The organism is Streptomyces sp. NPDC005808, from assembly GCF_042871385.1.
GTDB lineage: Bacteria > Actinomycetota > Actinomycetes > Streptomycetales > Streptomycetaceae > Streptomyces.
Window position 1 is genome coordinate 21,580 of record NZ_JBIAIK010000022.1, and the last position, 55,421, is coordinate 77,000.

Sequence of the window (55,421 nt, forward strand, 5' to 3'; positions counted from 1 at the left end):
CACGAACCCGCCGGCCCGCGCAACCCCCCCAACCCCCCCGTTTTTGGGCTAACCCCCCCCCCCCCCCCCCGGGGGGGGGGCACTACCAGGCACCACCCCCCCCCACCGCGACCCATGCGCTCGCAATCGGTTTTCGATAGCTTCCCGCCATGTATGTGCAGATAGATCCCCTTGAAGCGTGGGAGAGACTGCGGGCCAGTCGCTCCGATCGGCCGGGTAGGGCGAGCAGCGGTGCGCGGGCAAAGACGTACTCCACAGCGCTGGAGCAGGCGCAGCAGATGTTCCGGGCGGCTGAGGTCGTGGGTCCGCAGACCCGGCCTCTGTTGGTGTTCTACGGCCTGAGTCAGGCCGGCCGCGCGATCGCGGCCGCGGCCGTCGATCTCAAGGGCGAGGACTGGAACCTGATCTCACACGGCATCCATGCCTCCGGCTACCACAGGGACTTCGCCGACATCGAGATCCGCACGGACCCTGCGGGCACTGCCGGCAGCTTCGTACGACTCAGCCAGCTACTCCAGTCGCCGCTCTGGGGCAACGACACGGTGGTGCGGCTGGAGGAAATCTGGGACACCCTCCCCGCCAACCTCCAATACCCGCTGAGCGGCCGGGCGCGGCTCACACCTCTGTACGCGGCCACGACCTCAATCGACGACACTGACTTCCACCCGCTGCTCACGGTTGACGTGGGCGATATCCCGGACCGTGTCGTGGACGACGGCGGCCGGGCAGCACTGGACGAATTCCTGAAGAGCTACCCCGGCACCACCGGGTACGAGGACTTCGCCCGCCGCCGAGTGGGAGCCGAAGAGGGCCCGAACTACCGCCGTCACAACCCGGACGCCGGCTGGCTGTCCATGCACTGGCAGATGCCCTCCGAGACCGGTACGGAAGAGCAGCGCCTGGAACGCCTGGACACGATGACCCGCAACTACGCCTCGCACTGCTACTTCTTCCCTGCTGTTGCCGACCTGCCGCGAGAACTCCACCCACTGATGGCGTGGTGGGCAGTGCTGTACGCGCTGTCGATGCTCGCCCGCTACCAGCCCGCCCAGTGGGCGAACCACATCAACGTGGACGGCAGTCGGCACGCAGTGCCGATCGAGAAGATCCTGGAGCGGGCCATGGAACACCTGCCCGTCCTGATCGCCGACACCATCAAGGAAGTCGCCACCTGGCCGTAGACACTGCCAGGACACCACGCGGCCCTGCCAGCGCCGCACTCTGCCGGACTCGACGACCGGTATTGGGAATTCATTTGAGGGCCCGGCGTCGAACGCGGATCTCACGAAGGGTCAGATCACGTCGCATGCCGTCTCTAAGCTGGCTGCTTGGGTGTCAATCGGGCGTGGAGGTGGGGGCGTGCAGGTGTTGCTTCGGGTCGCTGGGGGCTCGTCAGAGGATGAGGCCCGGTCCTTGCACGACTGGTTGCTTCTGGACCGCAGCGTTCGCCGTGCCGGGCGCATCGAGTTGGTCTCGTCGTCACCGCCCGCCCCTGGCCGGCAGGGAGTGGCGATCCTCGACCTGGTGTCGCTGGTCCTGGCCAACGGAATCAGCGCCGCCTCCCTGGGCGTCTCGATCGCTACCTGGCGGACCACCCGGCCACAACAGCCCACCGTCACCGTCGAACGGGCGGACGGCAGCAAGGTGACGATCGCCGGGGCATCGCCTCATGAAGCGCAGCGCCTGCTGGAACAGCTCCTCGGCGAACAGCAGTAGGGGCGGCTGTGAGCAGGCTTCCCACGCCCACAAGATCTCGCGCCCTGTTCATCGGCGTGGACAGCTTCGAGAGCCTGGAGGACCTGCCGGCGGTGGAGCGGAATCTGTCCACCCTCGTCGACCTCTTCGCCGACGACGTGTGGGAGCTCGGTGCCTCGCACTGCACCCAACTCCTCAATCCAGCCTCGGTACGCGAGATGGATGAGGCGATCTTCCGCACCGCGGAGGCGGCCTCGGACACACTGCTCCTGTACTACGCCGGACACGGACTGCTCGACCGCAAGGGCCGCCTGCACCTGGCGCTGCCCGACAGCAACGAGCGCTCCGTCCACTCGACGGCATTTCCCTACGACTGGGTGCGCATGGGACTAGCAGCCAGCAGCGCCCAGCGGTGCATCGTCATCCTGGACTGCTGCTTCAGCGCCCGCGCCATGGGACTGCAGGCGTCTCCTTCGAGCATGGTGGAGCTGGCCGAGGCCGAAGGGACATACGTCCTCGCGGCCGCCGCGGAGAACGCCTTCGCCCTGGCTCCGCCAGGCGAGGCATACACCGCATTCACCGGAGCCCTGGTGGGCGTGCTCAGCGACGGCATAGCCGACGCCCCACAACTCCTCGATCTGGACACCGTCTTCATGGGGGTGCAGTCCATCCTCAGGCGTCAGGGCCGCCCGGATCCGCAGTGTCTGGGCCGCAATCAGATCGGGCGCACGCCGTTCGCCAAGAACCCTGCCTACCTGCCGGATCAGGCCTACAACGTGGAAGGGTCGATTCACGGCCTGCACCTCGCGACCAGTCTGGCCGACACAATCCAGACCGTCGCCGAGGGTGCGGTGAGCGGTCTGGGCTACGAGCTGGCCAGCGTGCACCTCGTGCGCCCAGACGGTGATCTCGTGGCCGCCGCGCTGGCAGGCACCACTGCCGACGAGGACTGGGCCACGGGGCAGATCGACTCCCGCGCTTCCTGGGACCGCCTGCTGAACAGGAGCGAGGCCTGGGGCGACCTGCGCTTCCTGCCGCACTCCAGCAGGAGGGCGCGCCGCTTCGAGGACGAGTGGCACCCCGCCGACCGCCTCTTCGCCCCCATGTACACCCCCGGCGCCTCCGGCCACAGCAGCGAACTCATCGCCGTCCTCTCCGTGGACAGACCGCGCAACGGACGGCGGCCCAACCAGGAACAGCGCGAGGCCCTGCAGTCCTACGCATTCCACGCAGGCCTAGCCTTCAGCAACTCCCGGCTGCGCGCCAACATGCAGCGCGCACTTGTCCGCCTCGAGCGGGAGCAGCAGGCGCTGCGGGCCAGCGAGGAGAGTTTCCGGCAGGCCTTCGAGAACGCCCCCTCCGGCATGGCCATCGTCGAGATGGGCGGCGACCAGCACGGGCGGATCCTCCGCACCAACGACGCACTCTGCCGCCTGCTCGGCCGCCCCGCCTCCGCGATACGCCGCTACTCCTTCTCCGACCTCGTCCACCCCGAGGACATCAGCACCCTCCTGCGGACCTCGGCGGAGGGCGGCCGCGCCGAACTCAGACTGTGCCGCCGCGACAACACCTACGTCTGGGTGTCCCTGCGCAACTCCGTCGTCGCCGACGCCGCCGACGGCCCCCGGTTCCTCCTCACCCACGTCGAGGACATAGAGGAACGCAAGCGCCGCGAACTCCAGTTGCTGCATCAAGTCAGCCACGACGCACTCACCGGCCTGCCCAACGCCACCGAACTACGCCTCCGCCTCAGCTCCCGCCTGTGCGACGACCCGCACAGCCCCGCTGGTGCGGGCTGGGACACGGGCGGCACCACCTCCCACATGCACCTCACGTCACCCGAGAACACCGCAGATCACGGTGCCAAGGGCCTGGCTGTCCTCGTCTGCGACCTCGACGGCTTCAAGTCGATCAACGACCGCTTCGGGCACCACACCGGCGACATGACGCTCATCGAGGTCGCCCGCCGGCTCACCGGTGCGGTCCCGGACGGGGGCGCGGTCATCGCCCGGATCGGCGGCAACGAATTCGCCATCGTCACCGACGGACTCACCCGCGCCGAGGCGCAGGACCTCGCCCTACGGCTACGGAACGCGATCATCCCGCCCATCACGGTCGACGGCCAGGCCTTGCGGGTCGGCGCCAGCTTCGGCATCGGATGGGCACACTGCGGCCCGACCGCAGACGAAGTACTGAAGTCCGCCGACGAACAGATGTATGTCGAGAAACGGTCACGTCCCAGACAACATCGGCCCGCGGGATGACCTGCCGAGGCAACCCGGGACGTCCTGACTTAAGAGCTAGACGCGCCCGCTCCCGAACACCCCGGACAGGCACAGCCCTGGGCACCGGGACATCATCAAGGCCGTTCAGCGGTCAGCGCCGAGAGGATCGACCGACGCCGGGCGACGGGGCGATCGAGCAGGTCGACTCGCCCAAGTCCGCATACGGGACCAAGCGGGCCAAGCCCGCCCGGGAACATCGGGCCCAGCTCGCGGAGTTGAGCCTCGGATAGTCGGCGTAGGGGTGGACAGTTCGGCGGGACGTCACGGGCGGAATCGCTCGATAGCATGCAGCACCCGCCCGGCCGATGTGCGGGCTGATCACGCTCGAGGAGCCTTTGTGTCCAGTCGTATCCAGCCGGTCCGCCCTGGCGATCCTGATCACATAGGCCCATACCGCGTCGTCGGGCGGCTCGGGACGGGCGGCATGGGCACCGTGTATGCCGCGCTCGATGCCTCTGGGGTGCGGATGGCAGTCAAAGTCGTCCATCCCGCCCAGGCAGCCGACGACGAATTCCGGGCACGTTTCCGTCGGGAGGTGCGACTTTCCAGACAGGTGACGGGTCCCTGTCTGGTGCCGGTGCACGATGCCGACACCGACAGCCCGTCTCCGTGGCTGGCCACTCCTTTTGTGCCCGGACCCACGCTCGACCAGCACCTGGCCGCCAGCGGCGCCATGCACGGGGTGCAGCTGTACGCGTTGGCCGCCGGAACCGCGGCCGCGCTCGCCGCTGTACACCAGGCGGGCATCGTACACCGGGACGTGAAACCGCAGAACGTCGTTCTCGCCCCGGCCGGCCCCAGGGTGCTCGACTTCGGCATCGCCCATGCCCTGGATGGCACCTCGGTGACCCGCACGGGTGTGATGACCGGCACCCCCGGATGGATCAGTCCCGAGCATTACCGCACAGGTGAAGTGGGCCCCGCAGGCGACGTATTCGCCTGGGGCGCACTCATTGCCTACGCCGGAAGCGGGCGCCTCCCCTTCGGCACCGGCGCCCCCGATGCCGTCGCCTTCCGCATCATCTCCGCCGAACCAGACCTGCAGGGCGTGCCCGAGGACCTTCTATCCCTGGTCGAGCAGGCGCTGGCCAAAGAGCCCGGCGACCGGCCGACCGCCGCCGAACTCAACCGCACCTGCACCGCGCTGCTCGCCTCACAGGCCACAGCCGCTACCCCACGCGATCAGGAGCAGCCGACACTCAACTCCGATCTGGTGAGCGCCCACTGGGAACTCCCGTACGAGGACGACGCCCCCTGGCCCATCACCGCCCCACCGCGCCGCCGGAGCAAGCTGACACTCGCCGTTCTAGCGGCCGCTGTCGTCGCGGGCGTCGCCGGTGGAGCCATCGCCGCATCGGTCAACTCCGGGGCCCGGCCGGATCAGACCGCTTCGTCCGCGCCGAGCAGCCAGTCGAAGACCGTCGGCCTGCCGGCCACAGGGGAGCCGACCCCCAGCGGGGAGTCCAGCACCGCACCGTCCACGCCCTCCCCCACGGCCGCGACCATGTCCGCGAAAACCCGCACGCCATCGCCGCCAGCGGCCCCGCCGTTCACTTATCTGCCGGACCAGCTGGACTGCACCCCCCGAAAACAAGCAGAGGTCGACGGCGCTTGGCAGTACTTCTCCGCAGGTGACGTCCGGGCGGGAGACGCAGTGGAACTCAGTCTGCGCAACAAGTACGGCAACCTCGACCCTGTACAAGCCGAGATGGGCGTCCTGGCCCGCATCTACATGCCCGACGGCACCTCACGGCTGGCACGAACAACCGTGCGCTCCGACACTCCCGCCACCGTGGTCTGGCCCGGAGACTTCCCAGGAGCCACCGCTCATTACCCACCAGGCACCTATACGGTGCTCTGGTCGGCTGGCGACGGCTCACAGCGTTTCATCACCTGCACCGGATTCACCGCCCAATGACCGTCCGGTGCCGGTCTCTGGCACCGATCACGGATGCTGATCCCGGGCCACGTCTACCGGGAGTGCGCACCGAGCCGCGGATCCTGAGTGGACAGAAGGTCCACCTCGAGGAGCAGGGTCACGAGTATGCAGAAGCCCAGCTCATCGTGCTTGGAACGCCGATGCCACGGGCTGGCTGCAGCCCGACCAGCCTGCCTCCGCAGGGTAGGAGTCCGGGCCTCGAACGGCTGCGGGCCGGGCGATGTGACCTGGAAGGCGTAACTCGGCGGGATGGCAGCCGTGGAGCATGGGTATAGTGCAGGCAGTACCTCTTACTCAGGCACAGGGGCCCCGCCGATTCGTCGGCGGGGCCCCTGTATTTGTGCTGTCAGGCCACCTGCAGGTTGGGGCGTCCTTCCGCGGGGGGCACTGAGGCGTAGGAGGGCAGTTTGAGGTTGGGCAGCTCTCCGGCCTTGATGTTCACAATGGCCTGCCGGAACGCGGCCTCCATGGCCTCGGGGCTCTCGTACTTGGCCGCGAGGGGGTGCAGCCGGTAGGAGTTGCCCTTGCCGCCGTCCTCGTTCTTCGGGCGCAGCACGATGTTGAGGTCGCACAGCGGCGCGATGAGGTTGCTGACGGCCTGGGGGGTGACGCGGTACTCCTGGGCCATGTCCTTCTGCCTTATGGGCAGGTGGCCGCCGAAGTCGGATCGGTAGAGAAGGTAGTTGTAAAACTTCACCGAGGATCCGGAGATCGGGAGCGCCCAGATGCGCTCTGAGACGACCGGAGACAGCACTTCAGCCATCGGTATCCCTTCCTCGTGGTGTGCAGCGGGCTGGTCGGTGGACGGGTATCACCCGGTGCGTTTCCCTCTGTTGTAGTTGGGCTGCTGGGTGAAGCCGAGGTCCAACTCCTCTTGGTGCACGTCGGGTCCGATGGCGTTGGGGAAGGCCTCCGGATCGCTGTCGTGCTGGGAGGCGATCTGTTCGAGGACGGCGTGTTGGGCGGTGCTGTTCCCGTGGAACCAGAGTTTCACGTTCAGCTGGATCACGCCGTTGCCGGCCTGCTCGACCCACTTGTAGCCGACCAGGGCGCGGACTGCGCGGTTCACGGTGGAGCGGGTGATCCGCTTGCCGCCCTTTTTGTCGGCAAGCTTGTTGAGTCCGTCGGTGATCTCTTGCTGGGTGTACTGGGTGATTCCGGTGCCGCGTTCCTGTCCGCCGGCAACGTACAGGAACACGCACAGCTGGGACTTGGTGATGGAGTTGGCGACGGCGAGCTGGGCCAAAAGCTGCGTGAACCAGTTACTGGCCAGGCTGTAGCCGGCGTCGCCCGCCATGTCGTGCACGGCCCGGTGGTCGGGCTCGTACTCGAAGGTGACGTTCTTCAACTTGCGGCGGTCGCGTGGGTCAGCGCTCGGGCTGGTCTGGCCGAGCTGCTCGCCCAGGACCTGCAAGAGGTCGTCGAAGCCGAGGTCCTCAGATGCTCCGCTGGGGACAACTCGGGGTCGTGGGCTCCGGGGTGTTGGTGGATCAGATGTCACAGGACCTCCCTTGTTACTCAGGCGCTCCAGAGACTAGCCCAAAAATCAACCAGGGCTTGTCTTTTGATGCAGCGGCGCGCCGACGAGCCCACCAGGAGTGCTTCCTTCTGCGTGACACCTCAAGAAATCAACGAGGCGTAGAGATTCAGCGCCGCCCGGCCACACCAATCAAGCGGTACTTGATTTCCTGTGTCCCAATGACGGCACACTGCCCGCTCGACAGCCCGCCGAGGTGGCCCCTTTCCGCGTCTCGCTCCACCGCCCTGACCTGCGGTGTTCCCCGGCGCAACCTGGGCCACCATGAATCAACTGTTGCTTGAGTTTCCAGGCCAAACGTGCTCGCCACGTTGACATTTCAGGGCCGCAAACGTGCTCTACAGGACACCATGATCCATCTAAAGGCGCAGGTCAGAGGCATATCAGCGCGGCCGCTTCTTATTAAAGAACACCCACCGCGCAGTCCGTTTCTCTAGTCGGGGCCGTCGACACCGCAGTCGGCAAGGCACCCATAACTACCCGCAGCCTGCTCGAACAACCCATCGTGGACCTGTACCACCGAAAGCGAGCCCCGACGTCGGATCACACAGGCACTCAGGCACGGAGGCCACCTGCACCACTTACCCATCCCAGCCACGCCATCTGTTGTTCTAGGCCGTCTCCTGCACCTTGCCGGAGCAACGGCCTTGGCACCGCCTACGAGGACAAGAACGACGTTGATTGCAGACCCCGAGCCTCCGCAGCCGCCTATGCCTCACCTCACGCGCTTAGTCGACGTCGACAATCGCAGGCCCCGTGTCACCTGCCACCAAGCAAACCCTCGATGACGCCGTGCCCGTACGACACCCGCCCGGCGAGCGGGCGCACCAGGTGCCGCATCGACGGCCCCGCTGAGTAGCGGAGCCGGCCTAGGCGCAGGTGGAGCGGGGCGCCGGGAACAAGGACACGGAAGCCGTCGGCCGCTGCTCCGTCTCACTCTGCTTGACGTCCAGTCGTGGCACGGAAACTCGGCAGCATGGCTGCGTCTTCGCCATCTAGGCTGCCCGGATGGCACGTTCATGGACACGGCTGCACGAGTTCCTCGGCTCTTCTCCAGGACCGGTGACCTACGAGATGGTCGCCGACGCCGTGCGGCGCAAGCTCCGCGAGAGCGACGACCTGGACTGGAAGGAGACCCTCCCAGCCACCTCGCCGGTCAAGGGCGAGTGGAACGAGTTCGCCAAGGACGTCGCCGCGATGGCCAACACCCGTGGGGGACTGCTCGTCTACGGCATCAGCGACACCATCGATATGGTCGGAATCGACCTGTCTAGCGTCGATGACAAGCAACTCGGCCAGTGGCTGCGTGTCCACCTCCAGCCCGCCGTGAGCGGCGTCAGCTACCTCCAGCTGCCCGCGACCGACGGCAGCGGCAAGGACGTCCTGGTCGTCGACATTCCCGCCAGCGAGACCGCACCGCATTTCCTCTACGGATGGCAGCAGAAGGACAAGGACAAATCGACGTTCAACGCGCCCTTCCGGCACCGGGACGACACCGCCTACATGGCAGAGCACCAGGTCGCCGGCGCTTACAGGGAACGCTTCACCCGCCAGGACGCGGCGGAAGCGGCCCTGGAACGGCACGTCCGGTACGCGGCGGATCTCGTTCTCGGCGAATCGGAGCACCGCCCTACCGCCTGGCTGATCGTCGCCGCCCGCCCGGCCAGACCCATCCCGCGTATGGTGCCTGCGCTGACACGGGAGGAAGCACGATGGGTCATCGAACAGGGAGCAACGCGGGCCAGGAAACTGATCGATGGCGCTTTTCAGATGCCGCGGCTGCTGGGGCCGCAGCTTTTCCCCCATCTCCTCAGCAATGACCCCCGCAGGGGGCTGCGGCGCTGGGTGGACACCAACCTGCTCGTCCCGGCGCGCGCCACCCGCCGGCGCGGCGTGCTGATGGAACTGCACCAGGACGGCACCGTCGTTGCTGCTGTCGACCTCTCCCACGATGCTCTTCCCGCGGACCGTACGACAACGGCAGTGGAACTGCCCGTCGCCTCCTGGCACCTCATCAGCGCGGTCTTCGAGACCATCGCGCTCGCCCACGAGAACCGCCAGGCCCTGCACGCGGACTCCTCGATGGACCTGCAGGCCGTCCTGCAGACCCACGACACCGACGCACGCTTCACCCCCGTGGTCCTGGACTACGGACGTCCCGACATCGCCGAATGGGCGCGGCAGCCGTCCATCATGCAGCCCGCCCACGGCGAGTTGACGCCCTTCGCCGACGATGCGACGCTCACCGCGGCAGCCCGTGAGCTCGCCGAAGGACTGCTTCACCAATTCGGGATCGACATCCCAGGCTGAGGCGTCGGCCTGCGGGGATGGCGGTCAGTGCTGTTTCACGTTTCGGTGATCAGGTGTCTCCGGAGGCGATCTATCGTTGCGAGAGGCGTGCCGTACGAACGCCTTGATCCAGCAATGAACCAACTGGTCCTTCTGCACCATCAGTTGCAGGGGCTGGCCGTATCCCTCCCTCCTGAACAGTTGGCTGGAGGTGACCCGCAGGAGTCCGCCCTACGCCAGGAACTTGCCAGCGATGTCTTCAAGCTGTTGGAGGACACCGAAGCAGCCGTCGATTCCGGCGAACCGGAAGAAGTCGTTGTAGCCCTGGCCAACGCAGCCGGCTGACTCGCAGCGCAACTGCGTGACCGGGTACTGGACGAGGCCGTGGCATCCAGCCCACCTCCGGATCGCCCGATGTGATGCACGGTCTGTCGGCGTGACGACAGTGACGGTGTCCGCTGCCTCATTCAGGCGTGTCCCATCCCCGCCCGCAGCTCCGCCATGCGGTCCATCAGAACGCCGAGGACCTGGCGTCGCGCCTGTTCCGCACGACTGAACGTACCGTTGAGCCGCGACAGCAACTGCCCGTTCGGAGTCCCGCTGGATTGTGCGGCCTCATCCACCAGACGCCCTACCTCCTGGACGCTCTGCATGTAGGCGTACAAACCCAGTGTCTCCGGCGTACCCCTGCTGTAGTCGCGCGAACTCGGGGAATGGACGAAGCTCAGCCCGTACACCTCGCACCGGTCCGCGGCCGTCCTCACCTTCTTCATCGCGTCCGGCAGCTCACCGAGGCCGACCGGACGGCCGTCGCGCACCGCTTGCCGGGCGTCGTCGAGGAAGAGCAGAAGGTCGCGGGTAGCGACGCGCAGGTCCCTCCGGTCGAACTCGTCGACGTTACGGGCGCGTTGCTCCTGGAGCCGGGCGTGCCGGCCGGTGATGAGAGGCACCACGACCGCCGCGGCGCCACTGACAGCTGCTCCACCGAAACCGCTCAGGAGTGCGAGGCTCAGTTGATCCACGGAGTCATCGTGGCGGAAGCGGGCGGCAGTGTCCGGTGAACTCGGCGATCTGCGGGCGAGCGCCGGGTGTCGGTACGGTGGCGGCCGCCATCAGTAGGCCGCCGAGACGGCACGCTGGGGCATACGGACTGTCACCCTTCAGGGGGACATGCGGGCTGCCGAAGAGTCGATAAACTTCCTGCACGTTGCGTGCCTTGGGGGCACCGTGGGCGAGCGAGGAGATCAACGTGCCGACCACTACTTCGGTGAGCGAGGAAGAGCTACGCACCCTGCTCGCCGAGCGCAGCGGTCTGCCGGCGGACTCGCTCTGGGTTCCCGTCCATCTCGCGCCGCGTACATTCGGGACGTCCTGGCCATTGTCGGGAACCCGGGCCGAGGAAGTGCTGTCCGGCCTGCTCGACGGGCTGCGCCGCGTGCTGCCACCGCCTCTGCACGACGATGAGGACGGCCACGGACGGCGCTACGTGTATCTGTCCGAGATCACCGGCCGCTACGAGCGCTGCGACACCCGCCGCATCCTCGACCGTATCCACGCGGCCGGAGTAACTCCGGCGAGGCAGGACTTCGACGGCGAGGACTACGATCCGCGGTCAGAGCGTGGGTGGGGCGCTCGTCCCTCCGCTGTCGCCGATCGTGGGGGCACGCCGTCCTGGACCTGGTGGCGTGCGGTGCGCGAGGCCGGACCGCGGCCGTTCTACCAGATGCCCGACCCGTACGTCGGCGAAGGGGCACTGCCTGTCGACCGCGCACTTGATCTGCGGGAGGGCACAGGGAACGACGCGGCCTACCGTGAGGCACTGCGCGCAGCCGTGCGCGAGGACCCGCGGCAGATCGACTGCTGGGCGCACCTGGGCAGCGACGCGTTCACACGTGCCGAGACAGACGACTCCGCCTTGTCCGAGGCCCTGGGCTTCTACCAGACGGCCGTCGCCGTCGCAGAGCTGTCACTGCCGCCGGCGTTCTCCGGTGTTCTGGCTTGGAGCGAACTGAACAACCGCCCCTTCCACCGGGCGCTGCACGGCCTTGGCCTGACGTGGTGGCAGTTGGGCGAGCCAGAGAAGGCCGCGGCGGTCTTCGGCAACAGCCTCTGGACCAATCCCGACGACAACCAAGGCATCCGGTACTTGATCAAGCAGGTGAGAGCAGGCGTCCCGTGGCATCAGCACACCGGTGAATAGACCCTGCGAGGCAGCCGTCCGAGTCGGCCCGGGAGTGCGGACGCGGACGTGCACCGTTTGCGGCTCACTCTTCCAGTCTCAACGAACGCCCGGCAGAACAAGGCGGCCGACGGCCGGCGTGCATCGCGCGGTCGGCCGGAGAAGGCGGCTACGGCGCCCAGACCATCCGCAGGACGACGCTGCGGCGCACCCCCGCATCCAACAACGCCTGCGCCCGATGCTGGCCGTTGACGTAGCCCGGCCCGCGGGCGGGCTGGATCGCGTTGGCCACGCTGAACAGCGAGGCCAACGCCTCGATCTGCCACCTGCTCACCCCGGCCGCGGCTGCGGCTGCATGGGCAACGGCGTACTCCCCCATCTCCTCCGGGGCGACTGACTGCGCGCGGGCCCGCTTCAGCACGTCCAGCGCCATTGCACTGACCGCGTGCCAGTCTCCGCCGTGATACCAGCAGCACTCCCGGGTTCCTCGTCGGGGCAGGACCTGGCGTGCCCAGCGTTGCCTCCACGTCACGCCGGCCCGCATGCATTGCGACTCCCTGAACGGGCGTGGCCGGGCGAGGCGGACCACCGCGAACGCCTCGAACACCAGCTGCGGTTCAGGCTCTTCGGGACGCGGAACGTAGCCGGCGCCGCGGTCCTCGTCGACCCGTGCGCCGACCAGTGCCTCCAGTTGCTCCGCAGTGATCGTCGACCAGCGCGGCTGCTGCGGCCGGTAGGGCCGCGCCTTGGCGAACCTCACCCGCTGGAAGCCCGTCGACAGAGCCGTCCCGCCGGAATCCAGGTGTCGCTGCACCCACACGGGCGGCAGTTCCTCGTCCGGGCAGTACCGCTCCCACACCGCGCCGGCGAACGCCTCCGCGGCGTTCGTCAGCCCCATGCCCTCGCCCATCACCTGGGTGACCACGGCGACCGGCCGCGCCCCGGCCGAGGTGAACAACTGCAGTCGGCACGTCGAGGGATGCCCCGAGGGAGCCAGCACGCTGAGCATGTGCTCGTCCACGCTTAGCCGGCGCGGCGCCGACAGTGCGTCGAGGTCGTCCGGCTCCCGCCGTGTACCGGTGGAACGGTCATCGTCCATCCCCGGATCATCCCCGACCAGGCGCACCGCCAGACCGCCGGAACCACGTAGGCGCCAACCAGTGGCGGCGCCGGCGCAACGATCCGATGGTCCGAAAGCGCGCCCGCCACCAAAGGCCGGGCCTCGCAGGTGAGGTCACCGAACCTCGGATCAGCGACGCTCGATGCTGAAGCCGCTGTCGTGCAGAGCAGCGGTCCACCGGTCCCGGTCGAACCACGTGGTGATGTCCGGGGACAGTGCGGTGATCTGTTTCATGCGGTCGTTCCAGTCGTGGCCGGACGGGCCTCGACTGCCCTCGCAGCCTTCGCAACCGTCCTCACCGTGGATGTGGCCGGCCATCCACGCGTTCACGGCAACGTTGATGATCACTGCGTAGAGGTCCCCGCCGGTCTGCGCGAGGGAGTCCGGGACGCCGGCCAGCACCAGAGCCAGCTCGGGATTGTCGACCGGCGGCATGGGTGCCACGCCTACGCCGGCGCTGTCGCTGGAGGCTTCGAACTCCTTGTGCTGCCGGGCGATCGAATCAGCCAGCGCCGCCGCGTCGAAGTACCGCCAGGCAGACCGTTCCTGGATACGCAGCCGGGCGGCGACCTCGCGCGTGTTGGCTTCGATGATGTCCGCGACGGCCCCGGGCCGCACCGTCACCCCGAGACGGGCGAGTTCGGTCAGCGTCAGCGCGACCGCATCCTTGAAAGCTTTGGTGTTCCTCACAGAAGCAGATTAGGGGCTAACCGCCCCACCACGGGTCCAGGCCAGTTGTTCCGTCGAATCACCTCTCGGAACCCATCACTAAACCTTGAGAGCCTACGTCTGAACCTGATTCATGCAGGTGGGAGGCCCTGCCGCGGCCGCAGGAAACCAGCGAGCCGTTCGCGAAGACGTGTCAGTGACGCTTTCGCGAACGGCTCGCTGATCGTGGTTAGCGGTCGCGGCCCTCACGGGCGCGGAGGTACTCGTCCCTCTGCCTGTCCATGATCCGTCGATTCTGGATGCGTTGCAGCCACCGCGGTATGAAGGCGTCACCGAGGGAGGTCGCAGGGTCTTTCGCGAACCGGAAGAGCGCGAGGAAGACGTACAGCACGACCGCGGTGAAGATGACGAACCGGGCCCATTCCACGGCAAACTCCTTCTCGGCTGAGGTGCGCAGAAGCTAGCGCAGGGCACTGACATTGCCGCCCGGCCAGGGTTCAGAAGCAGGCTCTGAAGGGCACCGGCCGCGCCTGCTGCCGGGGTTCCAAGATGATTCTCAGGAGGGCTGGCCGGAGCCGGACGGGGCGGCGGGCAGGGCCTGCGCTGCAGCTTCCCTCGCCGCGATCAACGCTGTCGTGAGGCGGTCAGCTACCACGGCCGCTGCGTCGGACATCTGGCTCAGACCGTCGACGGCGACGTCGGCGCGTGCGGTGGAGGCGAGGAAGTCGAGCAACTTGCCACTGGACGCCTCGAGTTGCTCGACCTGCTGCAGCTCGTGGAGGCGGGCGTCGGCCTCAGCAGTCTGTGCCGCGTACCCTTCGAGCGCCTCGACCTGGCGCTCGACGGCGCCGAGCCCGGTGCTCAGCGCGCTGTTCCGGGCCTTGAGGAGCACCGCTGCTTCTTCGCCGTAAGTGGTGGGTGTCTCGTCGACGAACCGGCTGTACGCGGCCAGGGAGCGGGCAACGTCCCAGACCTGCGCGGGAAGTTGGATCTGCGCGTGCTGCCGGTCGATCAGATCGCGGGCGTGAACCTCGGAGCCCAGGACTTGACGCGCAGCGGTCCACGCTCGCCGGAGGAGGACGGAGGCGTCGCCGGTGAGCTGAGAGGGCAGCACGTACCGCTCCCGAGTCGCCCGGACCTCCCGCCACATCCGGGTTCCGTTCCTGGCGACCATGGTCATGAAGATGATGTAGATGGCCGCCACGCAAGCGGCCAACGGCATGATATTGCCCAGCGATTCGGCGGCGTGACTGATCAGGTAGTGCAGGGCACCAGTGTTCGTGGCGTATTCGGCCGAAGCCGTGAGGTCCGCACCCCTGTCGAGCACCCACCACAGACCCGTCGCCGCACCCAGCGGAGCGCCGAAACGGACGAGGTAGCCCCCCACATCCCCCAGGGCAGACGCCGTCGGCAGCGCGGGATCGCCATAAATCTTCAAAGTCGAGGGCGGGGTCTCGTCCAGGAACTTGCGCACGTGGTCGGGAAGATCGGGATCGATCACGATCGATGCGTCGCAAGACTCGAGCAACATCTCCGCATCCCGCATGAGTCTTTGCCCCTTCTTCGCCATGTTCCGCATTGTGCCCGTCCCGGTGAGAGGCACGCCAGAGTGGGCCCTGGCTCAGCCCCTGCCACGCCGGAGCACGCGGCTCCGTGGCGGTGGAAGGGAAACTTCGGCCCCCCAGCTCCGATCGACTGACCACCCGGACACCGGCACCGCTCGACTGCACCGACGCCGACGAAGGGTGGTGGCGGACTCAGCCGGCCGCAGCCACTCCCTCGTCCCCACGGGGACGTGACCGCTGGACATAGTCGGTGCGGGCCGCCTCGAGCAGCCGCCGCCATGACGTCACCGTGGGCCGCCGCCGCAGCAACCCCCGCCGCTCTCTGGACGTCATACCGCCCCAGACACCGTTCTCGATACGGTGGTCGAGAGCGTAGGCAAGGCACTCCGTGAGGACCGGACAACCGGTACACACAGCCTTCGCCCTGGTCTGCGCGGCACCTTCGACAAACAGTTCCTCGGGGTCTGCCGTACGGCATATCGCCCGCGCCCCCCACGACTCCCCATCACCCACGATCACCCGATGCCGTCCTCTCCCCGATCCGGACCGCCACCTCCAACCAGAGAACGCGACGGCTGGGAGACCGTACGACAAACGCCTCGAGCTCGGCACACCGCCAAGGCGCGGCAATCCGTACGGGTGACGGCGGACTTGACGGCTCCACGACAAGGTGTCACTTTCCCGTCCAGGCACAGCCGTTGCCGGCCATTGGGCAGAATGCGCGGCATGACGCGTACGGATGAACAGACGCCGGAGTCCTCGGACGGGGCCGGGCAGCTACTCGGCGCCACAGGCGCAGCGGCATTCCCCAACTGGCAGGGGCTGGAGAGCGCGCCCGTCGAGAGCTTGCTGGCGATCGCCCGGGACGACGGAATCCCCATCGCATGGGTGCCGCCCGCGGACGTGCTGGCGGCGTTGCTCACCGTCCCTGGGCATGAGGCCAGGCTCGACGTCCTCAACCAGTTCGAGAACGCTGTCGTCTCCGCGTGCGAGGAACAGATCGCCGGGTGCGTGGACGAGTGGATGTCCGAGGACGTCGCTCTGGCGAGGAGAGTGATAGCGGCGTTCAAGGCCGGTCACCGGGAGGCCGCTGCCTGTCTGGCTCTCCTCGGCTCAGAGGAGACCTTCTACGAGGTTACGAACGTGCCCCGCCGCCCTGACGGACTTGACGCAATGAGCAAGTACGTGAAGGAGGCGATGGCGGAGGAGAAGCCCGCCATCACGACAAAGCGCCTGGACAGTGACATCCGGACGTGGCGCACGGAGCGCTCCAGCTACAAGGGCCTATCGCGGAAGGCCCATTTCCAGCAGCCGCTAGCGCCTGCCTGGGGCAACCCATGGCACCCGCAAGCGGTCTTCCTTCCCCTGAAGTCCCTCTACACGCCCTACTGGCCCGCCCAAGGCGACCCGGCGCCGGCCAATCTGTCCCGTCACTTCGTCGCGCACCGTCCCTCTCTTGAGCACCTCAGCCGAGGGCACTGCCTGATCGCCGTGATGCTGATGGCCTCGTTCTTCGCGCAGAAGCAGACGTACTGCAATGACGCCCGGATGGCTGACGCAGAGCCTGACTACGGGGATGCCGCGTCCAGTGGTGTGAGCGAGCACACGCACTGACTCATGCCCTCATGCCCTGGTCCCGACCCCAAGCCTTGCCCGGCATGCAGCGCCGCGGTCATGGGCACCGGATCGTCGGCAGATGGACAGACTGGGGCGGCTCCTGCACCGCTTCCCCGCCTTCCACCAGGCAGAGCCCGGCAGAGGGCAGCTCGGCAGGACCAACGCACAGATCACCGCGCCTCCTTGGATGTAGCCACGGCGCACACGATGTGCAACGCCTTGTTCTACGGGGGCTGGGCACGGCAGGGCATTCGCAGGATTCGCAGGTGCTCGGGGAGGTTCTGCCGACGGAGCGAAGTGTGCTGTGCCTCGTTGTGCTGAACCTGGTGGAATCTGCTGCCGCGATCCGTACGAGTCCGCTAGAAGAAGGGTCATGGCGGCGGATGAGCAGGCGGCGTTGACGGAGGGGATGTGGCGGGCCACGGACCTGATGTGGGCCTACCTCACCGAGGACCGAACCCGAGTCAGGGCCGGACTGGAAGGCCTGGGCAGTGACCAGCTGGCGCACACGCTCGCGTGGCAAGCCCGGGACCACGACTGGCTGTTCGACGACCTGGGTGAGCCATCGATGTCCGTGCCGCTCCTGGACACGGTTGCCGCCCTGGCACCGGTGGACTGCGAGTTCATGATGACGACCGCGGTGCGCAAAGGTGTCGCTGCGGGCACGGGACTGGCCTCCAGCGGGCTGGGGGACTTCCCGACGACCGCCCGGATCCACGCGCTCACAGTCTGCATGGCCGTGATGCTTCTGGAAGCCCACGGACGCCAGGGAGCTCTGAGGTTCGTCGTCGCATCGGCGGACAACTACGTCCGGCGCGGTCACCCGCGCCCCTACCCGGCCCCCTGATACCGAGAGGTCGGGGCATGTCCGATGATGTCGGCATGACGATCAACATGCAGAACTTCGGAGTCACCTGGACCGACGCCTCCGGTTCGCCCCGGGCCTCCACCGTCGCCTACGACAAGCGGAGTGCCGAGCGACGTAAGACGGAACTTGAAGAAGCCGGAGCAACCAGGATCGAGATCGTGTCCGTCAAACCCGGCGAGCGGCCCGAACCACAGGCGTGACCCAATCGAGGATCCACCGGTCTCCCGAACCCGCACGGCTCGCCGGCGCTGCACCGTCTACGGCCGGTGACGGTCCTGCCACGCCCGACACAAAGCGCTGAACTCCCCCTGGCGCTCGGCCAGGAGGTCCTCCGTCCGCTGCAGATGGCAGTCCAGGACGTACACGCCGTCCTGGAAAAGCTCAAAACCGATCCGCTCCCACACGCCGCCCAGCTTGACGGCCGCCTCGCGGTGTTGATCTGCGGTCAGCTCGCGGCCGTCGGCCGAACCGGGCTCGCACACCACCGCGACGCAGTTCTGCGACAGACGGCGGATCGCAGCCCCCGCCAGAACCGGGCCCAGGCTCAAGCCGCGCCAAGCGGGCTCCAGCACGACCCGGTCCATCACCAACAGATCACCGACCGGGTGCGCGAGCGCGGCCTCGAAGGCCGGCTCCCACTCGCCAGACGCGACGTCCAGGACCACCTCGCCGATGCCGGCGACGTCCCCGGTGTGAGCGTCCATCGCCTCGAAGGGATGGTCGGGACCGAACATCCGCACCCGCACGAACGACATCCGGCCCACGACAACATCCTCGACCGCGTCCAACGACTCCTCATCCGCGTCGCCGGCGGCGAGCTCCTCTGCCAGGACGTCCGCGTCGATCCGCGCGGTCACCGTCCACACCTCCAGGGTGTCCTCGAACTCGTACGCCTGGACAGGATGTTCATGCTGGTAGGCAAGGCTGATCAGCGAGGGATCAACAGGCAGCTGGGCAATTTGGGGAGCCACGACGGTCACCATGCCACCGTAGATGCTGCCCACCACCGTGCGCCGAGGAACAGCTCACGTTCACCCCCTTCACGGCGGCACCCGGGCCGGCCTCAGCGTGCGGCATCAGCCCCCCATGACAGATGGATGGGCAACGATCATCGCCGCACTGATCGCTGGCGCAGCCGCCTTCATCGGCATCGTCGTAGGCCGTGCCACCACGAGGCACCAGGCCACCGTCGAACACAAACAGTGGCTCCGGGGTCAACGCCAAGAGGCCTACATCGAATTTCTCGCAGTCTGGGACCGGGTCCTGGCGGCAGCGGAAACGGCAGTTCGCGGCATGCCGTGTATTGCGGGCTCTAGCGTACTGGGTGGCCCTGACACCCGAGGGCGCACCGACGGCCGCCTCGGGGGTAAGCGCATCAGGAACGAAAGGCGGCGTTGGACGGCGTTGGACGGCGAATTCGTGGCTGGCGGGGCTGGTGTGAGGACGTGTGGAGGAGCGCCGGGACGGAAGGAAGGACGAGGCAGGAGAAGCTGCCCTCTGCGGTGAGTGGGTGCCCCGCGAGGTTTCCTCCGGATCACCGGAAGCGGTATGGGGAGATAGGCGTGCAGGCTGGCTCCGGTTTCCCGGACACCCGGGCCTGCTCTGCCGGGACGCCCGGCAGGACGCCGCTCGGGAAGGAACCTTGCCCATGAATGTCAACCCGCTCGCGCCGCCAGGGGGAGGCGACCGCCCCAGTCTGCCCGAGCTTCTCCTGGTGGCCGCGGCCGCCGTCCTTTCCGCGCAGAGCCAGGCGTGGGCGAGCGCGCTGGGAACGGCGGCCGCCGTCTACGCCGTCATCGTCACCGGCAACCAGGACCGCAGGAGCTGAACATGACGCGCACACCCCCTTCCGCCCTCGATCTGGCACTGGTTGCCGCAGCCGGAAAACTCGGATTCACCATCAGTCCGGCCCAGTTGGAGCGCTGGCGCACGCAACGGTGGCTCCCCCGGGCCGCGGACTGGACCGCCCCCGAGACCGGGGAGCTCCGGCCCGAGACCGTGCACCGCGCCGCGTGGCTGGCAGACGCCTCCAAGCCCGGCCGCAGCATCAGCTGGATCGGGTGGACCTTCTGGGCGATCGACGACACCCCGGAGACCGCGACACGGCTGCGGGCTGCAGTGGTCGATGCCCTCGAGCGCCCCTTCCGTCGGGCGGGCGTCGACATCGGCCAGGTCCCCCAGGGAGACACCAACGAGGCATTCGAGGCCCGTCAGGAGATGGCAGCCGGGATGCTCAGGGACCGGCGTATCCCCCGGAGAGACTTCGACGGGACCGTTCGCGCAGGCGCGGCCGAAGCCGAGTTCGACCTGCCGCCGTCCCGCTCGGTGGCCAACATGTTCCACCAGGCACTGATGGATCCCGGCGCGCGGATGATGGTCGGCGGCGTGGACGACATCGGGTTCGAGGAACTGATGGAGGCGTACGAGGCCGCCTCGCCCGACCAGACCGAGATGATCGAGCAGATCCGCATCGCCCACCGCGACGCCGCCCTCGCCGGCGTCGACCTGCTCGCCCAGTCCCCCATGGCAGGCGGCCTGCGCGGCCTCATCCGCGCCGTCCGGGAGGCCGACGACCAACGGCTGTGCGCGGCGGTACGCGCCTGCACCAAGGGGAGCGGGGCCCTGGGGATCCTGCTGATGCAGCGGGCGCCGGACGAGCCCGAGATCCTTCGGACGCTGATGGCCGATGTGATGTGGGACCAGTGGGTCCGTGTTGGAGGCTTCGTCCCCGTTCTCGGGATGGGCGGCGAGGCCGCGATCGCCATCAACGTCGTCTACTACCTCGTCATCCCCGGATGGGCGGAGGACCTGGAGCGCTACCAGGGGCTCATGGACACGCTGCTGGCCCAGCCCGCCGCGTGAACGCCCCGTCGGCCGGGAGCACTTGGTCCCATGCCTGGGCGCGGTTCCCGATCCGTCGCCGGGCGACGTCATGGATAGGGAGGTGTCGGACGTCGTCCCCGGTCCGCCTGTGCATGGCGAGGAGCGGTGGCCGTTGGTCCGCCCGCGCGGCGCGCGGGACTCGGATTCGAACGGCAGTACCGTTACGGCGTGGCGCTGAAAGACAAGACGACGTACGACTTCCCCCAGATGCTCATCGAGGCCCAGGCCGAGCTCGACGCGGTACGAAGTGAACTGCAGACCCTGCTGAAGAGGCAGCCCTGGTCTGTTGAACCGCTGCCCGCGTGGACGACGCATGAGAATGCGTGGCGCCCGGCCTCTTGGCCCGAGTCTCCCGGCTGGAACCCCGAGGACCAGGAGAGGATCGGCCGGCTGCGGGCGAGGGAAGGCGAACTTGTCACCGTGATCGTCTGCCATCGTTTCTGGTCCGGGATCATGCCGGAGGAGCGAACAGAGGCACGCACTCAACTCAAGCACCACCACGAGCCGGTACCGGAGACTGCCGAGGCCAGCTAGGAGCTCCGCTCCCCTCCGCTAGGGCTTGCACTGCTAGCCCCTGGCACGCCAGTGCTGACCGCCGATTCAAGAGAAGACGCAGGTCAGTCGGGGGTTGCATGGCTAGTCCCCGCTGGCAATATCGTCGCTGTGCTTCCCCGAAGCCCCGCCTCACGGCGGGGCTTCGCCGTTTTCTCAACTCGATGCCGAAACCCGCGTCACAACCCGCCCGCTCACCTCTCTCTCCTTGTGCCATCCACTCCTGAGGAGGACTCCGCGCATGTCCGTGACCCCGATCCGCTCCAACGACCTCCATCCGTCCGAACACGACCAGCAGCAGCCCCCGCCCGATCCGTTCTTCGAACTGCGCTTCGCCGAACTGCGCATTACCCTGCAGCGGCCGCCCTACCGGCTTGCCGGTGCCCTCATGACGGTCGCCGGAGCCGTCTCGGTGTGGCTCACCCGCTGATACGCGGCCTGAAGCCGTATGTGGCTGTGCCCGCCATCCGGCGCGACACAGCCACAAGTCGCGCGCATGGCCTGCACGTCGCTCCACCGCTCCGTCGGCTCGCCGCCCGGCCCCGGGACCGCCGAGTTGCCCTCCGGGCCGTCGCAGCCGGTATGGGCGTCCCGCCCGCTGCCGGCCGATAGGGTGACCGCGAGGCGTGCACGTACGCCGGAGTCCGAAGGGGGCGCGGCCCACGCCTAAGCCTCGAAGTCCGGGCAAGGTTCACGGAATCGCGTGCGGCATCCCGTCTCTCCCTGATCTGGTGCGACGCGAGCGTGGGGCGCGTCGCGGTGTGGACAGGGCCCCCTGTCGGCGTCCCCATGGCGTACGACCCACTGGGCCTGGGCGACGGCACCGAGCTGTTCACCGCACCGTTGATGGTGGTCACCATGTTGCCGTCCGGACCCGATGGCCTGGAAGCCGCGCAGGTGATCGCGGACGCCGTGGACTACCTCGCGGACCCGGCGGCGGGATGGTACCGGGCGTGCGCCGAGGTCTACGGGCCCCGTCCCACCCGGGAGTCCGGTATGGCTCCGCTGGCCGGGCATCGGCCGGACATGCTGCTCGTCCAGGTGTCCGCGCGGCGCCGCTGGACCACCGAGACCCTGCACGGATTCCTGCAGGATGCCGCAGTCGCGATCCTTGCTGCGCTTGTGGAGCGGTACCCGGACATCACCGAACGGCACGTCGCCGTCCAGGCCTTGCAGGTGGAATCCGCCCAGCAGATCCTCTCCGTGGACCCGGAACCGACCGCTCGCACCGATCAGGGGCACCCGAGCCTGCGCAACAACCACCTGCACCGCGGCGATGGAGCCGGTGACGCGCCGACGGCGGACGAGGCCCCCTACCCGTTTCGTGTCGTCGATGCTCACGACCGCGGATGGTTCGCCGTCGGTCCCGCCCTCTACCTGTGCGCGGGGGCCGAACAGCGCTGCGTCGAGCCGACATCGCTTGAGAAGCTCGAGGCCGAGCGCGGCCCCGTACGCCCCGTCGTGCCCGCCTCCGACCGCGACCTGGACCGGCTGCGGGCCGCCTTCACGGACGCCGGTCCGAAGGCCGTGGCCTCGCTCCTCGTCGCCCTGTACGTCCTGGCCCGGAAGCACGCCGAAGCGGAATACGAACGCTCCGGACACAAGCGGAGCGGCCAGCTGTACGCCGGGGGCGAGGACCACTGGGAGACCGTGGCGATGCGAAGTCTGGTCTGGGGTCTCGGCGTCGACCTCGCGGACAAGCCGCGACGCCTGGACGAGGCGATGATCGACACGGTCCGCGCGGTCGTCGACGGATGGGTGGCCCCCAGCTCCGACGTCTACGTCGAAGTAGCGAACAACATCACCGAGGCATTCCAGGCCGCGGCGAAGGATGCCGGCGGCTGGCAGGGGCTCGCTGACAAGCACTTCCAGCTCGGCGACCGATTCGCCCACTCGGAGAACTCCGTCGAGGCCGCTCACGCCTGGCTGATGGGCCAACACGGCGCCGACGGGTAGACATCCCCATGGGCTTCGCCGCCCGTACGTACGGCCTCGTCCGGCTGTCGTGGGAGCACTGCGACCAGTCGGGGATCAAGGGTGCTGCCTTGGCCGACGTCCGGCGGGTCCTGAAGCCCGCGAAGGGCGCGGTATCCCTTTGCCGGGAGGATTTCGAGCAGACCGTCTGATTCGCCTGCTGCGCTCCGGCGGAGGCGGGGGCACCCGTGTGAATGCCCCCGCCGTACGTCACGGGCGGTAGACGCATCCCCTGACGAAGGCAATGCCCGCGACCGAGAAGAGCGCGATGCCGGAAGCGGGCCCCTCGGGGATGAATCCGGCCAGGTCTACGGACTCCACCGCGGACAGTCCGAGGAGGGAGAGCGCCGAGTTCGACGGCGAGCGGAAGCGGAACAGGTCCCGCTCCTCCGGACCGGTGATCTTGAGTGATGCTGTCACTATGGATGTACCTCCGCGATGTCGTTCGAATGCACTGGCGATACACGGAGCAACTGGGGCCGCCCTCTGCAGGGGCGGCCCCTATCCGTGCTCAGACCAGTAGACAGCAGGTCAGACATGCCGGAGCGCGCCGTCAAGTCGCATCTCGCCGTATGGCCGGAACCCTCGTTAGCACCATCTCGTCGCCGATCCGCGGCTGGCCTGATCTGCGAGAACGACAAATGGGGGCGTCGTCTCTGGCTCGATGACGGTCACGGAAGGTTTGAGGCAGCAGCAAATCGCCCGTGACCAGGGACAACGACGGCGAAGAGGCACGTGATTTGGCGTGAGGGCTCGTCGCCTGTGGCATCACCTCGGGCGTGATGCACGCCACATCAGACGTGGTAGATTCCTGACGAAATGTCGGCTGATACATCTCGGCATGCGGCACGCGAACGCATTGACGGCGGCGCAACCCTGTCGGATCCGGCCCGTGACCGGCTAAGGGGTCCAGGACAGCCCGCACGGGGCACGCGTCCAGTCGAGAGGCCAGGCCATGGCTGACTCCGCCCGACCTACCGGGTGACCAACCTCAGCTTGCGGTTCGACCCCGCCCGTCGCATCGACTTCACCAGGCCCGCGCCTCAGCCGGCTACCGCTGGTCGGCGTGCTGGCACTCGGGCGATCCCCACAGGAGGCCGGGGTGAATCCGGCGGGCTGATCCGCCCGGCGCAGCGCAAACTCGCCGATGTGTGAGGCATGTTCTCCCAGCCCGCCCAGGTCGGGGCGCGCCGCACCGCTACCAGCTGACGGACGATGGTCTCGCCAAGGACGCCTTGGGGACCTGTCTGAACGAGCTCGCCGACCTGCGCAAGAACCGCAAGTCCAACGAGGAGGCCTCCGGGAGGGCGAAGCGCTCCTGACCGGGCGTCGGCCGACCAGTTCGTTCAGGCGGGTCTCTGTGACCAGCCGGGGCCTCCGTCGCCCGCTGCTACCGGGCGAACGTGACCGTGATCGGCTCGCTGGGGCAGCGGCTCAGGATCTCGGAGAGCGCGGCCTCTTCACTCGGGTCGACGGCGAGCCGGTAGCGGGTCTTGTCCGCGACCCAGTCCGTGACGTACCGGCAGCGGTAGGCCTCGAAGGGTGGCACCCACGTGCTGGGGTCTTGGTCGGACTTGGACCGGTTACTGCCCGCCGACACCGCGATCAGAGCACGGGGATCATCAAGATCATTCGCAAAGCCTTCACGCTCCTTCGCGCTCCACCCTGACGCCCCGCTGTCCCAGGCTTCCGCCAGCGGGACCAGGTGGTCGACGTCCAGCTGGCGTGCGTTGTCGACGTATGTGTCGTCGTACCAGCTGTACCAACGTCCCCCGGTGAGCAGGCAGTTCGCACCCTGCTCCGGGGCGGTGACGGCCTCGGATTTGAGGACCTCCAGCCGGGCGTTGCATCCGTCGCGGTCGGCGTCGGTCCAGTGCCGGAACTTCGAGCGCTCGTACCCGGCCCGGCTCTCGTCCTGGATCGCAAGGGCCTGAAGGGCGTTGCGGACCGGCAGGGTCACCGTGTCGCCGGGAGCAGCCGGTGTGGCGTGGGCGGTAGCGGTCGGGGCGAGCAGCGCGGACAGGACGCAGAGTGCGAGGGCGGCGGGGCGGGCAGAGCGGCGGAGACGCAAGACGGATCCTTCCGAAGATCACCAACCGTTCGTGATCTTCGTACTGGGTTCCGGCCGCAACTTGCCCGGCACTCTCCCGGGTTCACCCGCGGGGGCGGTAAGTCACACCGCGTCCGGCGGGGGATGCACAGTTGGGGGTCGCTTCATCAACCCTTCTGGCAGATGCCGATGAATCGGTGAAACCGGAGGTCAGACATGCGGGGTTGTCCACGCTGGCGCCAGTTGGGGTATGCGAGGACAGATGCTGACAGGTTCGCCGAGGGGACCTTCGGGTTTCAGCCCGCGTTGCTCACCGCTTGTCTTCGTTGCCGCCATGGCCAGGATCGTTTTCGCCGAGGCGTTCAAGTCGGCCAGCTGCGGTCTCGGCATGGCGTCGGGCCTCGCGAACCTGCCGGTCGATTGTGCGTAGCCGCTCGCGTGCCTTCTGCGCGGCCGTCCGGGCCTGCCGCTGCTCGCTTCCCAGGCTCCGTAGTTCATCGGCGAGTTCGTCGGCGCGCTGTTGGAGTCCGCTCTCGTGTTTGCCGGCTTCGTCGGCCTCCCGGGCCGCTGTCGCCGCCTCGCCCTCGATGGCACGGAGCTCCCGCTCCGTGTCGGCTGCTTCCTGCCGGGCCTGCGCGATACGCCGCTGGCGCTCCTCGTCGCCCTGGCGACCCCCGCGCACCCGGGCAACGGCGGGGCGAGATGGGATCGACAGCGTGGGTGCAGCGGCGGCGCCCGCGTCCTCGGTTGCGGGGAAGCCGAGGGTCTGGCTGAAGGGCTTCACGAGCCGCCCCGCAGCCCATTCCTGGGCGGCCGTGGGGTCCGCGAGGACGGCCTGGAGGATGCTTTCGACCTCGTGCTGGACGTCATTGCTGACCGGGTGACCCGCTTCTTTCGCCAGTTGACGGGCCTGCCGTGACAGTGCGTTGATCAGCAGGTGCTGCTGGCGGCTGAGCTCGCGCAGGTGTGCCCCGTCCAGGTTGTGGTGTGCCTGGCGCAGGGCTTCGCCGAGCTGGAGCAGCGGCTCGGTCTCGTCAGGCCGTTCGCGCACCAGGAGGTTGGCCGCCCAGGCAGAGAGGCTGGGGCGCCGCAGTGTGCGGATCTTCTCGGCGAGGGCGCGATCCCCGGCGCTGCGGGCGGCGGCCGCGCGGGTATCGCGGGTGGCGGTGAAGTCCTCCGGCCGTATCCCGTACAGCTCGTCAGCGACCGCGTCCAGGTCCACTGGTTTCCCTCTCCACGACACGCCTGCTTTGTTTATTTTCGCACTATTTGTTGCATGTGTGCGATTGCCCGGCGTGCCTACGGGGAGCGGAGCCGGGTCACTGTGGCCACGGCGTGCCGCGTGGTTCCCGCCAGGACTTCGACCAGCAGGCCTGGCCGGGTAGTGCGGTAGGGCTCCCCCGCCGGTGTGCGTGTGCTTTGGGAGGGTCCGCTCGCGATCAGGTGTGCGGAGACCTGGGCGGCGAGCGGCGCCTTGAGGGTCTGGGAGAGGGTGATGCGCCCGCCGGGGAGCCGTACGGCGAGGGCGTGCGGGCGGGCGGCAGGTCCGGTGTAGCCGACGATCTCGGCGTCCACGGTCTCTGAGTGCCTTACCTTCTTCCAGATTCTGGATGCTCTGTATGCCGAGTTGGCGGGCTTGCAGACGATGCCCTCGACGCCTTGCTCCCGGAGTTGTTGGTACCAGGTCATCGCCACTTCGGGGTCGTCCGTCATGGGGACGGCCTGGATCGGCGGCTGGACGTCGTACTCCTGGAACAGGTCCAGGAGCAGGGCGCGGCGTGCGTCGTACGGACGGGCGCGGACGTCGCCGTGGTCCGGGTGGACAAGGATGTCCCACGCCGCGAAATGGGCGGGACGATCTTCGGCGAGGCGGCGGGCCCGTGCGGGAGTGGAGGCGGCTCTCGACTGCGCGGCCGCGAAATCGATCTTTCCGTTCGCGTAGATCACGGCCTCTCCGTCCAGGACGGTGTCCGGCGGGAGCATGTTGAGTCCCGCGAGTGCGAGATCCATCCACACGGGCGTGACGTTCCTGCCGGACCGGGCCTGAAGGCGGACGGTGCTCGCCTCTCGCCACATGACCGTTCGATGTCCGTCGAACTTGGGTTCGTATCGCCAGTTCGTCCCGACCGGGAGGGTCGGGACGAACTCGGCGAGTGCAACGTCGACGGGGAAGTCCACACGATCAGACTCCGGCCGCCGCGGCGCCCGTGCATGCGGACAGCGCTACCGGAGCAGCGGCATCACCGCCTTCACGACCAGCGTGAGCGGCGTGTCCTGGGCTACCAGCGCAGCACCGTAGGCGATCGCGACGTGCTCGACGGCCTTCGTCGCGGCGCACAGGACGCGGGCCTGGTGCGGGGTGAGCTTGTCGCCGGCGTCGATCGCGAGCGAGCCGAGGGTGATCGCCGCGAGGGTGACGAGCGCCGCGAGGTCCTGCAGGAGGTGGGGCATGACTGCCTTTCCGGTCCGGGCCGGACAGTTGTCGGCCTCACCCCGTCCGCCGAGAACCGGGCCGCCTTACAGGATGGAATCCCAAAGTGTGACGCACGTCACATGCGCGTGCTCCGGGCCCGTGAAACAAGGCCGTCCCGCTCCTTGCGGTCGCCATGCGGCGCAGGTCGGCATCGAATCACCCGTTCGCACGCTTGTGCGATTCCGAGTTATGGTGGATACCTGGAGAGGACACAGGTCAGGGAGGGGCACGCGAAGGATAGGAGGTGCGCAGCCGTGGATTTACTCATCTGCGCGTCGCCTCTGGATACTCCGCCCGATACGGGGCCTCTCTCCCTGGCGCCCTCGTGCAGCGCGCCGCCGAGCGCGGGATGACGACGCTCGCGCTGACCGACCGGGACACCGTCGCGGGCACGGTCCGCTTCGCCACCGCCGCCGCGGCGGCCGGCATTCGCCCTGTTCTCGGGGTCGACGTCGCCGTCGCCCCGCTTGCCCCGCCGGACCCGGCCGCCCACCGGCCGTGTACGCCCGTGCGCGGCGGCGCCCACGTGATGGAACCGCCTCTGCGGGTCACCCTGCTCGCGCAGACCGTGGCGGGGTGGGCGCGGTTGTGCCGTCTGGTGTCCGCCGCGCATGCCGAGCCCGGCGGCGCGGCGCCGGTCGTGTCCTGGCCCGCCCTGCGTGCGTACGCCGACCGGGACCTGGTGGTGCTGCTCGGTCCATCCTCCGAGCCGGTGCGGGCCCTGTCCGCCGGCCGTCCCGATCTCGCCGAGCAGCTGCTCGCGCCGTGGCGGGAACTCGCCGGCGACCGGCTGCGGCTGGAGACCGTATATCTGGGGCGGCAGAGCACAGGCGCGGGCTCACTACGGCTGGCCGCGCGCACGGTGGGCCTGGCCGACCAGCTCGGCGTGCCCGCGGTGCTGACGAACGCGGTCCGCTACGCCGACCCCGACCAGCACCGGCTGGCGGACGTGCTCGATGCGGCCCGGCTGCTGCGGCCGATCGACCGCCGGCACCTGGACGGCGGCGAGCGGTGGCTGAAGGGCCCGGCCGTCATGGCGGCGGCCGCCGAGCGGATCGCCCGGGCCGTCGACGACGATCCCGCCCGGGCCCTGCGCCTGCTGGCCGAGACCGAGGCCACCGGCCAGTCCTGCACCCTCACCCCGGCCGATCTCGGGCTGGGCAGGCCGCACTTCCCCGAGCCCTCCGTGGTGGGAGCCACCGGCGAGCGGGGTTCGGCAATGCGGTTGCTGCGTCAGCGGTGCGAGGCCGGGATGGTCGCCCGCGGCCTGGACCGGGATGAGCGTGCCGTACGGCAGCTCGACTACGAGCTGGACAGCATCGGCCGGCTCGCCGGATTCGAGGCGTACTTCCTCGCCGTGGCCCAGGTGGTCGCGGATACCCGGGCGCTGGGGATCCGGGTGTCCGCGCGCGGCTCCGGCGCCGGGTCCATGGTCAACCACTCACTTTTCATCGCCACGGCCAACCCTCTCAAGCACCACCTCCTGTTCGAAAGGTTCGTCAACGAGCGCAGGGCGACGCTCCCGGACATCGACCTCGATGTGGAGTCCGAGCGGCGACTGGAGGTGTACGACGCGATCATCAAGCGGTTCGGCACGGAGCGGACCGCGGTCACCGGCATGCCCGAGACCTACAGGGCCAGGCACGCCCTTCGCGACGCTGGAAGTGCCCTCGGGATGCCGCCCCAGGTCGTGGGCGAGATCGCCAAGTCCTTTCCGCACATCCGGGCCCGGGACATCCGCTCCGCCCTGGCAGAGCTGCCGGAGCTGCGGCAACTCGCCGCACAGGCGGAGAAGTTCGGGCCGCTGTGGGAGCTCGCCGAGGGCCTGGACGCACTGGTACGCGGGTACGCCATGCACCCCTGCGGGGTGATCCTGTCCGATGTGTCGCTGCTGGACCGGCTGCCGGTGCAGCCGACCCCGGCCGGCTACCCGATGGTGCAGGCCGACAAGGAAGACATCGAGCTCGGCGGCTACGGCCTCCTGAAACTGGACGTCCTGGGCATCAGGATGCAGAGCGCCATGGCGCACGCGGTCGCGGAGATCCGCCGTGCCACCGGGCAGGTCCTGGATCTCGACAATCCCGATCACGTCGACCTCAACGACCGCCTGGCCTTCGAGCTGATCCAGTCGGCGGATTCGATTGGTCTATACCAATTGGAGTCACCCGGCCAGCAAGATCTTTTGTCCAGGCTGCAGCCCCGGCACATGCAGGACGTCATCGCGGACATCAGCCTTTTCAGGCCCGGTCCTGTGTCGGGCGGTATGCCCGCTTTGTTTATTGCGGCGCGTCATGGCGCGACGCCGCGGTACGCGCACCCGGACCTTGAACCGATCTTGTCGGACACGTACGGCGTGACCATCTGGCACGAGCAGATCATCGCGACGTTCGCCCGGCTGACCGGCTGCGATCGCGCTGCCGGCGAGTACGCCCGCCGCGCCCTCGCCGACCCCGACAGGCTCCCCCGGATCGAGGAGTGGTTCCGTCGTACGGCCGGCGAGCGCGGCTACAACAGCGCCGTGCTGGACGAGGTCTGGGAGACCATCTCCAGCCATGGCGCATACGGCTTCTGCCGGGCGCACGCTGTCGCTTTCGCTGTTCCTGCACTTCAGAGCGCCTTCTTGAAAGCGAGGTTCCCCGCGTTCCTGTACGCCGGGCTCCTGGAGTTCGACCCGGGCATGTGGCCGCGCCGCGTCCTGGTCGCCGATGCCCGCCGCCACGGCGTGCCGGTCCTGCCCGTCGACGTCAACCACTCCCGCGCGGCACACATGGTCGAACAGACCGAGCAGGGCTGGGGCGTCCGCCTCGCCTTCTCCACCGTCAAAGGGATCAGCGAAGGGGAGGTCGCGCGTCTGGTGGCAGGACAGCCCTACACCGGACTGCAGGACCTGTGGCAGCGCGCCCGTCCCTCCCTGCCGATCGCGCAGCGGCTGATCCGGATCGGCGCGCTCGGCCCGCTCCCGGGCGACCTCACCCGCCGGGATCTCCTGCTGCAGGCGACCGAGCTCCACCGGCAGTCCCGTTCCCGCGCTGCCACCGACGGCCAACTGCCGCTCGGCGGCGAGCTGGTGACCGCCACCCCGAGCGGTCTGCCCGAGATGACCGGCCGGGACAAGCTCGGCGCGGAACTGGACACCCTCCAGATCGACGTCACCTACCACCTGATGGAGCACCACCACCGGCTGCTGAACGAGCTCGGCGCCACCACCGCCGCGCACCTGCGCGGCATGACCCCCGGCCAGACGGTCCTGGTCGCCGGGGTACGCGCCTCCACCCAGACCCCGCCGATCCCGTCCGGCAAGAGGGTCATCTTCGTGACCCTGGAGGACGGCACCGGCCTGGTCGACCTCGCGTTCTTCGAGGACTCCCACGAAGCCTGCGCGCACACCGTCTTCCACTCCGGGCTGCTGCTGGTGCGCGGCACCGTCACAGCCCGCGGCGCGCGCCGCACCGTGGTCGGCGAGATGGCGTGGGACCTGGACGACGTCGCCGCGGCCCGCCGCGACCACGGCCCCCAGGCCGCCCTCGGCCTTCTCGGCCGCACCGCCCCCTCCCCCACCCCGGCCCGACCGGCCGCGCCGCAGCGCACCCTCGCCGACGGCACCGCCGGGGCACGGCTTCACCCGTACGCAGACCTCCAGCCCGCCGGCACTCGCTCCGCCGACCTGCGCCGGCTCGGCCACCGCAGCCAGGGTTCTCCGGGGTGATCGCCGTGAGCCGCCACATCCTGCACCTCCGCTTCGACGTTCCGGCCGGCCACGACCCCGACCTTCCCGAGCGGCTGCGCCGCCTGCTGGAGGACATCACGCCGCGCGTGCAGATGATCGAACCGGTCTCGGCTGCGGTGCTCGATCTGACGGGCGCGCTCGCGTACTGGCAGCGCGACGCCCGCGGCCTGACCGAGCTGGTCCAGCTGCGCGCGCTCGCCCACCTCGGCCTGAGCAGTGCCGCGGGGTGCGCGGGCAACCGGATGCTCGCCGCGATGGCCTGCGCCCTCACACCATCCGACCGCCGTACGGTCATCGACGACTCCCCCGAGGCCATCACCGCGTTCCTGCGACCCCGGCCGGCCGATGAGCTGCCCGGCGTGGGCGCGAAGACCGTCGCCATGCTCGCCGAGTACGGCCTGCACACCATCGGCGACGTCGCCGACGTCCCTCAACTCACCCTGCAACGCATCCTTGGCGCCCGTGGCGGCCGCACGCTCCACGAGCGCGCCCAGGGCCGCGACCCCCAGATCGTCGACCCCACACCGACCCCGGCGAGCATCAGCGCCGAACACCACTTCGGCCGCGACGAACTCGACCCCGCCCAGCACCGGCGCGCACTGCTTGCCCTGGCCGACGACCTCGGCGCCCGCCTCCGCAGCTCCGGACAGATCGCGACGGCCCTGACCTGCACCGTCCGCTACGCCGACTCAAGCAGCACCCGACGCAGCCGTACCCTGCCCGAGGCCACCCAGCACACCGTGCTCCTGGCCCGCACCGCCTACGCCATCTATGAGTCCCTCGCCCTCCAGCGCGCCAGGGTCCGCAGTATCGCGCTCCGCGCCGAGGCCCTTCGTCCCGACGACCGGGCCACCCGGCAACTCACCCTCGACGCGGGCGACGACAAGCCTCTCGCGATCGAAGCCGTCGCAGATCGCGCCCGAATCCGCTACGGGCACCACGTGCTCTACCCCGCCGCTCTTGCTATCAACTCCCCTCCCCCATCCGCCCGTCGCCGGGACCGGGATGGCCTCCCAGACGACAGGCTGCGACATAAGCGCGACAGCAGCAGGCGATGGTAGGCGCCCCCTGCCGAGGAGCGATGATCTCTCACGACGGATATCGGGACCTGCGTGTCCCGGACGACAGCGGACGGCCGGCACGCGAAGAAGCCGCCCTGCTGATCCATGCCTTCGACGCGGTAGCCGACGGGCGCCGCACCCGCGCGGACTATCTCCAGGTCGCCGACAACGTGCTCGACGTCCTCGCCCGGCGCGGGCTGCTCAGGCGAGACGCAACTGACCGAGCGGCCGACCACGGTCGGCCTGCGCCTCCAAAAGAGCGGCCAATTCCGGATCCCTCGTGAAGGCGGGGCCGCCCCAGTACGCCGGGACGGCCACGGGCGCGAGGTACACCTCGGTGCCGTGGACGCGCGCGGCGTCGAGCAAGGTCTGCAGCATCTGCACGCCCGCCAGGTCGAGCGCACCGAGGCGCGCATGCCACGTCTGGGTCTCTGGGTCGTACGTTGCGATCGTGCGGAGCTTGTCCAACTGCTCGCGCCATTGAGGATCGGCGGCCGGTGCTGTCCGGACGGTGGCCTCCAACACCCATGCGCTGTCACGGGAATTCGGCGAACTGGTCATGTCAGGACGGTAGACGCTACCACTGACAACTCCTCCGGTCGGGTGAATCCGAAGTCTGAAGAGAACCCCGTGCCGCGCGAACACGTACTGACAGACGTGGACCCGATCCAAGAAGCGCATCTTTCCGAACCCGGCCTGCTCGTTATCGACGTGGCAGGCCTGGACGACGACACCGCATTCGCCTTCCAGAACGCGATCGCCCGAATGTGGGGGACCGCGACCGCCGATCGCACCACTCACGATGTCGGCCAGCCCGGTGTGCGGCTGCGGATGTACACGAATCTGCGGGAGGTCCTGATCGAGACCTCCCTGCCGGATCAGGCGTTGGCCACCGGCCCGGAGTGAGGCGTGGTCCGCCACTACGGGGGAAAGCGACGGACCAGCCTGAAGTCCACGGTGCCACACGCGCCTCTAGTGCGCCCTGTCTGCACGCGAAGTCGCCGCGGGATGGCGCGACTTCATCTGACGTCATCTCCCAGTCTGCGCGCCTAGAGCAGGCGCAGGACGCCGACGACCTTCCCGAGGATCTGCGCGTGGTCGGCGCGGATCGGTTCGTAGGACGGATTGCGCGGCATGAGCCACACCTGCCCGTCCTGTCGGCGCAGCACCTTGACCGTGGCCTCGTCTTCCAGGAGGGCGGCCACGATGTCGCCGTGGTCGGCGCTGTCCTGCTGCCTGACGGTCACGATGTCGCCGTCGCAGATCGCCGCGTCGATCATGGAGTCGCCGGAGACTTTCAGGGCGAAAAGGTCGCCCTCGCCGACGACTTGGCGGGGCAGGGAGTAGACGTCCTCGACCATCTCCGCCGCAAGCAGCGGCGCGCCGGCGGCGATCCGCCCGACCAGTGGCACGTCAACGGGTGCGTCACTTCGTCCGCTGAGGACGGGCGCCCACGAGGGACGAACCCGGTAGGCGCGGGGCCGGTGCGGGTCGCGGAAGAGGACGCCTTTGCGGTCGAGGGCCATTAACTGGTGAGCGACTGAAGAGGTGCTGGAGAGTTTTACGGCCCTGCCGATCTCCCGCATCGACGGCGGGTAGCCCTGCCGGGCGACGGCCTCCCTGATGCACCGGACGATCGCCGCCTGGCGGCTCGTCAACTCCCCCTCGACAGTCCGGATTCCCGGAGGGCGACCTCGGCGTGTGGACGCGGCGTTCTCCATCCAGGGCACCTCCGTACAAGATCTCGCAGAGCGCGACCTTAACCCGCCACGCTTCACAAATGGAACACTATTTCGTGTTCCCGGAAGGTTGAGGGCACCGTGGGGCGCGTGGCCTTGAATGGGCAGGCCGCTTCTGGGCGCGGCATCGGCGGTCCGGCCGGACGATCGGGTGGCGTGTCCTGCCAAGCGGAGGCAGAGACGAAGGCGCCCGACTACTCCCGGCCGAGGACGGGTGCTGGCATGCGGGGGGCGGCTATGTCGGGACTGTGCCGTCCTGGGGAGCGCGCTTGGCGCGCTGCTGTGCTAAGGCCTCGCGGGTGGCGCGGACCGTGTCGATGCCCACCCGTATTCGCTCGGCGCGCTGCCAGATCTCTGCTCGTCGTTCGTCGGCCGTTGTCACAACCATGCCCCCGGTTCGACGAGGGCGTACTCGCAATAGGCCCGCCGGTACCGCTGGTGTCCGGTGTCCCGGGTGTGCTCAGCCATCCACCGGGCGAGGGCGCCGGCGTCCTCCAAGGTGCTGGAGCCCGCACCGCAGTCGGCTTCCTCGCCTGAGACGCAGACGGCCTCGTATTCCGGCATCGCCAACTCGTCCATCGTGATGCCGGATGGCTGCGGGATGCCGGATTCCTGGGTGACCTCGAACATCCGGAACCGGAAAGTACGTGTCACTGCTCGCCCCGCAGCCGGTCGGCGTGGTGCGTGTGGCCGCCGTATTCGTGGGTCTGCGGGTCGCGCGCACTCACGGTCATGGTGAGGGCCCACTCCCACATGCCTTCGACCGGTCCGGGGGTCTTGGTGAGCGCGAGGCCGTGCGGTTCGAGATTGGGGGCCTGCCGCGCCGCCTCGGCGGCGGCCTGGAGAACGTCGGCCGGTGTCGATCCCGTACACACCAGGACGGTGAGCGCGGATACCGAGACGTCGCTCGATTGACCATGGTCGACGAGTGCGCCCACGGCGCTACTCGCCTCGTCGAGCGACCGTACGAGGTCTTCAGCAAAGGGTGGCCGCCTGCCAACGCGGACCGTTTCGACTGCGGCTTCGTCTGTGCGGCGGGTCGCGGGAAGGTGCTCGGAGGGGCGGCCTTCGTTCTGCGGGGTTCCGTTTACATGCGCCATGACGGGACGGTACGGGTGGGAGGGCTCAGCGAGGGCGCACAGTGTGTGTGCCTTGTACGGCTGAGGGGGAGCGCAGTTGTGTTCTTCTCTCTGCGTGCATGTGCTGGCCCCCGGAGTCAGCGCGGGAGACTCCGGGGGCCGAGGGCCGCGGACAGCTCCCACGGGGGGAGGAGCCATCCGCGGGGTCATCGGGCGCAGGCGTGGGCGCCGAGCTCCTCGCCGACCTTGAGGAGCGCCGTGCGCAGCTTGACCGGATCAACGTATCGAGGGAGCACCGCAGTTGAGCGGCTCAGGCAGGCGGCTTCCCAGTTGCCGCCGTCGGCGCGCGGCACCAAGAGCCACGATCCGTTCGAGAGCGTTCGCACGCCCTGGATGTCGGCGCATCCGTCGGCTGTGGTCCCGGGGCGTACGAAGACGATGAGCTCGTGTCGCCGGTAGTCGGCGAAAACGACGTATCCCTCGTCCTGCGGAAGGGCAAGGGCATCGAGCGCGATGAGTCCGTGCTCAAGCGGGGCGATGACTACCGCGTCCCACGTCTTCCCGCAGGCGACCAAGTCCGTGGCTGACGCCCCGGCATACTTCAGCCGGTGTTCGGTCTCATGATCCGGGCTGAGGAACGTAGACGTCCAACCCGCAGAGGTGGTGTTCTCGGACTTGGCCATACGCGCACCGTAGAACGCGTACAACGGACTGTAGGCGCACAGAGTGTGCGCCTTGTCCGCCCGTCCTGGAGCTCACAGATGGACACAAGTGCCGTCGGCCGTCGCATTGCTTACTGGCGCGAGCGTCGCCGCTTCACGCAGGTTGAGTTCGGCCGCCTGATGAACGGCAAGAGCAAGCGATGGGTGCAGGCCCTTGAAGCCGGTGACCGGCAGGCCGACCCGCGCTTGTCCGTACTCGAGGACGCTGCCCGCGTCCTGAGCATCGATCTCCTGACCCTCCTCGCCGACGCCCCGGCCGTCGAATGCGTGGACGCCGTCGAGCTGGAGCGCATCCGGGTCGTCCTGCAGAGCCACGACGTGATCACGGGCTCGGACGACACTGATCCCGCCGACCCCCTGCCGGTCGATGCCCTCCGCGCCGGCGTCCGCTATGGCTGGACCGCCTTTCAGGCCTCCCACTTCGCCTCACTCGGCGGCCTCGTCCCCGACCTCCTCGTCGCCGCCAACCGGGCCGCCGCCCGCCACCAGGGCGATGCACAACTTGCCGCCTACCGGTCGTTGTCGATGGTGCTGCAGCTCACCGAGGCCGCTTCGATCAAATTCGGTGATGGTGGGCTCGCGACCCTCGCCGGCCACCGCGCCGTGGCGGCTGGCGAACGGTCCGGCGACCCCGTCGTCATGGCGTCGGCATGCCGACATCTGGCCGACGCCATGACGAATGACGGTCAGCCCCGCGCCGCCGCCGAGTTCGCCGTCACCGCCGCCGCACGGCTTGAGCACGACCTCACGGCGCGCGGCGCCGATGGGTTATCCACCTTGGGCATGCTGTATCTCAAGGCGGCCATGGCACGCGCCGTGGCGGCCGAACGGGACGACCGCCGTGCTGCCTACGATGCCCGCGCCGTCCCCGAGCTCCTGGACCAGGCAGACGAACACGCCGCCGAGCTCGGCGGCGACGGCAACAACGCGATGTTCACCGCGTTCGGGTCGACCAACGTGAAGTTGTACCGGGTCGCGGCGCACGTTCAGTTGTCCGAGGGAGCGGATGCCGTCGCCGTCGCGATGGACATCTCCGAGGACGCGCGCGCCGCCCTCCCGCGTGAACGGCGTGCCCATCACCTCGCGGACCTCGCCCGTGCTTACACCCAAGCCGGGCAGCGCGAGGAGGCCGTGAACACCCTCCTTGACGCCGAAGCGGAGGCCGAGGAGGAAGTGCATTGTCGTCCGCGGACTCGGCAACTCGTCGATGACCTGCGCCTGTTGGGAGCGGGCAGTGCAGAGGGACGGTTGCGAGCACTCGTGGTTCGCTGTGGACTGCCAACGTGACCCGAACTCTGTACTTGATCTCATGCGCAGCCCCGCCCGCCCGCCACATCGCAACCGGCATCCGCGCCGCTCAGGCCGCCGGGTGGGACGTGTGCCTCGTCCTGACGCCCTCGGCATACCGGTGGGCCGAGGAGGAGGGCGGCGAAGGTGAGCTTGAGGAGCTGCGCAAGCTCACCGGCCACCCCGTGCGGTACACCTACAAACTCCCGTCGCAGAGTGACGTTCTGCCGGACCCCGACGCGCTCCTCGTCGCGCCAGCCACCCTCAACACCCTGACCAAGTGGGCCGACGGGCACGCCGACACGCTCGCCCTCGGTCTGGTGACCGAGGGTCTCGGCCTTCCCCTGCCAATCGTGGCCCTGCCCTACCTCAACAACGCCCAAGCCCAGCACCCAGCACTGCCCCGCGCCGTGTCCACGCTGCGTGCGGCCGGGGTGAGCGTCCTCCTCGACGACGGCACCCCCGAAGGGCGCGGCGGCTTCCGCCCGCACCGGCCGAAACACGGGGACGTCGATGCCTACCCGTGGGATCTCGCCCTCGACGCCCTTCCGCCAGCATCCTGACCCGACTCCATACGTGATTCAGCCCCGCCGCCCTCGGGCGGCGGGGTTTCATGCTTCCCCGCGCGGCGAGGGAATCCTCATCAGGCCGGGACGACAGGGCACACAGATGCGCCGCGCGCGAGGACGCTGGTGACCAAGCCTGCGAGACCGAATTCGGGTAGATCGGCCGTGGCGTGCAGTTCGGCGAGGGGCCATCAGCGGTGGTAGCGGATGTTGTCGGACTGTGGCACAGGCCGGGTCAACTGCGGCCCGTGGCGAGCCGGAGTCTGAACGATCTCCTGATGGTCATTCCACTGGGTCGGCGAACTCAATCTGTCTCACGGTGCGGAAGAGTTCGGTGCAGGTCAAGCCTGGTGGGAAGCGTTCCACTACTCGGTGATGTACATGCTGGCGGTACCCGACCTCGGCCAGTTTCCGGAAGACATGCATGTCGAGTTGCCGCTGGGAGGCGAAGCACTTCAGTGCGGCTTCCTTCGCGTCCAGGAGTTCTTGGGTCCCCATGAAGACGTTGGTGGGTTCGAAGTTACCGCTGTAGGGAGAGCGGAAGTAGGTGAGATTGTTCGCCTCGCGCAGGGCGACCGTTGTCACCTCCTGCGCAGTGATCCTGTGGTCGAGGTGCTGGTCGTCGGGGAAATAGGTGTAGACGACGTCAGGGCGCGCCTCCCGAAAAACCCTGAACAACTCGGCGTTGATCTCGCCCCGATGCTCGACGAAGCGGGTGTCGGGACGTTGGAGAAGCTGTACTCGTCCACTCCGAGGATGACGCCGGCGGCGAGTGCCTCTTCCCGTCGCGGCGCCGTGCCGTCTGGGCCCACTGTCCCGGTGGTAAGGCAGCGGGCCCGGACCCGGGCACCGTTGAGGGCGTACCAGCGCATCCGCATGGCCATGGCGATTTCAGGGTCGTCGGGATGGGCCCCAACGATGAGGACGCTCGTCATCTCGGTTCTCCCCCGCCGTTGCTGCTGATGGCGATGGCGATGGCGATGGCGCTGCGCAGGACCCGGCCGTCCAGGCCCTGCCAGCGGAACGGCTCCCCCGGGCTGCGCGGCCATCGGAGGTAGTGCATGCTGCCAGCCACGTGAGTCGTGCACGCGCTGGTAAAGACGACCTTGGACGAGGCCCCGCCGTCCAGGTGGTAGGCGAGTCGGGGATCGAGGACCGCGACGTGCGCGCCGAACTCGTCCGCCTCTGCCTCCAGCGTGCTGGCACCGTCCGACGTCGAGGGCGCGCACGGCAACGGGGGTCCGGGTCATCGCGTCGCTCGGGGCGCAGCGATGAGAGCACACTGCGCGGCGCCGGTGCCGAGACAGTGCTGTCCGGCCTTCGTGACACCGAACTCCTCGTCAAACTTGTACACGGCGACGAGTACTGAGGCTGCCGGCGACCTGCTGAGAGAACTCCTCCTCACCATGGCGGCCGACTGCTCGCCCCTGGCCCGGTCGTAGTCCGCGCCTGCGCTCAGCCGCCAAGAGGTCAACATCCCCTCTAGTCAATCCTTTTCACACTGGGCAGGTTGAAAGGCGGGTTCTCAGGGACTCGCTATCGCCTGGCCACCCGGGAGAACCGTACGGCCAGGCTTCGGCGTGCCAACGGCCACGGGCATCTGCTGTGCGGTGTGATCCGCCCAGTGGTCTTCCGCAGTATCAGGCTGCGGCGGGCAGCTCGGTGCGTGTGCGGTGGATGAGGTCGGCCACCTCGGGCCGTCCTTTCCACGGGGTGAGGGCGCGGGCGGCCTCGTGGAGGTAGCTGTGGGCGCGGCTGGAGCGGACGTTGCTGAGGATGCGCAGTGAGGTGTTTGCGGCGGTGAGGCCGCGTTCGAGGTCGCGGTTTTGGAGGTGGCTGGTGGCCAGGACGGCCATGCGGATGCCGGTGGCGCGGGTGAAGTGGTCTGCGGGCATGGGCTCGGCAAGCTGGTTCCAGGTGAAGGCGCCCTTGGGGTCGTTGAGGTCGCGGTGTACTTCGGTGGCGTCGGCGGCAAGCCGGGCGTGGGTCATGTAGGCGAGCTGCTCAGGATCGTGGCTGCCTGGCCGGATGGAGTCGAGGAGCTCTTGGGTCCGGCCGAGCGCGGCCTTGGCGGCCTTGGCGTTTCCGGCGCGCCCATGGGCGCGGGCCTCGGTCAGCTTGGCGAAGGCCAGCACCCGTGGTGCGGCGTGTCCGAGACCGCGTTCGTAGGCGCCTTCGGCCATGTCGGCGGCTTGTTCGGGGTAGCCGCGCAGAGTGGTCTGGAGGGACATGGTGGCCATCACGTAGCAGCCACTCTCCACGTTGCCCGCGGCTCGTGCCAGGCGCAGGGCCTGGACGAAGTGGCGCTGGGCGACATCGTGGTGGCCGGTGTCGACCGCTGACCAGCCCACGACCCTCGACAACTCAGCGGTCGCCGCGAAAAGCTCACGCCTGATGGTCTCGGTGTAGGTGCCGGTCAGCAGCGGTGCGGCGCTCAGGCGCAGACATTCGGCGACGGAGCTGACCTTCCAGTTCCCGCCGCCGAAGCGGGAGTCCCACAGGCGGGCTTCATCCGCGGCCTTCCACAGTTCGTCGAGGTCACTGCGGCCGACCTGCCGGCCGCCTTCGTGCGCGGTCGGGGCGTCGGTCGGGGCGTCGGTCGGCTTGGCCAGCCAGCGGGTGACGGGCGTTGCGAAGGCAGCGATGGCGAAGCCGTTGCTGATGACCTGGCGACGGGAGCGGTCCACGGTTCTCCAGTAGGTGGCGGCGACACGGATTGCATCGACGGGGTCGCGGGCGAAATCCAACCCCATGTCAGGGTGTCCGCCTGACCGGCTGTACATGCCGATCTCGGTCACGCTCACCGTTCTGCCGAGGCGTTCGCCCAGCGCAGCGGCCAGGAACTCGGGAGTGCGGCCGCGCGGGATCATTCCGAGATTCACCCATCTGGCGACACTGGTGTGCTCGTACCTGAGCGGAACACCGGCCGCGGCACCGATCCTGTTGATCTGTACGGCCAAGGATTTGTGACTCGCGCCGGCCTGCTTGACGAGCCGGGCCAGATCCTCGTTGGGATCACCCTGGCGGTCCTTCTTGGGCGCCACCGAGCCCCCTCATACCAGCCGTGTCCTGTGACGCGGATGCCGCAGGCGCGGGATCCGAGCCTAGGACGCGAGGGTGACGCGGGGAACCGGATGTGCGTTGTTCGCCCCCCTAGTTCGCCTCCCGCGCACACCGGCTCCGGCAGTTCTCTGGATGCAGGCGGTGGCTCGCCGGAGTGCTGGGAGTCCACCGTCCCTTCCCGGTCCACGACCAAGGCGGGAGTCAGATGTACGAAGTCCTCGTCACCGGCGGTGCCGGCTTCATTGGTTCGCACTTCGTCCGGCGGATACTGCGCCGGGACGACGTGTCCCGGGTGACCGCGCTGGACGCGCTCACCTACGCCGGCCACCCCGAGAATCTGGGGGATGCCTTCCTCGACCCGAGACTGACGTTCGTCCACGGCAACATCCTGGACGGACCGCTTGTGGACGAACTCATGGCCCGGCACACCGCCGTCGTCCACTTCGCCGCCGAGTCCCACGTCGACCGCTCCCTCACCACGGCCGACCACTTCCTCACGACCAATGTCCTTGGCACGCAGACACTCGCCGCCTCCGCCGGCCGCCACGGCATCGAGAAGTTCGTGCACGTCTCGACGGACGAGGTGTACGGATCGCTCGCCCAAGGCTCGGCGCGCGAGGAGGATCCCGTGCAGCCCAGCGTCCCGTACGCCGCATCGAAGGCTGCCAGCGACCTCGTCGCCCTGAGCCACTTCCAGACCTACGGCCTGCCCGTCTGTGTGACGCGCAGCTCGAACAACTACGGGCCCCACCAGTTCCCCGAAAAGGTCATCCCCCTCTTCACCACCCGCCTCCTGCAGGGCGACAAGGTGACCCTTCACGGCGAAGGCCAGCACGTACGGAACTGGCTGCACGTCCAGGACAACTGTGCCGGCATCGAGCTGGTCCTGTTCAAGGGCATCCCGGGCGAGATCTACAACCTTGCCGGCGGTACGGACCTCACGGGCCGCGAACTGACCGCCAAGCTCCTGACCCTGTGCGGAGCGGACTGGAACTCGGTGGCGTACATCCCGGACCGGCAGGCCAACGACCTGCGGTACTCGATGTTCTGGGACAAGATCGCCGCTCTCGGGTTCAGGCCGGCCCGCGACCTCGACGAGGGCCTGGCCGAGACCGTCGACTGGTACCGGCGCAACCCCGACCGCTGGGCACCGCTGACGCGCACCCCGTTTGCGACCGTATCCGCCGCCGGGGAGGAAGCTCATGCCCACTGACCAGACTATTCCGCGCAGGATCCTGGTGACCGGTGTCGGCGCCAACCCGGGCTTCGGGCTGACCCGAAGCCTCATTCGCCTGGGCCACACGGTCATCGCCGCCGACGCGAACCGGCTCGCTCCAGGTTTCCTGCTGCCTTCCGTGGCGCCCCGGGTCATTCCCCTTGCTGGCGACCCCGACTTCCAGGGCGTGATGGCCGGCCTGTGCCGGGACCTGGCCGTGGAGGCGGTAGTGGCCGGCATCGAGCCGGACCTGGAGCCCTTGACGCAGATGGTGCCCCAGCTGGAAGCCGACGGCGTGCGCCTGTGGCTCCCGGACGCCCCTTCGGTGCGCGCCTGCACCGACAAGGCCCTCTTCCACCAAGTGCTGACCGAGCACGGCATCGCAACCCCGCGTACGTGGCAGCCACAGGAGATCGACCAGGTGCCCGACGGTTCCGAGCTGGTCGTCAAGCCACGGCGCGGTCACGGCGCGCAGAACGTCCACTTCGTGCGCCGCCGGGAGCATGCGCGCGTGCTGTGCGAGCTCGTCCCGGAGCCCATTGTGCAGGAGCGGATCTACGGCTCCGAGTTCACGGCGGACTGCCTGGTGGACCGGACCGGACACGCCTCGGTCATCCTGCGCCGCCGCGATCTTGTCAAGGCCGGCCTCGCCGCGGTGTCCACCACGTTCGACGACCCTGACGTGCGCGACCTCGTGGAGCGGACGCTGGGCGCCGTCGGCGCCCGCGGCCTCTGTTGCGTGCAGGGATTCGTCTCCGCCGACGGCATGGTCACGATCACCGAACTGAACCTGCGGATCGCCGGCGGCTTCCCCCTGACCGAGGCGGCCGGAGCGGACCTCGTCGGCCAGATGGTCAACGGCCTGTTCGGCCTGCCGGTCGACCACCAACGCCTCACCTACCGGACCGGCGTGTTCCTGACCAACTACACCGAGACCCTGGCCGTCGGCGACGTCGCCGAGCTTGAGCGCACGGCCACCGCGAAGGGAGAAGCACGATGACCGTGTCAGCGAGGCCCGATGCCCGGCGCAACGCCAGCCCCTACCTGTACGGGCAGGAGGCCGAGGCCATCGCCCGGGTCCTGGAAGGCGGCCAGTACGGACACACGGAGGTCACCGCGGAGTTCGAACGGCGTATCGCCGACTTCCTCGGCGTCCCCGACGCCGTGGCCCTCGCCTCCGGCACCGCAGCCCTCCACACCGCGCTGCTCGCCGCCGGGATCGGCCCCGGCCACGAGGTGATCGTGCCGTCCATGACGTTCTGCGCGACCGTGCAGGCCATCCTGGCCGTCGGCGCCACCCCGTACTTCGTCGACATCGACCCGGCCACCCTGTGCGTCGGCGACCGGCTCGTCATGGACGCCCTCACCGACGAGACGGCCGCCGTCATGCCGGTCCTGTTCGGCGGCCGGCCCGTCGACCTCTCGGCCGTCCAGGCGGACCTCGACGACCGGGGCGTCGTCGTCATCGAGGACGCGGCGCACGCGTTCGGCTCCCGCCACGGCACACGCCGCGTCGGGGCGAACGAGGCGGTACTAACCTGCTTCTCGTTCGGGCCGATCAAGAACCTCACCTGCGGCCAGGGCGGCATGGTCATCCCCCGCACACCCGCCGAAGCCGACATGATCCGCCGGATCCGACTCCTGGGCGTGGTCCAGTCCCAGGGCGAGCGCGCGAACACCACCAGCTACCGTGTGGACGGTTTCGGCCTGCGCTACCAGCTCTCGGGCCTCAACGCCGCCATCGGTCTGGTCCAGCTCGACAGCTTCCAGGCCGCCGAGGACACCCGCCGCCACCTGTGGCGCACCTACCGCGACGCCCTCGCCCCGCTGGACGGCATCACGCTGGTCGACGTCGATGTGGACCGTGCGGTGCCGCACCTGTGTCAGGTCCGCATCCCTCACCGCAACGAGGTGTTCGCCGACCTCCGGGGCCGGGACATCGGGGTGGGTGTCCACTACCCGCCCAACCACCTCCAGCCGGCGTTCGCGGCCTGGCACCGCTCCCTGCCGGCCACCGAGCAGGCCGGCGAGGAGATCCTCAGCCTGCCGTTCCACCAGCACCTCACCGATACGGACATCGGCCTCGTGGTGGCCGCGCTCGACCAGGCCCTCAAGTCCGTCGGAGGATCGTGATGCGCAAGCTTCTGACCGTATGCCTGGGGAACTACTGTCGCAGCCCGTTCGCGCAGGTCGCGCTCACCCGCAGCGGCGGGGCGGCAGTGACGGTCCGCTCCGCCGGGCTGATCGGCAAGTGGCAGGACCATCCCGCCAACCCGTTCATGGTCAACGCAGCCCAGCGGCTCGGGCTCGACCTCACCCACCACCGCGGACAGCAGATCAGCCTGGAGGACCTGGACTGGGCGGATGACGTCTTGGCGATGGACGCCTCCGTCCTCGACACGCTCCACGCGATCGACGACGGCCACAACGCCCACAAGCTCCGCCTCTACCTCCCCGGCCGGGACGTTCCCGACCCGATAGGCCAGGACGAGAACACGTTCAACAACTGCGCCGTGGTGATCGAGGCGGGTACGGCCCTGCACATCGGACGACGCCGCCCGCAGTCCGGCTGATCAACCGGATGCGGCGGACAGCACCACGTCCACGAGCCTGTCCGCCGCATCCGGCCGCCCGTACGTCCGGGCCCGCTCCGCCATCGCCGCCCGCCTGGCGGGATCGGTCAGGAGCGGGCCGACCGCGCTCTGCAGAGCGGGGCCGGTGACCTCGCCGAGCAGGGCCAGAGCGGCCCCGGCATCGGCCAGGTGCTGGGCATTGTGCGCCTGCTCGTTCCCAGCCGACGTGGCGAGCGGAATGAACACCGCGGGCTTGCCGAGCGCGGTCAGTTCGGCCAGTGTCCCGGCACCGCTCCGGGACACCACGACATCGGCCAGCGCCAGCACGTCCGGCAGCTCTGGCCCGAGAAATCCGGTCAGGTGGTAGCGGCTGGCGAGGACCGGGTCCAGCCCGGCGGCGGCCGACCGGAGTTCGTCCACATTCGCCGGACCGCACTGGTGGATCACGTTCGCGTGCGCCAGGAGCCAGGGCAGCACTTCACGAACAACACCGTTGATCTGCTGGGCACCCTGCGCACCGCCGGTGACGTAGACCGTCGGCAGACGTCGGTCGAACCCGTACAGGCTCAGCGCGTCAATCGCCTTGTCCCCGTGGCCGCCCAGTACTTCCGGCCGCACCGGATTCCCGGTGACGACCGCACGCTCACGCACTCCGGCGGGCAGCAGCGGAAGCGAGGACTCCGAGGACACCGCGATCCGCGTCGCCGAACTCGCGAGCTTCCGGTTGGCCAGCCCGAGCCGGACCGTCTGCTCGTGCAGAACCAGCGGAACGCGGCACAGCCGCGCGGCCAGCCCAGCCGGAACCGCGACGTACCCACCCGTCGCCAGGACGACATCCGGCTGGAATCCGGACACGATCGACCGTGCCTGAGCCACGCCGAGCGGCACCCGCGCCATGTCCTTCACATTCGCGGCAGACACCATCTTCAGCGGATTCGACGACCGGCGGATCTTCCCCGTTGCCACCGTCTTGAACGCGATCCCCTCCGCCGGAGCGACACGCGCTTCGAGACCGTCCTCCGTCCCGATCCACAAGACATCCAGCGTGCCGCCAGCAGCCGCGAGACGGCACTGCAAAGTTCGGATCGCGGTCAGGGCCGGGTAGGTGTGACCGCCAGTGCCTCCGCCCGTCACGAGCAGCCGGAACGAACGCGGGAGCAAGGAGGAAGTGTTCACCCTCCGCACCCTAGTGGCTGACCAGTTGCTCACGCCGAAGTATGCCGGACGGCAGGCCGCGCGTCTGACCTCGCCGAGGCCGCCGCCGGTGGCCTTCCGTACCGCGGCCAGTGGCGCCGGAGCGCGGCCGGTTCGCAGTGCGACCTGCCGGGTGGCTTGGTGCACCGTCATCGGCAGGCCGCCGATGACGGTGATGCCGGAGAGTCGGGCGGCCTTGGCGAGGAGCGGGGGCCAGGGTGTTGCAAGCAGTCACCGCGGCGTGGCCACTCCATCACGGCAGCCGGGCATCTTCCGTCGCCCATGCAGCGCGCAGTGCGGCCCAGGCCCGGGCTGCTTCAGCGTGTTCGCGGAGATGAGCGAGCCATGTGTCATCGGTAGCGGGCAGGGATTGCCCGCGGGCCGGTGCATGGCCGCGGGCGCGTGCTGCGTAGATCTCCCGGGGTGTGGGGGAATCGGCCCAGTTTTCGAGGGGCAGGGACGCCAGGAAGGTCTCCTCGTCCTCGCGCAGCGTCGGCCGGTACTCCCGCAGGGCAGTCTGCTGTCGGCGTTGTTGGCGCCCTTGGGCCAGTTCACGCCGGAGGGCGGGCCGTAGCTGCTCGGCGTAGTGCTGCCAGGCGGGGGCGTGACGCCGGGCGCGGTCCCGGAGCATGGCCTCGTAGCGGATGCCACCGGTGTCGGCGTGGGCATCGTGGGCGGGTGGTTCGGTGGTGGGCGGAAGTTCGGCGAGGCGTTGCCGGCGGGCGAGTTCGTGGTGGATGTAGGCGGCGGGGTCCTGGAGCTGTGCGGGGACGCCCCAGGTGGAGAGCTCCGCGATGAGTTGTGGTGCCGTCCATCCGGCCTGGATGAGGGGGCGTAGTGCGAAGGCGAGGCGGCGGGAACAGGCTCCGTAGAGCCACCACACCTCGCGCTGCAGTTTCTCGGTGAGGTCGATGGCCTGGTGGCAGTCAGTCGGCGTGATCCACGACGGCGTCCGGCGGGCGAGGGGTCGCTGTTTACGGGTTCGCGGAGTGTTCTTCTTGCCCCTCTCTACTACCTGCAGATGAGATGGGGCTGATGTGACCACAACAGAAGGGGTGCAACGCCCGGAACGCTGGTGCCCGGCCTTTCGGGCGGTGTGGCGGGCGGCGGCGATGGCGCGGGTGCGTCCTGCCTCGGTGACGCCGATCAACCGGGCCCGGTAGCCGCGTCCGTGTATGCGGTGTCCCTGCGCGTGGTCCCAGATGGGTGGGGCGACGGGGGCGTAGAGGGTGGCGGTGCCGCGGTAGCCGTGGCCGGGCTGCCATGCGTCACCGTGGCGGGTCCGGACCGAGTTGCGTTTCGAGCCGTGCTCGACCCAGGCGATGAGGCCGAGTTCGCGCAGGTAGCGGGCGTGGTTGAGGACGGTGCGGCGGCTGAGGCCGAGCTCCTGGACAGTCGCGGATATGTTGAAGGCGAAGTGGCCGTGCTGGCTGCGGTGCATGCGGGAGGCGAAGGCGGCGGCCAGGCGCAGCGTGGTCGGTCCGGCCTTGGGGTGGTGGCGGACCATGTAGCGGGCCGCGGAGAGGAAGTCGCCGGCACGGCGCAGTTGCCGTGAGGCAGTGGCGTCCACCTCGTGGTCTTGTGGTGCCTCGATCAGCCTGAATGGCCCGCGTGAAGTGAACGTCGGTGTACGGGTGTTGTCGCTGGTGTCTTGTTCCTGGCAGGCGTGGCGGCTGGTGGCGTGGTCGGGCATCATGGTTCCTGTTGCGGGCGTTGCCTCGTGACGGCACGAGGCCGGGAACGGTCTGTGCGGTTCGCGGAAGAACCTGCTTGTTCGCCGGGTGAGGGCTGCAATCCCTCTTCGGCGGGTGGAATTGGTCGAGGGCCTGGTGGTGACCGAGGCTGTTCGGCTGAGGGGCGGCAGTCGGCCTTGGGAAGGGCCGCACCGCCCCTTTTCGCTGGTCAGTGACCGTGGGCGAGACCGGCGAGGGCCACCTACGGGGTGGTGAACTCCCAGATGTAGGGCTCGCTGTCCTCGCCCTTCGCCTCTTCCGTCCAGTGCACTTCCACGGACGTTGCGTTCGAGGGGACGAGGTAGGACTCGCACAGGGTGTGGGTTTCGCCGGTCGTCCAGCGTTCGATGTCGTACGGGTCTTCGCAGCCGGGTGCGTCGGCGGAGGCGAAGATGAGCAGCGCGCCCCTCTTGCCGTCGGCCCAGATGGTGGTGCTGTCGCCCGCGGCGGAGTCGCTCGTGAGGGCCGGGCCGGCGGTGTGCGTGTACATCACGTGGGCGACGGCGAGGATCATCCCCTCGGCATCCGCCGGGTCCTGGACCAGCTTTGCGGCTTCGGCCTCGGTGCCCAGTTCACCCCCGGAGGCCGCCTTGGCCTGAGACGCGGTGGCCTTCGGCGGGGAGGACTTCGTCGCGTCCGCGCCGGAGTTGTCGTCACCCCCGCCGCACGCGCTGAGGGTGAGCGCGAGGACGGCGACGGGCGAGACGACGCGCAGGGCGTTCTTGCAGGTATGGCGCAGCAAAAGGGACTCCTTGATCGGGTTGTGCAGGGCGGAGGGGGATCTGGAGGCCGGGCGAGAGTTGCCGGGCCTCCCCTGGCTGGGTTTCTGGCTCAGGGGCGCCGCGGGCTACCCGGTGATGAGGTCAGCCGCTGCGGGTAACTGGGCAGGCCGGGCTTCCAAGGCCGCGATCAGGTCCTTGAGGTGATCACTGACGTGGCGATGGCGAGAGCTCCCGCGACTGGCAGGAGCGCCGCGTACGCCTGGGGCCGGCCCCACACGGGTTTGCCCAGCGCGAGGGATGTCCTGCCGGGTGGCGGCTCGGAGGTGGGCAGGGCTCTGAACTGCCGGTGGGCGGCGGCGTTGTGGGCAAGCACCTGGGGCGTGCGGTACAGCGCACTGAGCACGCCCCACCAGCCCTGCCAGAGAGTTCTCGTGGTCATGATGCGGACCAAGGCGATGCCGCACTGCCGGCACAGGGGTTCTGCGACGGTGCGGGTACGGCTCCAGAAGGCCAGCCCGATGTGGGCTGTGACCGTGGTGGAGACGGCGGGCTGCGCCTGGCAGATATGGCAGCCCGGTTCCGTCGGCGTGCCGGTGCCCACGGAGTACCACGGGATCGGCGGGTCCCCTGATCCGGCAGATGTGGCCGAGAGCGGGTTGGTGTACCAGGCCGGTCGCGAGTACTCAGGTGCCCAGTCCTCGGAGGGCGGAGGATCTGCGGCGGGGCTGCTCATGAGGCAGGCCCAACGGGGTCGACCGGGCGGAGTGTGACCGGCAGGGTGACGGGAGCGGCGCGCGGTGGGGTCATCGCGAGTCCACCATCCGGTCCCTGTACGCGATCAGTGAGGGATCGCCCGACGGCGTCAGCCGGGCCAGGGCCTGGCCCTGCAGCTCATCGGTGATGACGACCCTTTTCGAGTCGTCGTAGATCGCTTCCGGCGCGGTCGGGGTCAGTTGGAAACTGCTCATGTACTGGGGCTTGAGTATCGACTCCCGGGTGAGCGCGGTGGGGAAGACGCTGAGCGCGCCGCCGTCCGCGAGGCGCAGCGTGTACACCGTGGGGTGGGTCGGCTTGGCGGAGAAGAACGTGGTGGTCACCGAGTCGGCGTTCTCGCCCGTGTTGCGGTCCGTGTAGACCTTGACTGCCGACTTCTTGGCCGGCGTGGAGGTCAGCGCGGATCCTTCCTTCTTCCCGCCGGTCTCGAACAGGTCCTGAAGGGCCGGGGCGAGACTGTCCGGCGCGAGGGTTCCCACACGGTCGCCGGGGTCGACGGCTTCGGCGAGCCCGTTGCGGTCGACGGCGATCTCGGGAATGGGCGTCTCGTCCAGGTGGAAGGCGCCGACCATCTTGTAGGTGCCGTCGACCCGGTCGAAGATCAGCACGGCGGGATTCTTGTCGTCCCAGGTCGAGATGGCCGTGGCGGCGAACCACGTGGCCGTGCCGGCCGGGGGAATCCAGTACTCGCGGGCGGTGTACGTGAATGGGGAGCCGTATTCCGTCTGGTCTTCCTTCGACCACGTCTTCCACTGCTGGTAGTCGGCTGCCGACTGCACGTTGAGCTGTCCCGCCTCGACCGTGGCCAGGAGCTTGGCGTCCAGGGCCTTGTTGGCGGCGTTGTTGGCCTTGACGTATTTGGAGAGCACGGAGTCGGCGAACTCCGGTGTCACCACCCCCTTAGGGGAGGATTCCGTGCTCGAAGGAGTGCCGCGGTCGTCGGCTGTGATGCCGGTCTGGCCGTAGCTGCATGCGGTGAGAGTGCTCGCGAGTGATACGCCGATGGCGAGCGCGGTCAGCCGGTGCCGGCGCGCGAGTGGGGATATGGGTCGGGACATGGTGAGTGTTCCTCCTCCTGGAACGGTGGGGCGGGGGACGGATGTGCGCGCGGCGGCCTCCCCGGCGAACGGATTTTCGTGCCCTCAAGGGGGCAGGCGGCGTGGGTGATCGGGCGCCGAGCGGCAGGAAACCTGCGGCTGGTTGTGCCGAGGAGGCCGAGCAGGAAGCGGCGGGACTCGCCGAGCCATAGGTGGGGACGGTGCATCCGCGACTCCGGGCGCAGCGTTGATGCGTACCGGGAGCCGGGCCGGGCCGTGAAAGATGCCGGGCTGCTGCGGGATAGCGTCGGCAGGCACGGCGAGTTCGAGGTGGGGGACGCGGCGGGCGAGTGTGGCGAGGACGGTGCGGGCCTCCATGCGGGCCAGACCGGCGCCGAGGCAGTAGTGAGGTCCCTGTCCGAAGGCCAGGATCCGGTTTCGTGAGCGGCGGGCGAGGTCGGGTCTGTCGGGATCAGGCCAGCGATCGGGGTCGCGGTCGCCGGCGCCGAGGCTGAGCAGGACCCGCTGGCCGGCGGGGATACGGGTGCCGGAGATGATGATGTCGGTGGTGGTGTAGCGCGTGACGCCGAGTGCCACCGGCCCGTCCAGGCGGACGAGCTCGTCGACGGCCCCGGGGATGAGGGACGGGTCACGCGTCAGCGCCTGGTAATACGCAGGGCGCCCCAGCAGCGTCAGGAGCATGCTGGCGATGAGAGCGGCGGTGGTCTCGTAGCCGGCCATCAGGAGCAGCAGGCCGCCGTCGGTGATCTCGCTGGCGGTGAGGTCACCGTGATGCGCGAGGATCCGGGTGACGGCGCCGTCGCGGGATCCGCCCTGGTCGTCGACGTGGCTGGCGAGGAGGTCGCGCAGCTGCTCCCGTGCGTGCTCTCGGCCCAGGGGATCGGAGTCGGGGGCCAGGAGGCGCCGGGTGAACTGGTGGACGGGGTCCCGGTCGGCCGGCGGGATGCCGAGGACGTCGCAGATGACGTGCAGGGGCAGGGGGAGCGCCAGGTCCTGGACGAGGTCGGCGGTGGGCCGCTGCTCGATGCGGTCGACGAGATCCTCGGTCAGGGCCTGAACACGCGGGCCCAGGTCCTCGATACTCCGTGGGGCGAAGGGGCGGCCGATCTCACGGCGCAGTCGTGTGTGCTCGGCGCCGTCCAGGCCCATCATCGAGATTTTCACGCTGGAGCGGCCCTGCTCGTCGTGGCCGGGCACAGGGTGGAGCCAGCGGTCGTTACTGGCGAACCGCGGGTCGGTCAGTGCGCGTTCGACGTCGGCCGCGCGGGTGAGTAGCCATGCGGGCACCCGGCCGTGCAGCGCCACCTGGACGACGGGGGCCATTTCTCGGAGCTCGGCAAGACGCTGGTGGAGGCCGGGCCCGGGACGAAGTTCGAGATGAGGGCAGGTGCCGGTCGGCGAGGGCGCGGTCACATCGCCCCCCTGGCGGTGGCCGGCGCCCGCAGCGCGGTGTCAGGGAGGCCGGTGCGGGAGGCAACGGAGTGCAGGAGGCGGACGGGGTCATCGTCAACCAGCAGCAGGTCCTCCAGCCGCAGGCCGTGGTGGTGGGCGAGGAAACCGGCGTCGGCCGCGGTGTGGAGGAAATCCACCAAGGAGTTGTAGTAGCCGCAGGTGTTCAGGAGGCCGACGGGCCGGGCGTGAGTGCCGTGCGCGGCGGCAGCCCAGACGCAGGCGAGTTCGTCGAGCGTGCCGAGCCCGCCGGGCAGCGCCAGGATCCCGTCCGCCAGGTCCGTGAGCCGCTGCTTGCGCGTGGCCGTGTCCGGCACGACCTGAAGGCGGCTGAGGCCGGGATGGATGATGTCGGCGGTGTGGAGGGCTCGGGGGATGACGCCCGTGACCTCCCCTCCGGCGGCGAGGGCGGCGTCGGCGAGGGCTCCCATGAGGCCGAGCCGTCCGCCTCCGTAGACGACGTGGATATCGCGCTCGGCCAGGAGCTGGCCGGTCGCCGCGGCGGCCCGCAGGTACTCGGGGTCGGCGGGCCCGGCCCCGCAGAACACCGTCATCCGCAGTCGCCGCCCACCGGGCCCGGCGGTTCGGCTCAGGTCTCGCACAGCTCGACTCCCTCCGCGACGTCGTACAGGACAGGGAGGGCTGCCGCGATGGCACGGCGCTGCTGACGGGCGTATGCGAGGTGAGCACTGTGGACCCGTTCGGCCAGGTCGTAGCGCCAAAGGCGCCCATGAGGCCCGGTCAACTCCCCGGGCGTGAGGCTGTGCTGCTCGCACAGTTCGATGGCCTCCCGGTATCCGACGACCTCGGCCAGGTGCTTACGCGCCAGCGGGTCATCCCACAGGTCCGTGAGCTCGTCCTGAAGGGTCCGCGCGGAGCCGGCACCGGTGGCGGTGGTGTAGCCGACCATCTGCTCCACCCGGGAGGCGACGATCTCCTCGTACCGGTGCGGGCTGCCCTCCATGTAGACGGTGACGCCGAGCGTCCATCCCTCGCACCAGTCGGTGCGCTGGGCGAGGGTGTGGAGGATGGAGATTGATCCGCCCTCCAGGATCAGCGTGGTGGCCCCGCCGCTGAGCTGGCGTCGCACCATGTCGATCAGGTGGTCGACGGCTGTGTCGGCGGCGATCGGGCCGTGCGCGAGCGGGCGCCTGGAAAGGTAGAGGCGGGTCGTGCCGGCCAGGTCCCCTGCATGGGGACGACCGGACCCGATGGTGAGCTCGGGGTGGCACTGGATGCGGTCCAGGGCGATGACAGGGCAGCCGCCGTCGGCGGCCGCCGCGACCGCGCGGCTGGTCTTGCCTATGCCGGTGGGACCGAGGATGAGGTGCAGTCGGGGATTCATCTGGGCCCGTCCCCCTGTTCCAGGTGCGCCGTGCGCAGGGTGGCGGCGAACTGGCGGCTGACGTCGGCCGCGGCCGCGACCTGGGCGCGCGGGCTGGCCTGCATCCGGCGGATGACGGCGGAGCCGATGACGACGAGGTCGGCCCATGCGGCAGCGGTGCGGGCCTGGGCGGGGGTCGAGATCCCGATCCCGGCGGCCACCGGCAGGCTGGTGAGGCCGCGCAGCCGGGTGATGAGATCGGGCAGGTGCGCACTGATCGGCTCGGCGTTGCCGGTGACGCCGTCCGTGGCCGGCGCGTAGACCATGCCGGTGGCCCCGGCGACGATGCGGGCCAGACGGTCTGGGGGTGTGCGCGGCGAGACGAGCGGGATGGCGGCGAGTTGGCTGGCCCGGGCCGCGGCCAGCCACGGTGCCGCCTCCTCGACGGGCAGGTCGGGGATCAGGACACCATCGATACCGGCGTCCGCGGCCGTCTTCGCAAACCGTTCCGGCCCGTAGGCCTGCAGCGGCTGCCAGTACGACATCACCAGCAGCGAGGCCGACGACGAGGCGGACAGCTCCCGGGCCGCCTCGAACAGGTGCCGCATCCGGAAACCGGCGTGCAGCGCCGTCCGCGACGCCTGCTGGATGACCGGGCCGTCCATCATGCCGTCGGGGTGCGGAATGCCCAGCTCGATGACGTCGGCGGACTGCGCGAGCAGATGCAGGGCGTCCATGCCGGTGATCTGGTCCGGGTAGCCGACCGGCAGATAGGCGGCCAGCGCGCACCGGTCCTGCGCCCGCGCCCTGTCGATGACCTGGTGCAGCCGCGCCCCGGCGTGCCACGCCGGGCCCGCCCACGGCAGCGCCGGGGCGGCCTCCTCGCTCCAGACGCTCATCGCGCTCCCCCGCCGTACAGGCCCGCGGCCTCCAGCTCGCGGATGGCCTCGTAGTCCCGGTCGACGGCGTGGGCATCGGCGTCGACGAGCATCAGCCGCGCGGGCGTGGTCAGCAGGTCGACGGTGCGGTGCACCGTCATGCCCGGTTCGAGGGTGCCGCTGTAGCCGCGCACGGTGGGCAGCGTCAGCAGCGACTGCAGGTGCTCCTCGTCGAGGACGGAGGTGTGCGGGGCGATGAGGGAGACCTTGGCGACCTGCACGGGCAGAGGGCTGGGCGAGGGGTAGGGGGGCAGGGTGCCGGTCACGACGGCGTGCACGGCGTCCTGGATGTGATCGGATCCGGTCGCCTGCCGCATGACTGCCACGTCGTAGGCGCCCTCCGGCCGCGCCCCGCTCTCGATCAGCACCGGCCCGCGGCCCAGGACATTGCGGACCTCGGTGTGGGCGGGCCCGGCGACGACGCCGAGCGCGTCGAGGACCTTCCGGGTGTACCCGGCGAGCAGACGCCGCGTCAGGGCCGACCGCGCCGGGAGCAGGTCGGCGCGGTCGTACACGTGCGTGTCGCCGACCTTGCGGTCTGCCCAGATGTCGGTGATCTGATGGCGCCCGCCCACCGTGACGCTGTTGACGACGTACTGTGCGCCTCCAAGGCGCTCCTGGACGATCAGGAACTGGTTGTCGCCGCCGAGCGCGTTGGGCTGGCCATGCAATGTGTCCCAGGCGGTGCGCAACTCACCGGGGGTGGAGCAGAAGATCACTCCATCCGATCCGCCGCTGTCGGCGGGCTTGAGGACCACGCCGGTACCGTCCAGGGCCGCCGCGAAGTCCAGGGCGTCCGCCAGCCGGTCGGTGCTCAGGGTGCGGGGGCCTTCGATTCCGGCCTCGGCGAGCGCGGCCGCCATGGCGCCCTTGTCCCGCCGCAGGTGGGAGGTGCCCGGCGCGTTGCCCGGCAGCCCCAGCCGGTGAGCCAACTGCTCGGCGAGCGGGACACCGATCTCGGTCCCGGCGACCACGGCGTCCACCCGCAGGGTGCGCAGCTGGCCGGCGGTTGCGGCGAGGTCGCCGCGGTGGACGACGACACTGCGGTAGCCGAGCGGGTCCAGGGCGCCGCGGTACAGGGGCGGCAGCGCATCGTCGGCCGGGAGGACCGCGACGCACTCCCAGCCGCGCCGGACGAACTCGGCGAGGTAGTAGCCGCCGGTGCTGTAGGGGGCGACGACGGCGGCGCGGCCGGGGCGCCGAGCTGCGCTGGTGATCAGGCCGGTGACGGCGGGGTTGAACACGGGCTGTGGCATCGGGTGCTCCAGAGCGGGGCTGGGAACAGGGAAAGGTGGTCCTGGATCTGGCCGGAGAACGGCGTGGAGAGGACCCGGCCCGGGCCGAGCCGTCAGGGCGGTCAGGGCGCCTGCGGCAAGGCCGGGCCGGGAGAGGGAGGGTCAGACGGGCCAGCTGTGCTTGGAACCGCACTTCGTGGGCGCTCCGGTCCCCTTCACCAGGCAGGCCCGGATTTTGTGCGTCCCCCCGAACAAGGTCGGCGTCG

General features: G+C 69.2%; 57 protein-coding genes and 3 pseudogenes (1 of these 60 running past the window's edge). 26 read left to right on the forward strand and 34 right to left on the reverse strand.

The genetic code is table 11. From position 1 onward, the window contains the following. Positions 1-149 precede the first annotated feature (149 nt). From ACFYPC_RS33760 to ACFYPC_RS33780, 5 genes and pseudogenes are all read left to right on the forward strand, one after another. Positions 150-1,181 (forward strand): YaaC family protein, encoded by a 1,032-nt coding sequence (locus ACFYPC_RS33760; protein WP_391890776.1) that lies wholly within the window; start codon positions 150-152, stop codon positions 1,179-1,181. Positions 1,182-1,365: 184 nt separating this feature from the next. Next, complete coding sequence (locus ACFYPC_RS33765; protein WP_391891001.1) at positions 1,366-1,716, forward strand: hypothetical protein; 351 nt, start codon at positions 1,366-1,368, stop codon at positions 1,714-1,716. Positions 1,717-1,724: 8 nt separating this feature from the next. Beyond that, a pseudogene (locus tag ACFYPC_RS33770) lies at positions 1,725-2,363 on the forward strand (caspase domain-containing protein); the annotation flags it as partial. A gap of 129 nt (positions 2,364-2,492) precedes the next feature. After that, positions 2,493-3,959 (forward strand): annotated as a pseudogene (locus ACFYPC_RS33775) (diguanylate cyclase domain-containing protein); the annotation flags it as partial. A 358-nt stretch (positions 3,960-4,317) separates the two neighbouring features. Then, a complete protein-coding gene (locus ACFYPC_RS33780) occupies positions 4,318-5,898 on the forward strand; it encodes a protein kinase (RefSeq protein ID WP_391890779.1) in 1,581 nt (526 codons plus the stop codon). Between the two features lie 367 nt (positions 5,899-6,265). On the opposite strand, the gene ACFYPC_RS33785 is transcribed toward ACFYPC_RS33780, so the two are convergent. Then, positions 6,266-6,682, reverse strand: coding sequence for a hypothetical protein (locus ACFYPC_RS33785; protein WP_391890782.1), 417 nt, complete (start codon positions 6,680-6,682; stop codon positions 6,266-6,268). A 48-nt stretch (positions 6,683-6,730) separates the two neighbouring features. After that, positions 6,731-7,333: a hypothetical protein gene (locus ACFYPC_RS33790; protein ID WP_391890785.1), complete on the reverse strand. Its 603-nt coding sequence runs from the start codon at positions 7,331-7,333 to the stop codon at positions 6,731-6,733. 1,131 nt (positions 7,334-8,464) lie between these two features. Between ACFYPC_RS33790 and ACFYPC_RS33795 the strand changes: the two genes are divergently transcribed. Next, complete coding sequence (locus tag ACFYPC_RS33795) at positions 8,465-9,766, forward strand: helix-turn-helix domain-containing protein (RefSeq protein ID WP_391890788.1); 1,302 nt, start codon at positions 8,465-8,467, stop codon at positions 9,764-9,766. Between the two features lie 87 nt (positions 9,767-9,853). Beyond that, positions 9,854-10,090 carry a hypothetical protein gene (locus ACFYPC_RS33800; protein ID WP_391890791.1) on the forward strand — a complete coding sequence of 79 codons (237 nt, stop codon included), beginning with the start codon at positions 9,854-9,856 and terminating at the stop codon, positions 10,088-10,090. A gap of 122 nt (positions 10,091-10,212) precedes the next feature. On the opposite strand, the gene ACFYPC_RS33805 is transcribed toward ACFYPC_RS33800, so the two are convergent. After that, complete coding sequence (locus tag ACFYPC_RS33805) at positions 10,213-10,767, reverse strand: hypothetical protein (protein WP_391890794.1); 555 nt, start codon at positions 10,765-10,767, stop codon at positions 10,213-10,215. A gap of 227 nt (positions 10,768-10,994) precedes the next feature. Here ACFYPC_RS33805 and ACFYPC_RS33810 point away from each other — a divergent pair, with 227 nt between their 5' ends. Continuing rightward, positions 10,995-11,945, forward strand: a complete 951-nt coding sequence (locus tag ACFYPC_RS33810) for a tetratricopeptide repeat protein (RefSeq protein WP_391890797.1) — start codon at positions 10,995-10,997, stop codon at positions 11,943-11,945. Between the two features lie 148 nt (positions 11,946-12,093). Here ACFYPC_RS33810 and ACFYPC_RS33815 read toward each other — a convergent pair whose 3' ends face one another. The 5 genes from ACFYPC_RS33815 to ACFYPC_RS33835 all read right to left on the reverse strand — a co-directional run bounded on the left by ACFYPC_RS33815 (position 12,094) and on the right by ACFYPC_RS33835 (position 15,791). After that, entirely contained in the window at positions 12,094-13,023 is a 930-nt protein-coding gene (locus ACFYPC_RS33815) for a hypothetical protein (RefSeq protein ID WP_391890800.1), read from the reverse strand. A gap of 150 nt (positions 13,024-13,173) precedes the next feature. Continuing rightward, positions 13,174-13,734, reverse strand: a complete 561-nt coding sequence (locus ACFYPC_RS33820) for a hypothetical protein (protein WP_391890803.1) — start codon at positions 13,732-13,734, stop codon at positions 13,174-13,176. Between the two features lie 208 nt (positions 13,735-13,942). After that, a complete protein-coding gene (locus ACFYPC_RS33825; protein WP_391890806.1) occupies positions 13,943-14,140 on the reverse strand; it encodes a hypothetical protein in 198 nt (65 codons plus the stop codon). A gap of 129 nt (positions 14,141-14,269) precedes the next feature. After that, on the reverse strand, positions 14,270-15,244 hold the full coding sequence (locus ACFYPC_RS33830) for a hypothetical protein (protein ID WP_391890809.1): 975 nt from the start codon (positions 15,242-15,244) through the stop codon (positions 14,270-14,272). A 226-nt stretch (positions 15,245-15,470) separates the two neighbouring features. Beyond that, positions 15,471-15,791 carry a WhiB family transcriptional regulator gene (locus ACFYPC_RS33835; RefSeq protein WP_391891003.1) on the reverse strand — a complete coding sequence of 107 codons (321 nt, stop codon included), beginning with the start codon at positions 15,789-15,791 and terminating at the stop codon, positions 15,471-15,473. Between the two features lie 213 nt (positions 15,792-16,004). On the opposite strand from ACFYPC_RS33835, the gene ACFYPC_RS33840 reads away from it, so the two are divergent. From ACFYPC_RS33840 to ACFYPC_RS33850, 3 genes are all read left to right on the forward strand, one after another. Continuing rightward, positions 16,005-16,892, forward strand: a complete 888-nt coding sequence (locus tag ACFYPC_RS33840; RefSeq protein ID WP_391890812.1) for a hypothetical protein — start codon at positions 16,005-16,007, stop codon at positions 16,890-16,892. A gap of 376 nt (positions 16,893-17,268) precedes the next feature. After that, entirely contained in the window at positions 17,269-17,742 is a 474-nt protein-coding gene (locus tag ACFYPC_RS33845; protein WP_391890815.1) for a hypothetical protein, read from the forward strand. 17 nt (positions 17,743-17,759) lie between these two features. Continuing rightward, complete coding sequence (locus tag ACFYPC_RS33850) at positions 17,760-17,963, forward strand: hypothetical protein (RefSeq protein ID WP_391890818.1); 204 nt, start codon at positions 17,760-17,762, stop codon at positions 17,961-17,963. Positions 17,964-18,020: 57 nt separating this feature from the next. Here ACFYPC_RS33850 and ACFYPC_RS33855 read toward each other — a convergent pair whose 3' ends face one another. Continuing rightward, complete coding sequence (locus tag ACFYPC_RS33855) at positions 18,021-18,746, reverse strand: hypothetical protein (RefSeq protein WP_391890821.1); 726 nt, start codon at positions 18,744-18,746, stop codon at positions 18,021-18,023. Positions 18,747-19,411: 665 nt separating this feature from the next. On the opposite strand from ACFYPC_RS33855, the gene ACFYPC_RS33860 reads away from it, so the two are divergent. From ACFYPC_RS33860 to ACFYPC_RS33880, 5 genes are all read left to right on the forward strand, one after another. Next, a complete protein-coding gene (locus ACFYPC_RS33860) occupies positions 19,412-19,591 on the forward strand; it encodes a hypothetical protein (protein WP_391890824.1) in 180 nt (59 codons plus the stop codon). 2 nt (positions 19,592-19,593) lie between these two features. Further along, on the forward strand, positions 19,594-20,625 hold the full coding sequence (locus tag ACFYPC_RS33865; RefSeq protein WP_391890827.1) for a hypothetical protein: 1,032 nt from the start codon (positions 19,594-19,596) through the stop codon (positions 20,623-20,625). 189 nt (positions 20,626-20,814) lie between these two features. Next, entirely contained in the window at positions 20,815-21,180 is a 366-nt protein-coding gene (locus tag ACFYPC_RS33870; protein WP_391890830.1) for a hypothetical protein, read from the forward strand. 259 nt (positions 21,181-21,439) lie between these two features. Further along, positions 21,440-21,628 (forward strand): hypothetical protein, encoded by a 189-nt coding sequence (locus ACFYPC_RS33875; RefSeq protein ID WP_391890833.1) that lies wholly within the window; start codon positions 21,440-21,442, stop codon positions 21,626-21,628. Positions 21,629-21,987: 359 nt separating this feature from the next. Next, a complete protein-coding gene (locus ACFYPC_RS33880; RefSeq protein WP_391890835.1) occupies positions 21,988-23,154 on the forward strand; it encodes a hypothetical protein in 1,167 nt (388 codons plus the stop codon). A 228-nt stretch (positions 23,155-23,382) separates the two neighbouring features. Here the strand turns inward: ACFYPC_RS33880 and ACFYPC_RS33885 are convergent, their stop codons facing one another. Beyond that, a complete protein-coding gene (locus tag ACFYPC_RS33885) occupies positions 23,383-23,592 on the reverse strand; it encodes a hypothetical protein (RefSeq protein WP_391890838.1) in 210 nt (69 codons plus the stop codon). Positions 23,593-24,323: 731 nt separating this feature from the next. Between ACFYPC_RS33885 and ACFYPC_RS33890 the strand changes: the two genes are divergently transcribed. Beyond that, on the forward strand, positions 24,324-24,494 hold the full coding sequence (locus ACFYPC_RS33890) for a hypothetical protein (RefSeq protein WP_391890840.1): 171 nt from the start codon (positions 24,324-24,326) through the stop codon (positions 24,492-24,494). 68 nt (positions 24,495-24,562) lie between these two features. On the opposite strand, the gene ACFYPC_RS33895 is transcribed toward ACFYPC_RS33890, so the two are convergent. From ACFYPC_RS33895 to ACFYPC_RS33910, 4 genes are all read right to left on the reverse strand, one after another. Then, positions 24,563-25,243, reverse strand: coding sequence for an HNH endonuclease family protein (locus ACFYPC_RS33895; protein ID WP_391890843.1), 681 nt, complete (start codon positions 25,241-25,243; stop codon positions 24,563-24,565). 289 nt (positions 25,244-25,532) lie between these two features. Next, on the reverse strand, positions 25,533-26,444 hold the full coding sequence (locus ACFYPC_RS33900; RefSeq protein ID WP_391890846.1) for a hypothetical protein: 912 nt from the start codon (positions 26,442-26,444) through the stop codon (positions 25,533-25,535). 77 nt (positions 26,445-26,521) lie between these two features. Next, positions 26,522-27,400 carry a DNA ligase gene (locus ACFYPC_RS33905; RefSeq protein ID WP_391890849.1) on the reverse strand — a complete coding sequence of 293 codons (879 nt, stop codon included), beginning with the start codon at positions 27,398-27,400 and terminating at the stop codon, positions 26,522-26,524. Positions 27,401-27,445: 45 nt separating this feature from the next. Continuing rightward, a complete protein-coding gene (locus ACFYPC_RS33910) occupies positions 27,446-27,673 on the reverse strand; it encodes a hypothetical protein (RefSeq protein ID WP_391890852.1) in 228 nt (75 codons plus the stop codon). A gap of 266 nt (positions 27,674-27,939) precedes the next feature. Here ACFYPC_RS33910 and ACFYPC_RS33915 point away from each other — a divergent pair, with 266 nt between their 5' ends. Both ACFYPC_RS33915 and ACFYPC_RS33920 read left to right on the forward strand, forming a co-directional pair. Next, a complete protein-coding gene (locus ACFYPC_RS33915) occupies positions 27,940-31,401 on the forward strand; it encodes a DNA polymerase III subunit alpha (protein ID WP_391890855.1) in 3,462 nt (1,153 codons plus the stop codon). Between the two features lie 5 nt (positions 31,402-31,406). Then, positions 31,407-32,483 carry a hypothetical protein gene (locus tag ACFYPC_RS33920; protein WP_391890858.1) on the forward strand — a complete coding sequence of 359 codons (1,077 nt, stop codon included), beginning with the start codon at positions 31,407-31,409 and terminating at the stop codon, positions 32,481-32,483. 201 nt (positions 32,484-32,684) lie between these two features. On the opposite strand, the gene ACFYPC_RS33925 is transcribed toward ACFYPC_RS33920, so the two are convergent. Beyond that, on the reverse strand, positions 32,685-33,044 hold the full coding sequence (locus ACFYPC_RS33925) for a hypothetical protein (RefSeq protein ID WP_391890861.1): 360 nt from the start codon (positions 33,042-33,044) through the stop codon (positions 32,685-32,687). A gap of 69 nt (positions 33,045-33,113) precedes the next feature. On the opposite strand from ACFYPC_RS33925, the gene ACFYPC_RS33930 reads away from it, so the two are divergent. After that, positions 33,114-33,389 (forward strand): DUF6207 family protein, encoded by a 276-nt coding sequence (locus ACFYPC_RS33930; RefSeq protein ID WP_391890864.1) that lies wholly within the window; start codon positions 33,114-33,116, stop codon positions 33,387-33,389. Positions 33,390-33,532: 143 nt separating this feature from the next. Here the strand turns inward: ACFYPC_RS33930 and lexA are convergent, their stop codons facing one another. From lexA to ACFYPC_RS33955, 5 genes are all read right to left on the reverse strand, one after another. Next, positions 33,533-34,204: a transcriptional repressor LexA gene (gene lexA, locus ACFYPC_RS33935; protein WP_391890867.1), complete on the reverse strand. Its 672-nt coding sequence runs from the start codon at positions 34,202-34,204 to the stop codon at positions 33,533-33,535. 253 nt (positions 34,205-34,457) lie between these two features. Further along, positions 34,458-34,610 (reverse strand): hypothetical protein, encoded by a 153-nt coding sequence (locus ACFYPC_RS33940; RefSeq protein ID WP_391890869.1) that lies wholly within the window; start codon positions 34,608-34,610, stop codon positions 34,458-34,460. Then, positions 34,601-34,876, reverse strand: coding sequence for a hypothetical protein (locus ACFYPC_RS33945; protein ID WP_391890872.1), 276 nt, complete (start codon positions 34,874-34,876; stop codon positions 34,601-34,603). The genes ACFYPC_RS33940 and ACFYPC_RS33945 overlap by 10 nt, the downstream gene beginning before the upstream one ends. Next, positions 34,873-35,322 (reverse strand): hypothetical protein, encoded by a 450-nt coding sequence (locus ACFYPC_RS33950; protein WP_391890875.1) that lies wholly within the window; start codon positions 35,320-35,322, stop codon positions 34,873-34,875. Before ACFYPC_RS33950 ends, ACFYPC_RS33945 begins: the two co-directional genes overlap by 4 nt. Before the next feature lie 185 nt (positions 35,323-35,507). Further along, positions 35,508-35,984 (reverse strand): hypothetical protein, encoded by a 477-nt coding sequence (locus ACFYPC_RS33955; protein WP_391890878.1) that lies wholly within the window; start codon positions 35,982-35,984, stop codon positions 35,508-35,510. Between the two features lie 78 nt (positions 35,985-36,062). Here ACFYPC_RS33955 and ACFYPC_RS33960 point away from each other — a divergent pair, with 78 nt between their 5' ends. Continuing rightward, positions 36,063-37,310 (forward strand): helix-turn-helix domain-containing protein, encoded by a 1,248-nt coding sequence (locus ACFYPC_RS33960; RefSeq protein WP_391890881.1) that lies wholly within the window; start codon positions 36,063-36,065, stop codon positions 37,308-37,310. Continuing rightward, positions 37,307-37,873: a flavoprotein gene (locus ACFYPC_RS33965; protein WP_391890884.1), complete on the forward strand. Its 567-nt coding sequence runs from the start codon at positions 37,307-37,309 to the stop codon at positions 37,871-37,873. The genes ACFYPC_RS33960 and ACFYPC_RS33965 overlap by 4 nt, the downstream gene beginning before the upstream one ends. 285 nt (positions 37,874-38,158) lie before the next feature. Here the strand turns inward: ACFYPC_RS33965 and ACFYPC_RS33970 are convergent. The 3 genes and pseudogenes from ACFYPC_RS33970 to ACFYPC_RS33980 form a co-directional block, all read right to left on the reverse strand. Then, positions 38,159-38,925: pseudogene (locus ACFYPC_RS33970) on the reverse strand (PIG-L deacetylase family protein). Then, complete coding sequence (locus tag ACFYPC_RS33975; protein WP_391891007.1) at positions 38,808-39,110, reverse strand: hypothetical protein; 303 nt, start codon at positions 39,108-39,110, stop codon at positions 38,808-38,810. Before ACFYPC_RS33975 ends, ACFYPC_RS33970 begins: the two are co-directional and overlap by 118 nt. A 406-nt stretch (positions 39,111-39,516) precedes the next feature. Beyond that, on the reverse strand, positions 39,517-40,920 hold the full coding sequence (locus tag ACFYPC_RS33980) for a sporulation protein (RefSeq protein WP_391890887.1): 1,404 nt from the start codon (positions 40,918-40,920) through the stop codon (positions 39,517-39,519). Between the two features lie 224 nt (positions 40,921-41,144). Between ACFYPC_RS33980 and ACFYPC_RS33985 the strand changes: the two genes are divergently transcribed. Genes ACFYPC_RS33985 through ACFYPC_RS34000 form a run of 4 tightly spaced genes read left to right on the forward strand, consistent with a single transcriptional unit; the run spans position 41,145 to position 44,728 of the window. After that, positions 41,145-42,152 carry a dTDP-glucose 4,6-dehydratase gene (locus tag ACFYPC_RS33985; protein ID WP_391890890.1) on the forward strand — a complete coding sequence of 336 codons (1,008 nt, stop codon included), beginning with the start codon at positions 41,145-41,147 and terminating at the stop codon, positions 42,150-42,152. After that, entirely contained in the window at positions 42,142-43,155 is a 1,014-nt protein-coding gene (locus tag ACFYPC_RS33990) for an ATP-grasp domain-containing protein (RefSeq protein ID WP_391890893.1), read from the forward strand. The genes ACFYPC_RS33985 and ACFYPC_RS33990 overlap by 11 nt, the downstream gene beginning before the upstream one ends. Then, entirely contained in the window at positions 43,152-44,288 is a 1,137-nt protein-coding gene (locus tag ACFYPC_RS33995) for a DegT/DnrJ/EryC1/StrS family aminotransferase (protein WP_391890896.1), read from the forward strand. Before ACFYPC_RS33990 ends, ACFYPC_RS33995 begins: the two co-directional genes overlap by 4 nt. Beyond that, positions 44,288-44,728 carry a low molecular weight phosphotyrosine protein phosphatase gene (locus ACFYPC_RS34000; protein WP_391890899.1) on the forward strand — a complete coding sequence of 147 codons (441 nt, stop codon included), beginning with the start codon at positions 44,288-44,290 and terminating at the stop codon, positions 44,726-44,728. Before ACFYPC_RS33995 ends, ACFYPC_RS34000 begins: the two co-directional genes overlap by 1 nt. Here ACFYPC_RS34000 and ACFYPC_RS34005 read toward each other — a convergent pair whose 3' ends face one another. The 11 genes from ACFYPC_RS34005 to ACFYPC_RS34055 form a co-directional block, all read right to left on the reverse strand. Then, on the reverse strand, positions 44,729-45,904 hold the full coding sequence (locus ACFYPC_RS34005; RefSeq protein WP_391890902.1) for a glycosyltransferase: 1,176 nt from the start codon (positions 45,902-45,904) through the stop codon (positions 44,729-44,731). A gap of 271 nt (positions 45,905-46,175) precedes the next feature. Next, positions 46,176-47,618 carry a hypothetical protein gene (locus tag ACFYPC_RS34010; RefSeq protein WP_391890905.1) on the reverse strand — a complete coding sequence of 481 codons (1,443 nt, stop codon included), beginning with the start codon at positions 47,616-47,618 and terminating at the stop codon, positions 46,176-46,178. 239 nt (positions 47,619-47,857) lie between these two features. Further along, a complete protein-coding gene (locus ACFYPC_RS34015) occupies positions 47,858-48,397 on the reverse strand; it encodes a hypothetical protein (protein ID WP_391890908.1) in 540 nt (179 codons plus the stop codon). Between the two features lie 167 nt (positions 48,398-48,564). Further along, a complete protein-coding gene (locus tag ACFYPC_RS34020) occupies positions 48,565-49,110 on the reverse strand; it encodes a hypothetical protein (RefSeq protein ID WP_391890911.1) in 546 nt (181 codons plus the stop codon). Between the two features lie 70 nt (positions 49,111-49,180). After that, positions 49,181-50,209: a hypothetical protein gene (locus ACFYPC_RS34025; RefSeq protein ID WP_391890914.1), complete on the reverse strand. Its 1,029-nt coding sequence runs from the start codon at positions 50,207-50,209 to the stop codon at positions 49,181-49,183. Positions 50,210-50,293: 84 nt separating this feature from the next. After that, positions 50,294-51,622, reverse strand: a complete 1,329-nt coding sequence (locus tag ACFYPC_RS34030; protein WP_391890931.1) for a cytochrome P450 — start codon at positions 51,620-51,622, stop codon at positions 50,294-50,296. After that, positions 51,619-52,260 (reverse strand): TIGR00730 family Rossman fold protein, encoded by a 642-nt coding sequence (locus ACFYPC_RS34035; protein WP_391890934.1) that lies wholly within the window; start codon positions 52,258-52,260, stop codon positions 51,619-51,621. Before ACFYPC_RS34035 ends, ACFYPC_RS34030 begins: the two co-directional genes overlap by 4 nt. After that, complete coding sequence (locus ACFYPC_RS34040; protein WP_391890937.1) at positions 52,248-53,003, reverse strand: isopentenyl transferase family protein; 756 nt, start codon at positions 53,001-53,003, stop codon at positions 52,248-52,250. Before ACFYPC_RS34040 ends, ACFYPC_RS34035 begins: the two co-directional genes overlap by 13 nt. After that, positions 53,000-53,881, reverse strand: a complete 882-nt coding sequence (trpA, locus tag ACFYPC_RS34045) for a tryptophan synthase subunit alpha (protein ID WP_391890940.1) — start codon at positions 53,879-53,881, stop codon at positions 53,000-53,002. Before trpA ends, ACFYPC_RS34040 begins: the two co-directional genes overlap by 4 nt. Beyond that, on the reverse strand, positions 53,878-55,176 hold the full coding sequence (locus ACFYPC_RS34050; RefSeq protein ID WP_391890943.1) for an ATP-grasp domain-containing protein: 1,299 nt from the start codon (positions 55,174-55,176) through the stop codon (positions 53,878-53,880). The genes trpA and ACFYPC_RS34050 overlap by 4 nt, the downstream gene beginning before the upstream one ends. A gap of 141 nt (positions 55,177-55,317) precedes the next feature. Continuing rightward, positions 55,318-55,421 carry the 3' end of a hypothetical protein gene (locus tag ACFYPC_RS34055; RefSeq protein WP_391890946.1) on the reverse strand. Its footprint extends 280 nt past the window's final position, so 104 of the gene's 384 nt are visible here — the last part of the coding sequence; its start codon lies beyond the right edge, outside the window; the stop codon is at positions 55,318-55,320.

Excerpts from the sequence above, each read along its gene's own strand:
- ACFYPC_RS33760 (WP_391890776.1), top strand. The coding sequence starts at position 150 with ATGTATGTGCAGATAGATCCCCTTGAAGCGTGGGAGAGACTGCGGGCC.
- ACFYPC_RS33785 (WP_391890782.1), bottom strand. The coding sequence starts at position 6,682 with ATGGCTGAAGTGCTGTCTCCGGTCGTCTCAGAGCGCATCTGGGCGCTC.
- ACFYPC_RS33795 (WP_391890788.1), top strand. The coding sequence starts at position 8,465 with ATGGCACGTTCATGGACACGGCTGCACGAGTTCCTCGGCTCTTCTCCA.
- ACFYPC_RS33815 (WP_391890800.1), bottom strand. The coding sequence starts at position 13,023 with ATGGACGATGACCGTTCCACCGGTACACGGCGGGAGCCGGACGACCTC.
- ACFYPC_RS33830 (WP_391890809.1), bottom strand. The coding sequence starts at position 15,244 with ATGTTGCTCGAGTCTTGCGACGCATCGATCGTGATCGATCCCGATCTT.
- ACFYPC_RS33840 (WP_391890812.1), top strand. The coding sequence starts at position 16,005 with ATGACGCGTACGGATGAACAGACGCCGGAGTCCTCGGACGGGGCCGGG.
- ACFYPC_RS33845 (WP_391890815.1), top strand. The coding sequence starts at position 17,269 with ATGGCGGCGGATGAGCAGGCGGCGTTGACGGAGGGGATGTGGCGGGCC.
- ACFYPC_RS33850 (WP_391890818.1), top strand. The coding sequence starts at position 17,760 with ATGTCCGATGATGTCGGCATGACGATCAACATGCAGAACTTCGGAGTC.
- ACFYPC_RS33855 (WP_391890821.1), bottom strand. The coding sequence starts at position 18,746 with ATGGTGACCGTCGTGGCTCCCCAAATTGCCCAGCTGCCTGTTGATCCC.
- ACFYPC_RS33860 (WP_391890824.1), top strand. The coding sequence starts at position 19,412 with ATGAATGTCAACCCGCTCGCGCCGCCAGGGGGAGGCGACCGCCCCAGT.
- ACFYPC_RS33865 (WP_391890827.1), top strand. The coding sequence starts at position 19,594 with ATGACGCGCACACCCCCTTCCGCCCTCGATCTGGCACTGGTTGCCGCA.
- ACFYPC_RS33875 (WP_391890833.1), top strand. The coding sequence starts at position 21,440 with ATGTCCGTGACCCCGATCCGCTCCAACGACCTCCATCCGTCCGAACAC.
- ACFYPC_RS33880 (WP_391890835.1), top strand. The coding sequence starts at position 21,988 with ATGGCGTACGACCCACTGGGCCTGGGCGACGGCACCGAGCTGTTCACC.
- ACFYPC_RS33910 (WP_391890852.1), bottom strand. The coding sequence starts at position 27,673 with ATGCCCCACCTCCTGCAGGACCTCGCGGCGCTCGTCACCCTCGCGGCG.
- ACFYPC_RS33925 (WP_391890861.1), bottom strand. The coding sequence starts at position 33,044 with ATGACCAGTTCGCCGAATTCCCGTGACAGCGCATGGGTGTTGGAGGCC.
- lexA (WP_391890867.1), bottom strand. The coding sequence starts at position 34,204 with ATGGAGAACGCCGCGTCCACACGCCGAGGTCGCCCTCCGGGAATCCGG.
- ACFYPC_RS33940 (WP_391890869.1), bottom strand. The coding sequence starts at position 34,610 with ATGGTTGTGACAACGGCCGACGAACGACGAGCAGAGATCTGGCAGCGC.
- ACFYPC_RS33950 (WP_391890875.1), bottom strand. The coding sequence starts at position 35,322 with ATGGCGCATGTAAACGGAACCCCGCAGAACGAAGGCCGCCCCTCCGAG.
- ACFYPC_RS33955 (WP_391890878.1), bottom strand. The coding sequence starts at position 35,984 with ATGGCCAAGTCCGAGAACACCACCTCTGCGGGTTGGACGTCTACGTTC.
- ACFYPC_RS33960 (WP_391890881.1), top strand. The coding sequence starts at position 36,063 with ATGGACACAAGTGCCGTCGGCCGTCGCATTGCTTACTGGCGCGAGCGT.
- ACFYPC_RS33985 (WP_391890890.1), top strand. The coding sequence starts at position 41,145 with ATGTACGAAGTCCTCGTCACCGGCGGTGCCGGCTTCATTGGTTCGCAC.
- ACFYPC_RS33990 (WP_391890893.1), top strand. The coding sequence starts at position 42,142 with ATGCCCACTGACCAGACTATTCCGCGCAGGATCCTGGTGACCGGTGTC.
- ACFYPC_RS33995 (WP_391890896.1), top strand. The coding sequence starts at position 43,152 with ATGACCGTGTCAGCGAGGCCCGATGCCCGGCGCAACGCCAGCCCCTAC.
- ACFYPC_RS34000 (WP_391890899.1), top strand. The coding sequence starts at position 44,288 with ATGCGCAAGCTTCTGACCGTATGCCTGGGGAACTACTGTCGCAGCCCG.
- ACFYPC_RS34010 (WP_391890905.1), bottom strand. The coding sequence starts at position 47,618 with ATGATGCCCGACCACGCCACCAGCCGCCACGCCTGCCAGGAACAAGAC.
- ACFYPC_RS34020 (WP_391890911.1), bottom strand. The coding sequence starts at position 49,110 with ATGAGCAGCCCCGCCGCAGATCCTCCGCCCTCCGAGGACTGGGCACCT.
- ACFYPC_RS34025 (WP_391890914.1), bottom strand. The coding sequence starts at position 50,209 with ATGTCCCGACCCATATCCCCACTCGCGCGCCGGCACCGGCTGACCGCG.
- ACFYPC_RS34040 (WP_391890937.1), bottom strand. The coding sequence starts at position 53,003 with ATGAATCCCCGACTGCACCTCATCCTCGGTCCCACCGGCATAGGCAAG.
- trpA (WP_391890940.1), bottom strand. The coding sequence starts at position 53,881 with ATGAGCGTCTGGAGCGAGGAGGCCGCCCCGGCGCTGCCGTGGGCGGGC.
- ACFYPC_RS34050 (WP_391890943.1), bottom strand. The coding sequence starts at position 55,176 with ATGCCACAGCCCGTGTTCAACCCCGCCGTCACCGGCCTGATCACCAGC.